This window comes from Providencia sp. PROV210, from assembly GCF_028479445.1.
GTDB lineage: Bacteria > Pseudomonadota > Gammaproteobacteria > Enterobacterales > Enterobacteriaceae > Providencia > Providencia rustigianii.
The window spans coordinates 1-57671 of the sequence record NZ_JAMPNQ010000021.1 but is presented as its reverse complement, the minus strand read 5'-3'; the positions used below and the strand labels follow the sequence as shown (position 1 = coordinate 57671).

47 protein-coding genes (1 of these 47 running past the window's edge) are annotated in these 57671 nt (G+C 41.7%); 19 read left to right on the top strand and 28 right to left on the bottom strand.

The window, feature by feature from the left end:
• A protein-coding gene (locus PR761_RS16025; protein ID WP_154610718.1) for a phosphatidate cytidylyltransferase crosses the window boundary here: on the top strand, window positions 1-175 show its 3' portion. Its footprint begins 770 nt before the window's first position; the window shows 175 of its 945 coding nt (coding positions 771-945); the start codon falls outside the window, past its left edge; the stop codon is at window positions 173-175.
• A gap of 127 nt (window positions 176-302) precedes the next feature.
• Here PR761_RS16025 and cspE read toward each other — a convergent pair whose 3' ends face one another.
• On the bottom strand, window positions 303-515 hold the full coding sequence (gene cspE, locus PR761_RS16020; protein ID WP_006816290.1) for a transcription antiterminator/RNA stability regulator CspE: 213 nt from the start codon (window positions 513-515) through the stop codon (window positions 303-305).
• Window positions 516-1282: 767 nt separating this feature from the next.
• On the opposite strand from cspE, the gene pfkA reads away from it, so the two are divergent.
• Together pfkA and PR761_RS16010 are read left to right on the top strand one after the other, a co-directional pair.
• Window positions 1283-2260, top strand: a complete 978-nt coding sequence (gene pfkA, locus PR761_RS16015) for a 6-phosphofructokinase (protein ID WP_006816288.1) — start codon at window positions 1283-1285, stop codon at window positions 2258-2260.
• Between the two features lie 220 nt (window positions 2261-2480).
• Complete coding sequence (locus tag PR761_RS16010) at window positions 2481-3458, top strand: sulfate ABC transporter substrate-binding protein (protein WP_377093628.1); 978 nt, start codon at window positions 2481-2483, stop codon at window positions 3456-3458.
• Between the two features lie 118 nt (window positions 3459-3576).
• Here PR761_RS16010 and PR761_RS16005 read toward each other — a convergent pair whose 3' ends face one another.
• The 3 genes from PR761_RS16005 to PR761_RS15995 all read right to left on the bottom strand — a co-directional run bounded on the left by PR761_RS16005 (window position 3577) and on the right by PR761_RS15995 (window position 6609).
• Entirely contained in the window at window positions 3577-4527 is a 951-nt protein-coding gene (locus tag PR761_RS16005; protein WP_115164793.1) for an OmpG family monomeric porin, read from the bottom strand.
• 489 nt (window positions 4528-5016) lie between these two features.
• Window positions 5017-5787, bottom strand: a complete 771-nt coding sequence (tpiA, locus tag PR761_RS16000) for a triose-phosphate isomerase (protein ID WP_039855926.1) — start codon at window positions 5785-5787, stop codon at window positions 5017-5019.
• Window positions 5788-6003: 216 nt separating this feature from the next.
• Window positions 6004-6609 carry a DUF1454 family protein gene (locus PR761_RS15995; protein ID WP_039855924.1) on the bottom strand — a complete coding sequence of 202 codons (606 nt, stop codon included), beginning with the start codon at window positions 6607-6609 and terminating at the stop codon, window positions 6004-6006.
• Window positions 6610-6661: 52 nt separating this feature from the next.
• On the opposite strand from PR761_RS15995, the gene PR761_RS15990 reads away from it, so the two are divergent.
• Window positions 6662-7084 carry a DUF805 domain-containing protein gene (locus PR761_RS15990; protein ID WP_006816280.1) on the top strand — a complete coding sequence of 141 codons (423 nt, stop codon included), beginning with the start codon at window positions 6662-6664 and terminating at the stop codon, window positions 7082-7084.
• 12 nt (window positions 7085-7096) lie between these two features.
• On the opposite strand, the gene fpr is transcribed toward PR761_RS15990, so the two are convergent.
• Entirely contained in the window at window positions 7097-7843 is a 747-nt protein-coding gene (gene fpr / locus PR761_RS15985) for a ferredoxin--NADP(+) reductase (protein ID WP_006816279.1), read from the bottom strand.
• Between the two features lie 442 nt (window positions 7844-8285).
• Here fpr and emrD point away from each other — a divergent pair, with 442 nt between their 5' ends.
• Window positions 8286-9470 carry a multidrug efflux MFS transporter EmrD gene (gene emrD, locus PR761_RS15980; protein WP_006816278.1) on the top strand — a complete coding sequence of 395 codons (1185 nt, stop codon included), beginning with the start codon at window positions 8286-8288 and terminating at the stop codon, window positions 9468-9470.
• 50 nt (window positions 9471-9520) lie between these two features.
• Here emrD and PR761_RS15975 read toward each other — a convergent pair whose 3' ends face one another.
• The 3 genes from PR761_RS15975 to PR761_RS15965 form a co-directional block, all read right to left on the bottom strand.
• Window positions 9521-13543 (bottom strand): hypothetical protein, encoded by a 4023-nt coding sequence (locus PR761_RS15975; protein ID WP_115164792.1) that lies wholly within the window; start codon window positions 13541-13543, stop codon window positions 9521-9523.
• Window positions 13544-13730: 187 nt separating this feature from the next.
• Entirely contained in the window at window positions 13731-15257 is a 1527-nt protein-coding gene (glpK, locus tag PR761_RS15970; RefSeq protein WP_112837486.1) for a glycerol kinase GlpK, read from the bottom strand.
• 42 nt (window positions 15258-15299) lie between these two features.
• On the bottom strand, window positions 15300-16121 hold the full coding sequence (locus PR761_RS15965; protein ID WP_006816275.1) for an MIP/aquaporin family protein: 822 nt from the start codon (window positions 16119-16121) through the stop codon (window positions 15300-15302).
• Between the two features lie 303 nt (window positions 16122-16424).
• Here PR761_RS15965 and zapB point away from each other — a divergent pair, with 303 nt between their 5' ends.
• Window positions 16425-16664: a cell division protein ZapB gene (gene zapB, locus PR761_RS15960; RefSeq protein WP_112837485.1), complete on the top strand. Its 240-nt coding sequence runs from the start codon at window positions 16425-16427 to the stop codon at window positions 16662-16664.
• Window positions 16665-17018: 354 nt separating this feature from the next.
• On the opposite strand, the gene rraA is transcribed toward zapB, so the two are convergent.
• The 7 genes from rraA to priA all read right to left on the bottom strand — a co-directional run bounded on the left by rraA (window position 17019) and on the right by priA (window position 25233).
• Window positions 17019-17537 carry a ribonuclease E activity regulator RraA gene (gene rraA / locus PR761_RS15955; RefSeq protein WP_006816271.1) on the bottom strand — a complete coding sequence of 173 codons (519 nt, stop codon included), beginning with the start codon at window positions 17535-17537 and terminating at the stop codon, window positions 17019-17021.
• Between the two features lie 119 nt (window positions 17538-17656).
• Window positions 17657-18574 carry a 1,4-dihydroxy-2-naphthoate polyprenyltransferase gene (locus PR761_RS15950; protein WP_112837484.1) on the bottom strand — a complete coding sequence of 306 codons (918 nt, stop codon included), beginning with the start codon at window positions 18572-18574 and terminating at the stop codon, window positions 17657-17659.
• Window positions 18575-18759: 185 nt separating this feature from the next.
• Entirely contained in the window at window positions 18760-20094 is a 1335-nt protein-coding gene (gene hslU / locus PR761_RS15945; protein WP_006816269.1) for an HslU--HslV peptidase ATPase subunit, read from the bottom strand.
• A gap of 11 nt (window positions 20095-20105) precedes the next feature.
• Window positions 20106-20636: an ATP-dependent protease subunit HslV gene (gene hslV, locus PR761_RS15940; RefSeq protein WP_006816268.1), complete on the bottom strand. Its 531-nt coding sequence runs from the start codon at window positions 20634-20636 to the stop codon at window positions 20106-20108.
• Window positions 20637-20803: 167 nt separating this feature from the next.
• On the bottom strand, window positions 20804-21643 hold the full coding sequence (ftsN, locus tag PR761_RS15935; RefSeq protein ID WP_006816267.1) for a cell division protein FtsN: 840 nt from the start codon (window positions 21641-21643) through the stop codon (window positions 20804-20806).
• Between the two features lie 72 nt (window positions 21644-21715).
• Entirely contained in the window at window positions 21716-22744 is a 1029-nt protein-coding gene (cytR, locus tag PR761_RS15930) for a DNA-binding transcriptional regulator CytR (RefSeq protein WP_006816265.1), read from the bottom strand.
• Window positions 22745-23034: 290 nt separating this feature from the next.
• Window positions 23035-25233 (bottom strand): primosomal protein N', encoded by a 2199-nt coding sequence (gene priA / locus PR761_RS15925; RefSeq protein WP_115164789.1) that lies wholly within the window; start codon window positions 25231-25233, stop codon window positions 23035-23037.
• Between the two features lie 254 nt (window positions 25234-25487).
• Between priA and rpmE the strand changes: the two genes are divergently transcribed.
• Window positions 25488-25703, top strand: coding sequence for a 50S ribosomal protein L31 (gene rpmE / locus PR761_RS15920; RefSeq protein WP_006816263.1), 216 nt, complete (start codon window positions 25488-25490; stop codon window positions 25701-25703).
• A gap of 96 nt (window positions 25704-25799) precedes the next feature.
• On the opposite strand, the gene PR761_RS15915 is transcribed toward rpmE, so the two are convergent.
• The 4 genes from PR761_RS15915 to metJ form a co-directional block, all read right to left on the bottom strand.
• Window positions 25800-26534: an outer membrane protein gene (locus tag PR761_RS15915; protein ID WP_154610719.1), complete on the bottom strand. Its 735-nt coding sequence runs from the start codon at window positions 26532-26534 to the stop codon at window positions 25800-25802.
• A gap of 276 nt (window positions 26535-26810) precedes the next feature.
• The gene (locus PR761_RS15910) at window positions 26811-27536 is read right to left on the bottom strand and encodes an outer membrane protein (protein WP_006816261.1); all 726 of its coding nucleotides are present in this window, start codon (window positions 27534-27536) and stop codon (window positions 26811-26813) included.
• Between the two features lie 262 nt (window positions 27537-27798).
• A complete protein-coding gene (locus PR761_RS15905; RefSeq protein ID WP_006816260.1) occupies window positions 27799-28530 on the bottom strand; it encodes a hypothetical protein in 732 nt (243 codons plus the stop codon).
• Window positions 28531-28710: 180 nt separating this feature from the next.
• On the bottom strand, window positions 28711-29028 hold the full coding sequence (metJ, locus tag PR761_RS15900; RefSeq protein WP_004265315.1) for a met regulon transcriptional regulator MetJ: 318 nt from the start codon (window positions 29026-29028) through the stop codon (window positions 28711-28713).
• A 319-nt stretch (window positions 29029-29347) separates the two neighbouring features.
• Here metJ and metB point away from each other — a divergent pair, with 319 nt between their 5' ends.
• The 3 genes from metB to ppc all read left to right on the top strand — a co-directional run bounded on the left by metB (window position 29348) and on the right by ppc (window position 35969).
• Window positions 29348-30508: a cystathionine gamma-synthase gene (gene metB, locus PR761_RS15895; RefSeq protein WP_006816259.1), complete on the top strand. Its 1161-nt coding sequence runs from the start codon at window positions 29348-29350 to the stop codon at window positions 30506-30508.
• Window positions 30509-30519: 11 nt separating this feature from the next.
• Entirely contained in the window at window positions 30520-32961 is a 2442-nt protein-coding gene (locus tag PR761_RS15890) for a bifunctional aspartate kinase/homoserine dehydrogenase II (protein WP_154610720.1), read from the top strand.
• A 368-nt stretch (window positions 32962-33329) separates the two neighbouring features.
• A complete protein-coding gene (gene ppc, locus PR761_RS15885) occupies window positions 33330-35969 on the top strand; it encodes a phosphoenolpyruvate carboxylase (protein ID WP_006816257.1) in 2640 nt (879 codons plus the stop codon).
• Window positions 35970-36025: 56 nt separating this feature from the next.
• Here ppc and gadC read toward each other — a convergent pair whose 3' ends face one another.
• From gadC to argE, 4 genes are all read right to left on the bottom strand, one after another.
• Window positions 36026-37573 carry a glutamate:gamma-aminobutyrate antiporter gene (gene gadC / locus PR761_RS15880; protein ID WP_006816256.1) on the bottom strand — a complete coding sequence of 516 codons (1548 nt, stop codon included), beginning with the start codon at window positions 37571-37573 and terminating at the stop codon, window positions 36026-36028.
• A gap of 78 nt (window positions 37574-37651) precedes the next feature.
• Window positions 37652-39052: a glutamate decarboxylase gene (locus PR761_RS15875; protein ID WP_006816255.1), complete on the bottom strand. Its 1401-nt coding sequence runs from the start codon at window positions 39050-39052 to the stop codon at window positions 37652-37654.
• A 613-nt stretch (window positions 39053-39665) separates the two neighbouring features.
• Window positions 39666-40550: a methylenetetrahydrofolate reductase gene (gene metF / locus PR761_RS15870; RefSeq protein ID WP_039855918.1), complete on the bottom strand. Its 885-nt coding sequence runs from the start codon at window positions 40548-40550 to the stop codon at window positions 39666-39668.
• Between the two features lie 234 nt (window positions 40551-40784).
• Entirely contained in the window at window positions 40785-41939 is a 1155-nt protein-coding gene (argE, locus tag PR761_RS15865; protein WP_006816253.1) for an acetylornithine deacetylase, read from the bottom strand.
• 102 nt (window positions 41940-42041) lie between these two features.
• On the opposite strand from argE, the gene argC reads away from it, so the two are divergent.
• From argC to argH, 4 genes are all read left to right on the top strand, one after another.
• The gene (gene argC, locus PR761_RS15860; protein WP_006816252.1) at window positions 42042-43046 is read left to right on the top strand and encodes an N-acetyl-gamma-glutamyl-phosphate reductase; all 1005 of its coding nucleotides are present in this window, start codon (window positions 42042-42044) and stop codon (window positions 43044-43046) included.
• 34 nt (window positions 43047-43080) lie between these two features.
• A complete protein-coding gene (gene argB, locus PR761_RS15855) occupies window positions 43081-43857 on the top strand; it encodes an acetylglutamate kinase (RefSeq protein WP_006816251.1) in 777 nt (258 codons plus the stop codon).
• A 69-nt stretch (window positions 43858-43926) separates the two neighbouring features.
• Window positions 43927-45147: an argininosuccinate synthase gene (locus PR761_RS15850; RefSeq protein ID WP_006816250.1), complete on the top strand. Its 1221-nt coding sequence runs from the start codon at window positions 43927-43929 to the stop codon at window positions 45145-45147.
• A gap of 80 nt (window positions 45148-45227) precedes the next feature.
• Window positions 45228-46604 carry an argininosuccinate lyase gene (gene argH, locus PR761_RS15845; RefSeq protein ID WP_006816249.1) on the top strand — a complete coding sequence of 459 codons (1377 nt, stop codon included), beginning with the start codon at window positions 45228-45230 and terminating at the stop codon, window positions 46602-46604.
• Between the two features lie 216 nt (window positions 46605-46820).
• On the opposite strand, the gene PR761_RS15840 is transcribed toward argH, so the two are convergent.
• The 3 genes from PR761_RS15840 to PR761_RS15830 form a co-directional block, all read right to left on the bottom strand.
• Window positions 46821-47156 carry a pilus assembly protein gene (locus PR761_RS15840; RefSeq protein ID WP_154610721.1) on the bottom strand — a complete coding sequence of 112 codons (336 nt, stop codon included), beginning with the start codon at window positions 47154-47156 and terminating at the stop codon, window positions 46821-46823.
• A gap of 112 nt (window positions 47157-47268) precedes the next feature.
• On the bottom strand, window positions 47269-47601 hold the full coding sequence (locus tag PR761_RS15835; RefSeq protein WP_006816247.1) for a hypothetical protein: 333 nt from the start codon (window positions 47599-47601) through the stop codon (window positions 47269-47271).
• Window positions 47602-47714: 113 nt separating this feature from the next.
• Entirely contained in the window at window positions 47715-48047 is a 333-nt protein-coding gene (locus tag PR761_RS15830; RefSeq protein WP_154610722.1) for a pilus assembly protein, read from the bottom strand.
• Between the two features lie 1432 nt (window positions 48048-49479).
• On the opposite strand from PR761_RS15830, the gene oxyR reads away from it, so the two are divergent.
• Window positions 49480-50385, top strand: a complete 906-nt coding sequence (gene oxyR, locus PR761_RS15825; RefSeq protein ID WP_006816243.1) for a DNA-binding transcriptional regulator OxyR — start codon at window positions 49480-49482, stop codon at window positions 50383-50385.
• A gap of 89 nt (window positions 50386-50474) precedes the next feature.
• On the opposite strand, the gene sthA is transcribed toward oxyR, so the two are convergent.
• On the bottom strand, window positions 50475-51872 hold the full coding sequence (gene sthA, locus PR761_RS15820) for a Si-specific NAD(P)(+) transhydrogenase (RefSeq protein ID WP_006816242.1): 1398 nt from the start codon (window positions 51870-51872) through the stop codon (window positions 50475-50477).
• A gap of 336 nt (window positions 51873-52208) precedes the next feature.
• Between sthA and fabR the strand changes: the two genes are divergently transcribed.
• Together fabR and PR761_RS15810 are read left to right on the top strand one after the other, a co-directional pair.
• Window positions 52209-52865, top strand: coding sequence for an HTH-type transcriptional repressor FabR (fabR, locus tag PR761_RS15815; RefSeq protein ID WP_006816241.1), 657 nt, complete (start codon window positions 52209-52211; stop codon window positions 52863-52865).
• 13 nt (window positions 52866-52878) lie between these two features.
• Window positions 52879-53268, top strand: coding sequence for a YijD family membrane protein (locus PR761_RS15810; protein WP_039855911.1), 390 nt, complete (start codon window positions 52879-52881; stop codon window positions 53266-53268).
• Between the two features lie 71 nt (window positions 53269-53339).
• Here the strand turns inward: PR761_RS15810 and trmA are convergent, their stop codons facing one another.
• Window positions 53340-54437: a tRNA (uridine(54)-C5)-methyltransferase TrmA gene (gene trmA, locus PR761_RS15805; RefSeq protein ID WP_154610723.1), complete on the bottom strand. Its 1098-nt coding sequence runs from the start codon at window positions 54435-54437 to the stop codon at window positions 53340-53342.
• 482 nt (window positions 54438-54919) lie between these two features.
• Here trmA and btuB point away from each other — a divergent pair, with 482 nt between their 5' ends.
• Window positions 54920-56812, top strand: coding sequence for a TonB-dependent vitamin B12 receptor BtuB (gene btuB, locus PR761_RS15800; protein WP_112837479.1), 1893 nt, complete (start codon window positions 54920-54922; stop codon window positions 56810-56812).
• Entirely contained in the window at window positions 56757-57620 is an 864-nt protein-coding gene (murI, locus tag PR761_RS15795) for a glutamate racemase (RefSeq protein WP_112837478.1), read from the top strand. The genes btuB and murI overlap by 56 nt, the downstream gene beginning before the upstream one ends.
• Window positions 57621-57671 lie beyond the last annotated feature (51 nt).

Below are 57671 nucleotides of genomic sequence, written 5' to 3'. Positions count from 1 at the left end.
GATTACGTTGATGGGCTTTGTGGGCGGGCTGTGTATGTCGGCGATTAAGCGCGATAGTGGGATTAAAGATTTCGGTGCCATTATTGAAGGACATGGGGGTATGTTAGATAGAATTGATTCCCTGTGTTTTGCAGCACCAATTTTCTTCCATTTAACCCGTTATTTTTATACCTAATCCGGTGTTACAAATAGTTCAGAATAAAAAAGCACCTTTCGGTGCTTTTTTATTCTGTTCATCTCAGTGTCTGACTACTCTGGCTATTGCCGTCTTCGTTATCGCAGGTCTGAGATATTCAGAGAAATTAGATTGCAACTACGTTCGCAGCTGCTGGGCCTTTAGCGCCGTTCTCAATAGTGAACTCAACTTTTTGGCCTTCATCAAGAGTACGGAAGTTGTCGCTCTGGATTGCAGAGAAATGGACGAATACGTCTTTGCTGCCATCTGTAGGAGAGATAAAACCGAAACCTTTATCAGAGTTAAACCATTTTACTAAACCAGTCATTTTGTTAGACATAGATATTACCTTCTAAATTTATTTTTTTTAAGCCACAATATGTGGCGAACAGTATCTGTTCAAGAGCGGGACTTACTTAGGCACTAGGAGGAGGCTCATGAAGAAGAGTAATCAGAAGATAACACTGCGTAACTGAGGCTGCTTTACTAAAACTGCTTTCATAAGGTCTGTCTTGCAAACCGATGACGCTATTAACTCATGCCATCGAAATTTACGCAACTATTATTTTAGCCATCTGGCGTTCTAGTGCATGGATATCATTCAATTTTCTCTGTGGAATACGCAGCTCAGTGAATGGGTGTGTTGGGTATTTTTCTCTTTATAATCATGCGAGTATGCTAATTTACCTTAAGGTTTATCCTTATTCTAAATAAGGGCATAAAATAACAAAAAAAATTTATAAAATAGGCAAATTATTTCATAACGCGCTTTCTTTTCAGTACGGATACAGTATTGAATAGATTATGGTGCTATCATCGAGACTTAATTTTTGCTCCGAAGTAAGCAGGTTGTTTGGGTCGATTCATCAAAATTTAACCGTCATATTTTTTCAATCTGTGGCGGCATGAGCTAAAATTATGTAATCGAGATCACAAGAAAACATAAAAGTTGATGAGAAAACGAATGCATAATCCCTGCTCTGTCGTATTATTTGGTTAGGTGAATCAATTCAGCAATAAGCTTCGAGGGTGATTTGAGCTTAGAAAGTGTATTGAAATCGGTTTTCTCATAGATTTGCAATTTATGTTCATTAATCAGAGGTCATCATGGTCAAGCAGATTAAAAGAATTGGGGTTTTAACGAGTGGTGGAGATGCACCCGGTATGAACGCTGCGATCCGCGGCGTAGTGCGTGCAGCTCTAGCTGAAGGCTTAGAAGTCATGGGTATTTTTGACGGATATCTAGGTCTGTATGAAAACCGCATGAAGCAATTAGACCGATATAGCGTATCGGATATGATTAACCGTGGCGGCACATTCTTAGGTTCTGCACGTTTTCCTCAATTCCGTGATGAGAAAGTCCGTGCTGTCGCGGTCGAAAATCTGAAGAAAAACCATATTGATGCTTTAGTCGTGATCGGCGGTGACGGTTCTTATTTAGGCGCTAAGTGCCTGACTGAATTAGGCTTCCCATGTATCGGTCTACCAGGCACAATCGATAACGATGTGGCGGGTACCGACTACACGATTGGTTACTTTACGGCATTAGAAACCGTCGTTGAGGCCATTGACCGCCTGCGCGATACCTCCACTTCCCATAAGCGAATTTCCATTGTTGAAGTCATGGGGCGCTATTGCGGTGACTTAACTCTGTCTGCGGCAATTGCGGGCGGCTGTGAATTTATTGTTCTGCCAGAACAAGAAACACCGTTTAATCGTGAAGAACTACTGGCTGAAATTAAGCGCGGTATCGAAAAAGGTAAGCGCCATGCGATTGTAGCGATTACTGAGCATGTTTGCGATGTGGATGAATTGGCTAAGTATATTGAAGCAGAAACTCACCATGAAACCCGTGCCACAGTTTTAGGACATATTCAACGTGGCGGTTCGCCAGTGGCTTATGACCGTATTTTGGCTTCTCGTATGGGTGCTTATTCTATCCAACTGCTGCTGGAAGGTTATGGTGGACGTTGTGTTGGTATCCAAAATGAAAAATTAGTGCACCACGATATCGTTGATGCGGTCATGAACATGAAACGTGTCTTTAAGAAAGATTGGTTGGAAACAGCGAAAAAACTGTACTAATTGACTCTCTGTTATTGCAAATCTCACTGGTATGGTAGGCTGCGCGCCTATCATATCAGCGATGATTCTCTTTCGTATTATTCAGTATATTCCTCTTCCGTATAAGTTTTGCCTTTTCGGTATTTCCCGTCATGAATGCTATCTGTCAGCCTGATCCGGTGATCAATCAACGGAGAAATAGGCGATGATAAGTTTTTGGCAAGTATCAAAATACCAACTTATGGGGCTCTCTTTATTACTACTCACCGCAGGGGCAGGGGCGAAAGATATCCAAATTTTGAATGTCTCCTATGACCCGACGCGAGAATTTTATCGGCAATATAATCAAGAGTTCAGCAATTACTGGAAAGCCAAAACTGGGGATACGGTGACAGTTCGCCAGTCCCATGGAGGCTCAGGTAAGCAGGCGACTTCGGTGATCAATGGGTTAGAAGCTGACGTTGTGACGCTAGCGCTGGCTTATGATGTTGATGCTATTGCCCAAAGCGGCAAAATCAATTCGGGATGGCTCACTAAACTGCCGGACAACTCCGCGCCTTACACGTCGACGATTGTTTTTTTAGTACGTAAAGATAACCCCAAAAATATTCGTGATTGGGATGATTTAATTCGCAAAGATGTTTCGGTAGTTACGCCAAATCCAAAAACATCGGGAGGAGCACGTTGGAATTATTTAGCCGCTTGGGGTTATGGGTTAGATAAAAACCAGCAAGATCCAGAAAAGGCGAAGCAATTTGTTAAGCAGCTTTATCAGAATGTGGAAGTGCTTGATTCGGGAGCGCGGGGAGCGACAAACAGTTTTGTCGAGCGGGGTATCGGTGATGTGCTGATCGCGTGGGAAAATGAAGCATTATTAGCGATTAATGAGCTAGGAGAGAATGGTCAGTTTGAAATTATTACGCCGAGTATTTCAATTCTAGCAGAGCCCACAGTGGCAGTCGTTGATAAAACTGTCGATAAACGGGATCATCGCGAAGTCGCACAAGCGTATTTAGAATTTTTATATTCCCCTACGGGGCAAGAAATCGCGGCTAAAAATTATTATCGCCCGCGTGATCCCCAAGTCGCTAAACAATATGAGAAGCAATTCCCTCAGCTGACATTATTAACCGTGGATAAAGATTTTGGTGGATGGACAAATGCCCAAGCAACCCATTTTGCAAATGGTGGGGTCTTTGATGAAATTATCCGTCGTTAGAAAACACGATCAAAAAATCTATTTATAAAAATCCTTACCGCCCGCGAATGTGGCGGGACGGTGAGGATGATTAGTTTATGGCACTCATTGAATGGGAATATGTTTTTTTAACAGAAAATTACCAACTGTATTTTACGCCTAACTGGCCGAGATACATTGTTTGGTTGTTGCTTGCTCCCGAGGTTTTCTCCCCCCCTTTGGGATATTTCCATTTGGTTGGTTCGTAAGCGATGCCTCCCCACAGGGTGAGTTTGGGTGTGATTTTGTAATCCACTTTAGTTCCAATCCGATAACCATTGCGTAATTGTTGGATGGATTTTCCGTGCTGATTATATTCGCTATCGGTGAGTAGATAGCGGAAATAAGGGGAAATACTCCAATCTTGGTTAATTGTCACGGGCAAGCCAATACGGATTTGACGTTGCATTGTTTGGGTTTCAAATTCGTGATTCCACGATTTGTCATTGTAATAACTGAGTTTTGCTTTGATATCGTCAGTAATTTTATAACTTACACCGACTTCAGATTCGAATTCGTAAGTATTGTCGTCATAAAAATTACTGTAGTAATAAAACGCTCCCCAAAAATTAAAATCCCATTTGTCATCTAAGTGGATTGTTCCCGATGGCATAACCCAATATAAGCTGTTAGCTGAGCGGGCAGGCGTTTCGGGGGTACCATCGTTCGATTCTTTACGGTAGCTGAGATTAATATCGAGGTTGGATATTTTATCTTTGATCATCTGCCGCGTGACGCCGATTTGGGTACGGTTACGAATATAGGAGTCACGGGAGTAGGAGAAGTTTTTCCCGTGATTTCTCAGGGATTCTCGGTGTTCTAAATCAAACTGCCATTTTGATGCTGGGTTAGTGAGTGACAATTTGCCGATCATGCTGGCTTTGTCATAAACCTTATTATTGAACTTATCTTTCTGACCTTGATACTCTTCTAATTCCACATAGACATCAGTTTCAACTTGCCAGTGGTCATCTTTGACTTGAGAATAACTGATAATAGGGAATAGTATTGTAGTACTAAGAATTAAACCGTTTATAGATCTCATGTTCATCCTTTATAGAATGATTTAATAATCTAAATCACATAATTTATAAAAATAATATTCAAAGACAAATAATTAACTTTCTTCACATATAAGGACGTGCTGTAAGGTGATAAGCTGAAATAGTGATAATTTCAACTCAAGGAATCTAATGTGAATGGCGAGGCTTTGTCCACTGTTGTTTTTTGTCAAATACACTATATTTATTAGTTGGTTATGTAATTTTATCGGTGCTGGGTTATTGTTTTTATTCGTATTTTTTTATTTATTAGAACACTTTTGTAGATTGTCTGATATTTACTTTTAATTATTATTTCGGTATTTCATTAAATAAGATTTCTCCATTTATATTTTCAATTAATAGTTATTTTTATTATTTTATATAGTGTTTTATTCAGCATCTTTTTATTATTATTTAATAAATCGTTTATTTTAAAATGATAATAAAAAAGCCGTCTAGATAGACGGCTAAGATAAATAATTAAATAGAAAACTTAATTATTTTGCTTTTTTCGCTTCAGCTGCGGCTTTAACGATTACGGCAAATGCATCCGCTTTTAATGATGCGCCGCCCACTAATGCGCCATCGATATCTGGCTGAGTGAACAGTTCTGCTGCGTTGCTATCATTAACTGAGCCGCCGTATTGGATAATGACTTGTTCAGCAATGGCGGCATCTTTCTTCGCAATATGGCCACGGATAAATTTATGAACCGCTTGTGCTTGCGCTGGAGTTGCAGATTTACCTGTACCGATAGCCCAAATTGGTTCGTAAGCGATGACGGCACCTTGGAATGCTTCTGCGCCTAATGTATTCAGCACTGCGTCGATTTGACGTGCGCAAACTTCTTCTGTTTTACCCGCTTCGTTTTCTGCATCACTTTCACCGATACACAGAACTGGGATCAGACCTTGTTCTTTCAGTACAGCGAATTTCTTAGCGATAAACTCATCGCTTTCTTTGTGGTAAGTACGGCGCTCAGAGTGACCGATGATGATGTATTTAGCACCAATATCTTTCAGCATTGCCGCTGAAGTTTCACCTGTAAATGCACCAGACAGATTGACGTCAACATTTTGTGCGCCTAATGCAATACGGCTACCAGAAACCGCGTGTTTAGCTTGATTCAGGTAGATAGTAGGTGGTGCAATCGCTACATCACAGCCATCAACGCTGCTCAGTTCATGACGTAGAGCGGCGATCAGGTCATTGACCATTTGGGTGCTGCCGTTCAGTTTCCAGTTACCCATTACCAATGGATGTCGCATGTTATTTCCTCCAACCAAAAAGTTTGCATTATTAACCAATTTATTTTCACCGCATGATCAAGATGTTATATGCAGTGAGACGTTTTCTGTCGCTGTTCTTCATTATAAGAACAATGAATGAGAATAGCTTTGCTTTTCATCATGCTTCTTTTCAGAGCGTGATCATCATCCATTTAGTGCGTTTATTGCCTTAGAAATCTTATCGCTTTCGATCACTTATTGCCCTAGCTTAATCGGTTCAACAGCAAAAGTAAGCACATTATTATCACTTTTTACCAAAATATATCGTAGCGCACCTAATCTGGCTTCTTCTGCCCGCGTTGGGTTCTTATTGGCCATAAATCGATTTAATGCTGCGGTAAGTTCCGGCGCTTTATCTAATGAAACTTCCGGATCAAATTGATGAATAATGGCAATAATGTAGTGCTCAATAAGCTGGCGATTGGCTTTGGCATCTGCGTCATTATCGGTAGGTAATAATGTGATTTGCAGACTTTTGATTTTTTCACTTCCCCGTTCTAATACCGCGGAAGAGTATATTTGTTGGTTAATTCGGGATGCTGCACGAATATAAGGCAAGGTGATATCTTGGCTGGCAATCACTTTGTATTCATGTAAATACAGGTCTTTATATTTTTGATTAAATTGGCTGCGCAGCTCAGGAATGGTCAGATTGAACGTTGGGGCATCGGGCGCTAAATAATCCACACTCAAGTTGGTATCAGGAAGCGTGGGCACTTTTTGGGCGAATGCCAAAGGTGGCAAATTTAGCACTAAAGCGGTTATGATGATGGATATGGAACGGAATATTGGTTGAGCCATTTTTTCTGCCACTCATTCTTCAGTTATTAATATTGTATCAGGATTGCACATAATGACATTACAACAATGGGCTTTTTCCTTCAAAGGCCGCATCGGTCGTCGGCCGTTTTGGGCGGGTATTGCTGCGTGTTTTATTTTGATGACACTGGCGGTATTGCTGCAAAACGGGTTGTCATTGCCTGACTGGGTGGTTATGGGGCTCTTTATTTTATTACTTTACCCATTGGCTGCCATTTTTACTAAGCGCTTGCATGATAGGGGTAAACCTGGAGGTTGGTTTGCTTTAATCATTTTAGCATTTGCCCTTTATTCCATAGATGTTAGCCAATTCGAGCCAATTTGGCAGTGGGGAATTGGTCGTTTCCTTCCTTCATTTATTACTATGATTATGTTGATGGATTGCGGTGTATTTGTGGGTATGGAAGCTGAAAATCAGTATGGTGAAAAGACAGATACCGTAAACTACCTGTCTTAATCACCCATAAAATTACCAATATTGCTCGCTGGTAATATGCCCCGGTTTACGGCGTAGATGTTTGATTAGCCCGTGGGTGTTTTTTAACATATCACGGGTATCTCGTACCATTTCAGGGTTGCCGCAGAGCATAATGTGGCAATTCTCTGCATCGATAGGCAGCCCTACAAATTCCTCTAGCTGGTGATTTTCGATTAATGCAGGGACTCGACCATACAGCGAACCTTCCGCCAGCTCGCGGCTGACCACCGTCACTATGCGTAATTTTCCCGCTAAACTTTTTTCTAGTTGTTTCATTAACGGCAGATAACTCAAATCTTTTTGGTAGCGAACCGCATGCAGTAGAACGATATTATCGAAGCGTTCTAATCCCTTATTTTCTTGTAAGATAGATAAAAAAGGACCGATAGCGGTTCCGGTGGAAAGCATCCACAAATTTTTGCATTCAGGGATCTCATCCAGCACAAAGAAACCTGCGGCTTCATCGGTAATTTGCAAAGTATCTCCCACTTGCAAATTAGCGAGTTTAGGGCTGAGTTTGCCGTTCGGTACAATCACAAAATAAAATTCGAGTTGGTTATCGCTGGGGGCGTTTACATATGAGTAAGCGCGAGCGATGCGTACACCATCAACCTCAAGGGCTAATTTAGCATATTGTCCCGCTGTAAAGGGTCGGATGGGGGCATCGACGATTAAACTAAATAAGGTATCAGTCCAATATTTTGCTTCGGTAACTCGACCAGTAACCCAGTTCGCCATATATTTTGACCTCTCATTGTGGCTATCCCAAGAATAACGCATTCCATAGTGTGAATTGTTTGACGGATACATTGCTAAAATTTATAGGATTTCATACTAGATCAGTTCATTGTTTATGCTTATCGATAAAGTGTTTTAGTGAATTATTCTGCAAATGAAGAGTTTGATAACTTTAATGTACAGTTATGTTGACAGTGATGGCGAATATTACTGCCAACGTGTTGTAAATTAAAATGGTGTCCTGTCTCGAAAAAATTATAATTTTTGCTATCTTAATCACATTAGAACAACATCAATTGTTTGCTAGTTATATAATTTTGGTTTAACAGGCAATACAACAAATAAAAATCTATTATTTTCTTCTGACGCCATGATTCGTGTTATTAAACTTTAATAATGCGGAGTTATCGTGTGCTCAGATATTGTCGACTTCGAGAGCAAAATGAGAAAGCTAGAAAACTTTAATTTATTGTTGATGTTAATTGCCCTCGCTGCGGTTGGGCAAATGACACAGACTATCTACGTACCTGTTATTGCGGAGATCGCCGTCTATTTTGGCGAGCCATCCGGTTCAGTACAGCGCGTGATGGCGGCGTATTTGTTTTCTTACGGTTTTTCACAATTAGTTTATGGCCCATTGTCAGATCAAATCGGCCGTCGTCCGGTTATTTTAGCGGGATTGACCATTTTCCTGATCTCGACCATTGTCGCAATTTTTGCCCCATCACTGACCGTACTCACTATCGCGAGTGGCTTACAAGGGCTAGGAACAGGGGTCGCTGGTGTGATGGTCAGAACCATGCCCCGAGACCTGTATAAAGGGACATCATTACGTTTTGCCAACAGTTTGCTCAACATGGGTGTATTAGTCAGCCCACTGTTAGCGCCAATGTTTGGTGGTATTTTGGCCCACTTTTTTGGTTGGCATGCCTGCTATATTTTCTTGTTCCTGCTCGGTGGCTCGGTATTTTTTAGTATGTATCGTTGGTTACCCGAAACGCGCCCAGTTTCGCCAGAAAAACATAAAATGTTAGCGTCATTTCGTGAACTGTTGTCGAATGGACCGTTTGTGTCTTACTTGATTATGCTAATCGGAGCCTTGGCTGGGATTGCAGTCTTTGAATCCAGTAGCGGTGTGCTGATGGGGGGCGTATTGGGGCTGAGCAGCATTACGGTCAGTATTCTGTTTATTCTGCCTATTCCTGCGGCATTTTTTGGTGCTTGGTATGCTGGACGCGAAGGTAAAAACTTTGCTTCTCTGATGTGGCAATCGGTGATGATTTGCTTAGCCGCTGGGTTGATGATGTGGATACCAAGCTGGTTCGGTATGATGAATATTTGGACATTATTAGTCCCTGCTGCCATATTTTTCTTTGGGGCAGGAATGCTGTTCCCACTGGCAACCACGGGGGCTATGGAGCCATTTCCTTATTTGGCAGGTGCCGCTGGAGCGCTAGTCGGTGGTATGCAAAATGTCGGCTCTGGGGTTGCAACATGGGTTTCTGCATTGATGCCTCAAAATGGGCAATTTAGCCTCGGTTTATTGATGTTCTTGATGTCGGCATTGGTGGTTTTATGTTGGTTACCATTAGCTCGTCGTATGAGCCATACGGAACGTACTGTTTAATCGTCTAATTGTCAGGCGGCGTATATGCCGCCTGATTTTTAAGTTGCTAATTAAGCAACTAATGGCATCGACAGCACGGTCGACGTTATTGGAATCGGTTCTGCCTGCAAACTGTTTTTTGCCTTATCTTCTGATATTCCCGCCATTTGCGATATTAACGCGTTAAATTCGACGGGACGGTCATAGTTTAATAAATCGCTATTTTCCGCTAATGTTCCTTGGTCATTTTGATAGATCAATATCGAGCTTGCTTCAATCTCATCACTGAGATGTTGGTCGATATACACTTTAATCCCCGCAATATTTAAATTTGGCGTACTGTCGAGCGTCCCTCGAATGGTTAACATACCGTTGTCCTCTTCAAGATACCAAGATTCTAATGGCATGGTTTCGTGGTGTTTTCCTTGACTGTCCAATATAACCAGCGTGACCCAATAGGTTAAATTTTCATGGTTTAAACGGAGTGAGCGTATATCGACAGTTTGATGAATATTTACATCAGAAAGTAGCCGAATTTCAGATTGCACATCAAGATGCGTTGAATCGGGTTGCGACTCATCCGCCAAGAGTTCTAGGTGGTTAAGGGGAATGAAGGTCGCCTGGGTATCTACCGGCTGCCCACCAAATGGCTTTTGCAAAGAAAAAAACTGCTGGTGATGTTGCCCATCTGTGACCCATTTAGCTCTGAGCACGCTATTATCTTGGCTTGCCGACCAAAAGAGCGGGCTACCTTGCCAGTAATCATCCATCTGTAATTGTTCTGGCGGTGTGTTGTCATCGCTATGAATAAACACGCGGTTAGCGAGAGATTCTGGGTTTCTATACTGGAAAATCGGGATGTCTATTTGATCTTCAGTTTTAATGATATCTAGGCGAACTAATTCCCCTTTATTGGGGATGTTTAGGTTGAGTTCATTATCACTCAAGGAGAGGCTAATGGTTTCGCTAAGTAACCCAGACTGGGTGGCATAAATAACGACTAAATGGCAATTCGTATCACGGTACGTTTTTGGAATGAGCTGACCGAGAGTCTCCGTAATGACTAGGCGACTATAAGGATGCAGTGTTCCATCTTCTAAGGTTAGAAAGGTGCCATTGAGTTGATAAACGGGCAAATATTCACGAGGTGTTTTACGCTCATCAATGCTGGCTAAAAAGCTCTGGGCTTGGTAAGTCAAATAGTCACAGTGTGCTAAAAAGGCGTCATATTGCTCGGTATAGTGAGGGTAATCTGCGGGGTACATCGCTGGAATAATTTCACTGTGTTGATCGTCTTTTCGGTAGGTTGTGTATTGTTGGCGTTGTTGGTCATAAGCGATGCTACCACCATGACTTTCAGACGAGTAGGGGTAGCCTGCTTTCGTGGTATGCCCCAGACTTAAACCATGACCAAAAACTTCATGCCATAAAATACTCGGTTTAGTGATCCCACCACCAAAATTATGGGTAGCAAGCCCAATCACTTGCGAGACTCCGCGGCGCATTGGTAAGTGCTCAATTGAAGAATAAAAAAATTCAGAGTAAAGCTGGGTTCGTCGAGCCGCCTTCTGGCTATCAAAGTAAGCCCATCCAATTTGTGATCTTAATGGTTCCGTGACCTTATTTGGGCTGTCATAGGTCGGATGAATTAACGTTGATTTATCAACATAGCCTTTTTCATCTTTGACAACATAGGGGTATAGCATGGGTTTTAGCGAAGTTGAAGGATAGCTAAATAGGGTAAATTGGTGAGTCGGTAATTTGGCACTTGCTTCTAAGCCCCAGCTAAGTGGCGAATAGGCATAAGTACCGTGGCCCTGACGATAAAGACTGGTATTTGTGACATGGGATGTCATTGGTGTCACGTTTTTTACTGTCGGTAAAAACACGCCATTACTATCGGTATATGGCTGAGTGACTGGCGTGTTACCTGCCATGATTTGTATTTGCATATCAGGTTGTATCCACATTCCTTTGATGGGTGCGGTGTAGCTGTTGCGATGCAAATTTTGGGCGTCAATACTGGGTGTCTGAGGGATAGCATCAAGTTCTGAAGGTAATACTGATGGCCCTATCAATGTGATTTTTTCCAGCTCATTCCCCGCTTTATTTCGAATAATGGCAACCAAATCGGGGGCATTACCTGATGATGGACTCGTTATATCGACTTTTAGCAATGCCCAGCGGTTAGCGGTTAAGCTAAAGTAGGGGGCATCAGGGGCAAGTAAATGAGTTTGTGCCAGTTGAATACCGTGTACTTGCATATCATGAGGGACGGGTTGATAGCGATGTTTGGGCTGGCTATAAATCGGGTCTTGTAGCGTAAATATTCTTTTACCCGGTTTAGAGACCAATGGGGCATCTTCAGTATTCAGGTGAATTGACATGGGTGCAGAGAGAGAACCATCTTTCATCACTGCGGTAATATCGAATTGGTCGTGGCGTTTCATGGATTGATGACTGTCAGGGAGATAGTGCCATTCGCCCGTTTGGGGGTCTAAGTCCACGCGACCAAAAAGAGGGCTTTCAAGTATTTGAAAATGATGAATCTCTTCGTGAATGGGTAGCTGCCCGGAAATAGTACCAATAACCAGTTTATCAGCAGTTTTAGATGAATTCTCTACAACTAAAATGGGTAAAATTTGTTGGTTTTTCAATTGGAATTGGGAAATAGTCATGCCATCACATTGGATAATCATCCGACTATCTGCGTAGTGTAAGGTAATTGATGGCAACTCATTTTGGCTCAACTGCTGGTTAATTTTATCTTCGATTTCGTGGGTTAAATCCTCCCATGACCCCTGCTCAGTGACAGCAACATCATCGAGTTTTAGTATGATATTTTGTTGAGAGCTATGAAGGGAGATAGAGAAATAGTGGCTGTTTTGGAGTGTTTCCTGATCTAAAACGAGGCGATTTATTGCTGATGGCGGTAAAGAAATGACTTGATTGAAGCGATGGGAGAGAAACGTTTGTTTAGGTACCGGCGCTATTTTGGGTTTTTGGGGCAATGAATTATCTATAGAAATAGCAGAGTGACGAATCGCCGAGTTAGGAATAAATTCAACCGATTCTTTGTCTGCGAATCCCCACCCTAAGCGAATATCCGGCGGCTGGCCATTCGTGGTTGTGGTAATTTTAAAATCTATTTGTTTTCCTTGTGGCACATGGTGCAGAACAATCTCCCCTGATTCATCTGCTCCTCGGATTTGCTGAGTTTGCTGAGCGACTTCGAATGTGAGGTCTTCCGTAACATAGAGGGTATCGAGATAAACATGAATACGTTGGGATTTTGGCGCAGTTAGTACCCCCTCATAGACCCAAGTCGTTGAGGTCGGTTGCTTAGGAAGCCCGCTCGCATAGTGGGTTAAATTGGCGAGAGAATAGGTACTTTTTTCGATATTTTTTTCATTTTCAATCGCCGGATAAGCCGTGACTAATATACCTGATGGAGAATCAATCGTTGGCGTCTTTGGCTGAGGAAGTAAACTAGGCGGCTCTATGGGGATGGAATCAAGCTCCTCAAGCAGTTTCTGAATAGGCGGGGAGGCTGGATTTTGTTGGTTATCGAGAATAATCAGGCTGCCTCCCGTCAATTCCAGCCAATGGCGAACTAATGCGACTTGTTGGTCATTGGCATTTATGGAGAGCACGACCACACCATAATGGCGATGCCATTCCCCACTTGGCAGCAATAAATCCACGAGTTGAGCTTGGGAACGAGGTTCGCCATCATGCCATTGATGAGGGGAATGAAAACTATCAACCCACAAATTTTGCTGTGAATTAAATTCAAAACCTGAAAATTCAGGCTGGTTGAGAGCGCTCAGCAGATAACTCTGTTTCTTTTCTCCAGGTAAGCGGGGTTTATCGAGCAACCAGCTCATTAGCCCAAAGGCGGTTTCTCCAGATTCTGATTTTTGAGGGTGACTTTTTAATCCCGCTATAAAAAAGTTATCGGTATACACTTTGGCAATGCGTCCGCGATTTCTGTAGTAGCCAAGCTGTAGGCTACCATCCTGCATGGCTTGGGAGACGAGAGGGAATGAGCGGAGGCTCATTAAATTGTGGGGATCTTTTCTTCGGTTATCCATAACCAACTCTCCTGAAATAAATGATGAAAACAGTTATTGCAGGAGAGAATTCTAAATAAACCAGTAAACCCTTTCTAATTTATTATTAGTCTGATAATTGCAATTCTATTTATTTGCTAATTACCAGTTATGGCAGGCAATAAAAAAGCAGTGCCAAAGCACTGCTTCAAGATTAAAAAAGTGAAAATTAAGCGCGATCTTCCCACTCTTGGGCACGAGCGACGGCTTTTTTCCAACCTTCATATTTGTAGTTACGTTCTGTGGTTTCAATGCCCGGCTTGAAGACGCGTTCTATGCTAGCTTTACTCTGTAGCTCATCGAGGCCTTCCCAGAACCCAACAGCAATACCGGCGAGATATGCCGCACCTAATGCCGTGCTTTCACGTACCGCAGGACGCTCTACAGACGTGCCTAGAATGTCCGATTGGAATTGCATCAGGAAGTTGTTGGCAACCGCACCACCATCCACACGTAACGCTTTTAGACGCTCGCCGGAGTCAGCTTGCATCGCATCCAAGACATCGCGAGTTTGATAAGCGATGGATTCTAATGTTGCTCGGATAATATGGTTACGGTTTGCTCCACGGGTTAGACCGAAGATGGCACCACGCGCATACGGATCCCAATACGGTGCACCTAAACCGGTAAATGCAGGCACAACATATACACCATTACTGTCTTTTACTTTGGTTGCGAAGTATTCAGAGTCTTCAGATTCATCAATTAATTTCAATTCATCACGTAGCCATTGAATAGATGCGCCGCCAACAAACACAGCACCTTCAAGAGCATAATTCACTTCACCTCTTGGACCACAAGCAATAGTCGTTAGCAGACCATGGTTAGAGCGCACGGCGGTGTCGCCGGTATTCATCAGTAAGAAGCAGCCTGTTCCATAGGTATTTTTGGCCATTCCGGATTTGACGCACAGCTGGCCATACAGCGCCGCTTGTTGGTCACCAGCGATACCGGAAATTGGAATACGTGTTCCGCCTTTACCACCAATGTTGGTTTGACCATACACTTCCGAAGATGAACGCACTTCCGGTAGCATACTGCGTGGAATATTGAGTGCTTTGAGGATTTTGTCATCCCATTCCAGATTGCGAATATTAAACAGCATGGTACGGGAGGCATTGGTGTAATCGGTCACGTGGACACGGCCTTGAGTCATTTTCCACACGATCCAAGTATCGACGGTACCGAACAGTAATTCGCCTTTTTCTGCACGTTCGCGGACACCTTCAACGTTATCGAGGATCCATTTTACCTTGGTGCCCGAAAAATAGGGGTCAACAACCAGACCAGTATTCTGGCGAATATACTCTTCCAAATCTTTATCATTTTGTTTGAGATGAGTACAAAAATCGGCAGTACGACGGCATTGCCAAACAATGGCATTATAAACGGGTTTACCTGTCGATTTTTCCCACACGATGGTGGTTTCACGTTGGTTTGTGATCCCAATACCTGCAACTTCATCTGTGCGAATATCAGCTTTTGCCAATACTTCGATCAGTGTGGAGCTTTGGGTTGCCCAAATTTCCATTGGGTCGTGCTCTACCCAGCCTGGCTTAGGATAGATTTGGGTAAATTCCCGTTGGGAAATACTGATGATGTTGGCATCGTGATCGAGTACGACTGCTCGTGAACTGGTTGTTCCCTGATCAAGAGCGACAATATATTTTTTCGCGATATTTGTTTCTGTTGTCATAATTTAAACCTGTTCAGCAATGGGTTAGGTATTGTTATTGGGTTATTTCTTTTCTTCTTCTGACTCGCAGACCATGCAAGGAAGATGACGACCAATCAATTTACGGTAACCAAGTGCCCCTAGCAGACCACCAACAATTGGTGCAGTCAATGGGACTAAGAAATAAGGAATGTCACGTCCACCGGTCATAGCAATATCACCCCATCCGGCTAGATAGGCCACCACTTTCGGACCAAAGTCACGAGCAGGGTTTAAGGCGAACCCAGTTAAAGGACCAAATGAGCCACCGATAACAGCGATCAAAATACCGATTAATAATGGGGCCAATGGGCCTTTAGGTACACCATTACCATCGTCAGTTAAACCTAAAATTAGACAGACTAAGATGGCGGCAATAATAACTTCGATAAAGAAGGCATGCAGTACACTAATTTGCGGTGCAGGATAAGTCGAGAAAACACCAGCAGTAAAGAGGCTTTCTTGAGTTCCACGAATAATGTGGTGGACTTGTTCATAATCTGTAAAGACTGGCGAGTACATTGTATAGACTAACGCCGCGGCACAGAAGCCACCCAACATTTGGGCGACGATATAAGGAACAACTTTGCGCTTGTCAAAACAAGCAAATAACCATAAAGCAAGGGTTACAGCAGGGTTCAAATGGGCACCGGAAATGCCCGCGGTTAAATAAACAGCGAGTGCAACACCAAATCCCCAGATAATACTAATTTCCCAGAGACCCAGTTGCGCGCCAGCAAGACGCACGGCAGCGACGCATCCTAAACCGAAAAACACGATGAGAGCAGTGCCTAAAAACTCCGAAATACACTGGCCCATCAGTGTGGAAGATGTCATTTTGCTCATATAGTTAATCCTGCTCAAATAAAAAAAAGAGTATTTTTTTCGAGTAAAATTTTCGTTGCGAAAATTTCTTCTGGTTAATTTAGCGTGAAAAAAGATGATCGAATATTGTCATGTTCGAAAACTGTGTGTTAAATCACCTAAAAACGAAAACAAACAACCATTAATAAGAGCGAATTCAAACATTGTGAAATTATTTACATCGCAATTTTACTAATAATGTTTGTAATCAAATGTAAGTCACTGGACACAGAGGATCATGCTACTTACAATCGAGGAAATAGATTTATAAGGGAGATCACGAACATGTCATTTGAAGTATTTGAGAAACTAGAAAACAAAGTCCAGCAGGCAATCGACACCATCGCGTTATTACAAATGGAAATCGATGAACTAAAAGAACAAAACAGTGCATTAAGCCAAGAGTTACAAGCTAACAAATCAGGTACCGAATCACTGGTGCGTGAAAATGAACAGCTGAAGCAAGAGCAGGCGACTTGGCAGGAGCGGTTGCGGACTTTGTTAGGTAAGATGGAAGAAGTTTAATTCCTCGTCATACTTCGCATTGTAGGGGTGTTGGTTGCTCTCGGCTACTCGGGCACATACTTGTGTATGCTTCCCGAGATATCCATTGCTTGCCGCCTACCTCGTCATAATTTGCATTGTAGGGGTGTTGGTTGCTCTCAGCTACTCGGGTCACATACTTTTGTATGCTCCCCGAGATATCCTCGCTGACCGCCTACCTACAATACGAATTATTTAGAGGTGTGTAGAAGTATGTAGAGGAGTGCTTTCTGAAAGATGTGAAGAGTGAGTGAAAAAACAGAAAGAGAAAACAAAAAGTCGAAAAGAGAAAAGGCAGATAGTGATATCTGCCTTTTTTGTGGAATTTGGTGGGGATTATTCGTCGATGGTTTCGTCGAAGTCATCATTGGCCGCTTGAGTGAGAGGCTCTTCAGACAGGATCATGCCAGTGTTATCGGCATACAGATAATCACCAGAGAAGAACGTCACACTACCAAAATTGACGCGGATATCACTTTCGCCGATACCTTCATCAGGACAACCTGCTGGTGTTGCAGCAACAGCTTGAATACCAAGGTCTAATTCCATTAAGGCATCCACTTGACGGACTGCACCATAAACCACGATGCCCTCCCAGCCATTACTTACAGCGACTTGCGCTAGCTCAGCATCAATCAATGCTTTACGCACGGAACCGCCACCGTCAACAAGCAATATACGCCCACGGCCGTCTTCTTCCAGCAAATCATACAGAATGCCGTTATCTTCAAAGCATTTAACTGTAATGATTTGACCGCCAAATGAAGTACGTCCACCAAAGTTGGAGAATAAAGGTTCTACCACGTTAACGCTTTCTTGGTAGATGTCGCAGAGCTCGGAAGTATCATATTTCATAGGATTTAGGTCTTTTTCTGCTGAAAGAGGGGGTTAGTATATCCCTTTTCGTCACAGCTTGGCAAAATTCCCGCCAAAAAATAGGCGGGAAAAGTCAAAAAAGCAGCAAGTAATTGTGATTATTTGCTCAAAACGACGCCAATTGAGAACAACACATTGGTAACTAAAGCCGCTTTGACCATGTTTTCAAGCATTGGGCGCATGCCTTCGGGGGTAGGGTCTGAAAGCACTTTACGAACGTGATTCATCAGCATCGGTACGGCAAGTAAAAATAGCCAGCCGCTCCAACCTTGTAGGTACATAAGATTGAAAAACGCTAGACACAGGATAGCGGCAACGATAAGAATTGTGTGATAGATGCGTGCACCCACTGGCCCTAAACGAACCGCCAAGGTATTTTTACCTGCTTTAACATCGTTTTCGATATCACGCATATTATTAATATTCAAAACGGCAACAGACAGTAATCCACACGCGGTTGCTGGCAGAATAGTAATCGGGTTAAAGCTATTCGCTTGTAAATAAAAAGTCCCAATAACGCTTAACCAGCCAAAGAAAATTAAGACCGATATATCACCCAGTCCTAAATAACCGTAAGGTTTTTTACCGACGGTATAGGTAATCGCAGCAACAATGGCAACCAGCCCTAAAGCCAGAAATCCAATGGCATCTTCCGGTTTTTCACAGGCGACAACAATCAATAAGATCCCAGAAAGGCACGCGGCGAAGATATTCAGCTTTAAGGCTTTTTTCATATCTTCTTTGGTGATGATGCCTTTTTGCATCCCCCGCAATGGTCCGATACGTTCAGCAGTGTCTGAGCCTTTGACTGCATCTCCGTAATCATTCGCGAGGTTAGATAGAATCTGTAGTAGACCTGCTGTAATAATTGATAGCAGGGCAACTGGCCATTTAAAGTTGCCAGTGAGGTAAGTTAATGCGGAGCCAGTGACGATCGCAATAACCCCTAAAGGCAAGGTTTTTGGTCGTAAACTTTCTAGCCAAGCTTGTTTGCGACTGATTGAAGATGAGTTCATGTAATTTATTCACCGTACTCGTTATATTCCAAAGGGTAACGCTGATGAGATTCTAGCGGCACTTTGAATTAGTGGGAGTAAATGTTCTTAATTTAGTTGGGTTCAATACGGCAAAAGTGCAGCATAATTGCTGCACTTTATCTGACGTCTATTAAGGATACATGAAAACCTGATAATTAATAAGATTATAAAATAAATCTACTCAGATCTTCGTCTGCAACCAATTCGTCTAAATGCTGGCTAACATATTCAGCATTGATTTGAATGCTCTGTCCTTCACGTTCGCTGGCATCGAAAGAGATATCTTCCATCAAGCGTTCTAATACTGTGTGTAAACGACGAGCACCGATATTTTCGGTGGATTCGTTCACCTGCCATGCAGATTCCGCAATCTTACGGATACCATCAGCGGTGAAGTCAATATTCACGCCTTCAGTTGCCATCAGAGCTTTGTACTGCTCAGTCAACGAAGAGTTCGGCTCGGTCAGAATGCGTTCGAAATCTTCGGTAGTGAGCGGTTGCAGCTCAACACGAATTGGTAAACGACCTTGTAATTCTGGGATCAGATCTGATGGGCTAGAGACTTGGAATGCCCCAGAAGCGATAAACAGAATATGGTCAGTTTTCACCATACCGTGTTTGGTAGAGATGGTGCAGCCTTCAATTAATGGCAGCAGATCGCGCTGAACACCTTCACGGGAGACATCCGGACCTGAACTTTGACCGCCGCGTTTACAGATTTTATCGAACTCATCAATAAACACGATGCCATTTTGTTCAACAGCTTCAATCGCTTGTTCTTTCAACTCTTCAGGGTTAACCAATTTAGCGGCTTCTTCTTCCACCAGCAGTTTGAAAGCTTCTTTGATTTTCATCTTACGAGGCTTTTGCTTTTGTCCTGCTAAGTTTTGGAACATGGATTGCAGCTGGTTGGTCATCTCTTCCATACCAGGAGGCGCCATGATTTCAACACCCATTGGTGCAGCAGAAACTTCAATCTCGATTTCTTTATCGTCTAATTGGCCTTCACGTAATTTTTTACGGAATGCTTGGCGTGCAGGAGATGGCTCATCAACTGGTTCAGCTTGTCCCCAGTTATTTTTTGCTGGTGGAATCAAGACATCCAGAATGCGCTCTTCCGCCATTTCTTCGGCACGATAACGGTTTTTCTCGATAGATTGTAAACGAACCATTTTGACCGCAGAATCAGTCAGATCGCGGATGATGGAGTCAACTTCTTTACCTACATAGCCCACTTCGGTAAATTTGGTCGCTTCAACTTTGATAAATGGCGCATTGGCCAATTTTGCAAGGCGGCGAGCAATTTCAGTTTTACCCACACCTGTTGGACCAATCATGAGAATATTTTTTGGGGTCACTTCATGACGCAACGTTTCATTTAACTGCATACGGCGCCAGCGGTTACGCAGGGCGATAGCTACAGAACGTTTTGCTTTATGTTGACCAATAATATGGTTGTCGAGTTCGCTGACAATTTCGCGTGGAGTCATTTCGGACATACTAACAATCCTTATGATTTTGAAGAAATTTCTTCAAAGTTAACATTGTGGTTAGTGTAGATACAGATATCCCCAGCGATTTCGAGCGCCTTCTCAGCGATCTCTTTTGCGCTTAAATCTGTATTTTCGAGTAAGGCACGAGCTGCGGACTGCGCATATGGGCCACCTGAACCAATCGCAATCAGGTCATTTTCTGGTTGAACGACGTCACCGTTACCTGTGATGATCAGTGAAGTATGCTCATCTGCTACTGCCAGTAACGCTTCGAGTTTGCGTAACATACGGTCGGTGCGCCAATCTTTGGCGAGCTCAACGGCAGCTTTAGTTAAATGTCCTTGATGGAGTTCGAGTTTGCGTTCGAATAGTTCAAAGAGTGTGAATGCGTCAGCGGTGCCACCGGCAAATCCTGCAATGACTTTGTCGTTATATAAGCGACGAACTTTGCGGACATTGCCTTTCATGACGGTATTACCCATCGTCGCCTGTCCATCACCACCGATTACAACTTGGCCATTACGGCGAACACTTACGATTGTTGTCATGAGTTAGCCCCTGGTTTTTATTACAAAAATAATGCGGTTGTTTCATATTTTAATAGGCAAATTTCAAGTGATAGCGGTTTATTCACTATCACTTGAAATCACAGAATCATAAAAACAACTGCTCATCAGTACGTTAAAACAGTAGATGGGGGAGGTGGGGGGATTTTTCAACCCCCAGAAGCACGAAGAATACAACCTGAAACGCCGACACCCGCAGCACGGTCACGCATGCCTTCTGCTGTGGACTTGGAGTATGGGCCTAACACGATACGATGCCATCCTCCGCCTGAGGTAATTCGGCTTTCAATACCGGAAAATGCCAGCGTTGCACGTACAGACTCCGCTTGTTCTGCTGTTTTGAACGAACCACATTGCACCAACATATTTTGCATATTATTGACAGGGGCAGGTTTTGGCTCAGGTTTAGGTTCTGGCTTCGCCACTGGCTGTACCGGCGCAGTAGGACGGACTTCCGGCTTGGGTTCAGTCACTGAAGGTTTACGCTGAACCGGTGCATCAATCGGCCTAGCTGGCTGAGCCGGTTCATTAATAATAACTTGGGAACGCGGCACTGGCTTACCATTAAAAGGAATTTCCTGTAGGTTGGTGACCGGCTGACGTCGATCAGAATCCAGTTGTTCCAGTAATTGGCGCTGTTCTGCGGTTAAATCCGTTTGACGAATATTGCCACTGCTACCACCAGTATTTGGTTGTGCAGGTGACGTATAATCTTGCCATGGCTCTTCTAGCTCACGCTTATAGCGCCAAGGATCTTCAGGTTTCGGTGGTAGTGTATTACCTGGTTTAGTGGCATGTGGAGCACTATTAGTTTGTGATGTTTCTTTTTTATTGTGAGTAATAAAAAATAAACCACCAACAAATAGCACCACAATAGCGACGGCGACTACCAAGGTAGTCATAGGTAGCCCTTGTGCTTTCTTGCTTTTGCCTTTGCTTTTCTTTCGAGCGGATGAGCGCCCTCGAGCTACATAATCTTTTTGTGCCACGCTATTAATTCACTAGTTATCAGTTGTTAATCATTATTTTGGTTATATGTTACTTAACCTTAGCGATTTTGCCTAGCATTTAGGCGCTTTTGTACTCTCTCTAATGATTAAATCAGAATCTAGGAGACGGGAACCGGGGGTGACACTATTTCCTTGTAGTTGTTCTAGAAGCAATAACATCGCATGACGACCAATTTCTGTGCGAGGATGATTAATGGTGGTCAATGCCGGTAAGGTATACTTTGCTTGCTCAAGGTTATCAAAACCAACAAATGACAAGTCATCTGGAATTTTTAGACCCATTTTTTTTGCCTGCCACATTGCTCCAAACGCCATAATATCGGTATGGCAGAAAACAGCAGTGGGTGGCTCTGGTAGAGAAAGTAAGGTTTTTAAGGCTTCAGCACCACTTTCATGTGTAAAATCCCCTCTCACAATATAGCTCTCTCTCAGCCCTTCGCCAGTGCGTAACATCGCTTTTTTATAACCTTCTAAACGATATTCACTATGAGGCATACCTTCAGGGCCTGCAATACAGGCAATTCGCTTATGGCCTTGTCTGAGTAAATAGTGTGTAGCATTAAATGCGGCGGTCAGATTATCGATATGAACAGTAGGAAGTTTAAGTTCAGGGGCAAATTCATTCGCCATTACGATAGGCGGTAAATTTTTTTGTTCTTCTGTTGAAATATCAAACGGCAAATTAGAACCCAGTAAAACCATGCCATCAATCTGTTTGGTAATAATGAGATTGATAAAGGCATTTTCTTGCTTTCGCTGGTGTTTGCAATCACCAATCAGGACGAAATAGCCTTCATGGGCGGCAACCTCTTCAAGACCGCAGATCACATCACTGAAGAAGGGATCGCTGATATCTGGAACGATCGCTAAAATCGTTTTGGATTCATTGCGTTTATAACTTCTAGCCAGATTATGCGGGTAATAACCGACGTCTAGTACCGCTTGTTCGACTTTTTGACGTGTTTGTAAGGAGACTTTCTCTGGATTCATTAATGTCCGAGAGACCGTGGCGGTCGAGACACCTGCTGCATTGGCAACATCTTTCATGGTCGCCGTATTATTGTGTTTTTTATTTTCCACAACGCCTTCCTTTGTCTATTTAATCGATTGCTTTTTTTGAATGGCGCGAACACGTCATTTTGCTAATTAGAAGGTATTCTAATGAATTTCACAATAATATCTGTTACCTAGTTTGCATAAAAAATGTGACTTGCATCATTTTTTAGAGCTGACTCGCAAATTTCGAAAATAGTTAGTATGAGAAATACTTAATCCAAATTCTTAATGGGTAAATTGTTGGCAAAATATGAGGGTTTAACTAACAGACTCAGTCAGTTATCTTACCAACAAAGAGGTAGCTAGGATGGTGATCAACCATCCGTTGGATCGACATCAATGTTCCATTTTACTTTGCGGCTTTCAGGCTGCTTGAGTAATTCTGGCAATAATTGCGCCATAAATTGCTGCAAATAAGCTCGGGAAGGATGCTGCAATAATAGCTGCCAACGAAAACGTCCACCTCGTTTAGCTTGAATCGACGGGGCTGGGCCTAATATCCACAGCCGGGAGTCACTTTGTGGATGCTGACTGATGTATTGGCGAACATTGTGTAAAAAATTGCGTGCATCCTGATTATTATGGTCTTCAGAACGGATCAATATATGGCTAGTAAAGGGGGGCAACATGGCGACGCGCCGCTCTTCTAGTGCTTCTTGAGTAAAGGCGTTATAGCCATTCTCCAGTAATGTTAGTAATAGCGGATGCTCAGGATGGTGGGTTTGTAAAAAAACCTCACCCTGTTTGCCAGCTCGCCCTGCACGCCCTGAAACTTGGACATATAACTGTGCAAAGCGCTCTGCGGCTCTAAAATCACTAGAGAACAGTGCGCCATCCACATCTAATAATGCCACGAGGGTAACATCGGGGAAATGGTGCCCTTTAGCCAGCATTTGAGTGCCGATCAAAATTCGTGCACCACCTTCATGAACCGCATTTAAATGCTGCTCAAGTTCCCCTTTACGGCTGGTTGTGTCTCGGTCAATTCGCGTGACTGGGACATCGGGAAATAGCTCAGAAATTCCTTCTTCTAATTGTTCCGTTCCCATTCCCACAGGAACCAGATTGGTGGATCCACAGTGTGGACATTGGTGTGGGACTGGCCGCTGACTATCACAATGGTGGCAGCGTAATTGATGGAAGTTTTGGTGCAAAGTGTAGTAGTGGTCGCAGCGCTGACACTCTGCAATCCATCCACATTCGTGGCAGATGAGAGCTGGGGAATAACCTCGGCGGTTTAAAAACAAAATGACCTGATTATTTTGCGCTAAGTGATTCTTAATATGCTGAATCAGTAAATGGGATAAACCAAACTTGAGTGGCTGGCCTTTTAAATCAATTAAGTGTTGATCCGCAGGGCGGGCATTTCCTGCACGGATAGTCAGATTTAATTGACGATATTTATTTTGCTGAACATTACTTAGCGTTTCTAAAGATGGGGTGGCTGTTCCCATAATGATGGGGATATTTTCTTTTTTAGCTCGAAATACCGCTAAATCTCGAGCATGGTAGCGCCAGCCATCTTGCTGTTTATAGGAACTGTCATGCTCTTCATCGATGATGATGATCCCAAGGTGAGCAAACGGGGTGAACAACGCTGAACGAGTTCCGATGATAATTCCATTCGAGCCTTGTTTAGCTCGTAGCCAAACTGCCAGACGCTCGCTATCGTTGAGTGCCGAATGCAGCACATCCACAGGAACATTAAAACGTTCGCGGAATCGATTGATGGTTTGGGGAGTTAGCCCGATTTCAGGGACTAAAACCAGCGCTTGTTTACCTTTAGCGAGAATATTTTCTAGCACACTCAGATACACTTCGGTTTTACCTGAGCCGGTGATCCCTGCAAGTAGCCAAGGAGAGAAATTATCATCCTCGGCACGGATGGCACCCACGGCAGTGGCTTGCTCACTATTGAGGCGCAAGCGTTCACCACAGACGGTAAAGTGGGATTGCCATTGTTCCACAACCGGCTGCACAGGATGTAATTCCGCATATTGTTTTTTCTTCAGGGACTGTAATGCACTTTCATTGATTTCTAATTCTGCAACTTGGTGGCGATAAATAGGTCGACGACGCAGTAAGGCCAAGGCTTGCTGCTGTTTTGGTGATCGTTTTAACTCATTGAGATCGACTTCTTGCCCAGCGATCGTCGCTTGCCATTGCCAGATCGGCGTAAATTCGGCTGGCTTACCTTGACGGAGCAATGTTGGCATTGCATGAAATAACACTTCGCCAATCGGGTAGTGGTAATATTGAGATGACCAAAGTAGTAATTGCCACAGGTCATCTGGAAATAAGGTTTGGGAGTCCAGAACCAACTCAATCGTTTTCAATTGGTCTTCAGGGAATTCACTTTTATCGCTGAGATTGACAACGATACCAAGGGCTTGGCGTTTACCAAAGGGCACCATAACGCGGCTACCAACGACGGGTAGCGGCATATTATCTGCAAGGCGATAATCAAATGTGCGATTCAAAGGAACAGGTAAAGCCACCTGAACGACGATCATAGCTGGATTTCCGTCTGTTTTTTGTGCGATATTGCGAAGGTATTTTACTAGAATATCACAAAAATCACGCTAATTTCATTGCGTGGTAAACAGATTTTCTGTATGATCCGCCGCCTTTGGTATCATTAATTTTGCGAAAATATTTGTTTTTGTGAAAACCTAATCCTTGCCAATATACTAAATTTAATCAACACGACGTGTGGTGTCCGGCGTTAGGGCTGGAATGGCGACACGGCCTTATTAGAGGTTCTCCCATGAAAAAAGGTATTCACCCTAAATACGAAGAAATTACTGCGACTTGTTCTTGCGGTAACGTAATGAAAATTAACTCAACAGCTGGTCATTCTCTGAACCTGGACGTTTGTGGTAACTGCCACCCGTTCTATACTGGTAAACAACGTGACGTTGCTACTGGTGGTCGTGTTGATCGCTTTAATCAGCGTTTCAGCATTCCAGGTGCTAAAAAATAATCAAGCCTGTCTCGTTGAAGTTAATTTAACGTATTCAGTAAAAACCTGTTCTATTGAACAGGTTTTTTATTGTCTAAAATCTACCATTTCCAGCATCTAAAAGTGGTAAGCAATCCCAAACATAAAGTCATGAGCGGCGAGTTTTATTGTGGATGTGTCTGTTCCATCTTTATCAAATGCATTGGGCATTGATATCTTATACTTACCCGCTTCGGTGAACCGATAGCCCAGATCGAAGGATAAATTATTATTGAATGCATATCGGCTTCCAAGTCCCAAACTCCATGCTAATTTATTGATTCTTTGGGATTTTGACTGATTAGAACTTTGCTTTAAACCTAAAATTTCAAATTCTGACCGTTGTGTATTTTCATAGCGAGTGCTTGCCAATCCAAGCCCAAATGAAATATAGGGAGCAAACGCAGTTTGGTTTTTCATATCATAGTAGCCATTTAACATCACGGTCGTCAGTGTTGCTTCATTTTTCATATCAGATGAACTACTCGATAAGCTTGAAAGAGCATTGAGGCTATGAGTATTGCTGACTTTTCCCCTCATTCCAACTTCTAATTCAGCCCGAATAGGCATTGAAAACTGATCATAAAAGTTATAACCCACGGCAAGATAATTACCAAAGGCAGGGTGACTTTTGTCATTAAATTTTAGCATTTTAAAATCGGGTTTCTTATCATTACTATACTCAAATTTAGAGTCATACATATTAAGCACAGATACACCAATTTTACTTGATAGATAAACACCGTTATTACTGGATGCTATTGCTAAATTAGCAAACAACAAGCATGTGGAGATTAAAATTATTTTTTTCATTGTTAAGCACCAGTTAATTATTTCAATGTGAAATATAACTGGAGTATAAATGAAATTGGACGTTTTAGAGGCTATTGGAGATCTTCAGATAACCACACTGAATTTTGATATAAAAAGATTAATTATTGAAACTAAATGTTGAAATTAACTGAGTGTTAAAAATTTTAATTTAACTTAATATGAATGTTTAATTTTAATATCTAATGATGGGGGGCGGATTGCACCTCAATCATCATTAAAGAATGTATTAAGGTGCAAGGCAATAAAAGTAAAATATTAGAAGCGATAAACTAATCCGAACATAATATCGTGGCTTTGAACTTTTACTTTAGAGACATTTTCTTGATTATCTTCGTAGTAGCTGGCTTTAGATTTTCCTGCATCTAAAAAGCGGTAGCTCATATCTAACGAAAGATGATTATTCACTTGGTACTGCGAACCGAGACCAACACTCCAGGCAAAATTATTGGTGGTTTTAGATTTAGTGAATTTCTCATGAGTGAATTGATTCATACTCACAATATGATCATTGTAGTCATAACGCATTTTGTGATTAATGCTTGCCATCCCTAATCCAACAGAAATATACGGAGTAAATTTGGTGTCATTTTTGAAGTCATAATAGGTATTGACCATGACCGTGTTTAAGGTGATATCTGCTTTCACATCATCTGAACTGCTGAATACACCAGGGTCATTAACTGAGTCAAGGTTGTGACTTGTTGAGGCTTTTTCCCGCATACCAAACTCTAACTCGGTACGAATAGGCAAAGTGGTTGTTTTTGAAAAATCGTAACCTACTGCAATATTGCCGCCAAACACGGAATCATTGGTTTTGCCGAGATTTTCCTGCTCGAACTCATGATCCGTCGTTTCCCATTTTTGATCTGAAAGTTGCACAATTGAAGCACCAATCTTACCAGAGACATAAAGACCGTTTGTTGATGCCATTGCCATGCTAGAAACCAAACTTAGTAAAGAGACTGCAAAAATTTTCTTCATTTATTAATTCCATTTAGTCGATGTTCGGATTACGCATTATTAGTATAGATAACAATGAATAATGCTTATGTAGGATCGAGTTAAAACTTGATATACGGCATGCTTTCTTATTTTTTTAATTTAATTCAGCATTTACGAGTATAAAAAGCATTAAAACCGATGATAAATCGCACTCTAGCGGGTCAATTAATCACCGATGGATTAATAAAAGAAGAATGGCGCATTTATCAGCTCAATGCGCCTAAACAACAACTAGAGAAAACTAGCGTTTTTGGCAGGGCGCGGGAGCATATTTATTATCGGCAGGAAATGGATTTGCTTCACAGTCAGGTAGCTCTTCTTTTACTTCAAAAATAGCAAATCCAATTACGCCAATATTTCGTTCATCCCCTTGAATATTTTGATTAACATAAGACTCTTCAGGTGCCGCAAAACGGAATGCAGCCACTTGGTTATCATTTTTACGGAAACCGTCAATGGTAAGCTGGCCATTAGGGCGTACCAAATAACCTGAATTCTGATGCGATCCTGCTTGCCCATTTAGGACATCCAGCCCATCAATGGTGGTGACAACTTCGAAAGTTCGGTGGTTATCGGTATTGGTGATTACCAATTGATAACGTTGACCTTCTTTAGCGGGAAGAATGTATTGCCCTTGATTATTACGATAAAAATCCATCGGGCGTCCTGACTCATTGGTCACTGTAATCATCAATGGTTGTAATGGAAGTTTTGTGAATGTACTGGTATTGCGAGGGACTTGCTCACCCCGATAGTAAATCGTGGCGGTATCATAGGCGGTTGAAGAAAGTCGAGAAGCATTAACCGTGATAACTGAAGAATCTACATCCTCTCCCCACTTTGTTCCCAATTTTTTTGCTGAGTCTTCAGGGGCTGATGCACTCGTTGCATATTGCTGGGGAGCCCCGCATCCAGCGGTAATTAATAATGCGCTACCGAGTAGGCAGGCAATAAGCGGGCGATATGTATTCATTATCAGACCTCTGATTGTTGTTATTGTCATGTGTAATAGCGGTCGAGTGTAGATAAATATGAAGAATAAAACCTGAGGGGAATTCTGAAAGCAGGATAAATCAGAGGAATCCTTTGGAAAGGCGGATTCGGCTCGTGTTAGCGAGCCGAATAAAACAATGAGATAGGACGAATAAGAAAATTAATATTCCCAAGTTTCTGGGTCGATCCCCAGTTCGCGCATAATCTCTTTAGCCGCTTCAGGGATCTCATCATTGCGCTCTTTACGCAAATCTTCGTCATTCGGCAAAGGTTGACCAGTAAATGCATGTAAAAAGGCTTCACACAGTAATTCACTGTTAGTCGCATGACGCAAGTTATTGATTTGACGACGAGTACGTTCATCAGTCAAAATTTTCAGCACCTTTAAAGGAATTGATACTGTAATTTTTTTGACTTGCTCACTCTTTTTGCCATGTTCAGCATACGGACTGACATATTCACCGTTCCATTCAGCCATGAGATACCTTGGATATGTTCATTAATAATAAAAAAATAATATGCCGATAACCTTCCTGAAAAATATTCATCCAGTGAAAGTTCTGCATACAAGTTAGAATAAATGTCACTTAGATTATTATAATTTCTCTTGAGAAATTAACCAGCTAAGTGTGTTTATATGCCTGCTTATGCTACCAGCCATCAATTGGCACATAGTTATTATGGCTGATTATTCCATTAGTTGATATAAACGTAAAGAGGTTTAGACGTCCGGACATGTTGACGTCTAAATTTCATTTGCGTATGATTTGAGCTATCCCATACTTGGAGAGACGCCCATGACATACAAGGCATCAACAATCGCAATACATAATGGATTAAATGAAGACCAGCAATTTGGCTGTGTTGTTCCCCCTATCTATTTATCCAGCACTTATAATTTCACCGATTTTAATGAGCCAAGAGCCCATGATTATTCTCGTCGAGGTAATCCGGGGCGCGATATTGTACAGCGCACATTGGCACAGTTAGAAGGTGGAAGCGGTGCGGTGATGACAAACAGTGGTATGTCAGCTCTCCATTTACTGTGTACCGTTTTATTGCAACCCGGCGACTTACTCATTGCTCCCCATGATTGTTATGGCGGCAGCTACCGTTTATTTCATAGCTTAAGCCTGAAAGGGGCTTATCAAGTTGAGTTTATCAATCAAAGCGATGAATCAGCCTTGCAAGCCGCACTAGCAAAGAAACCTAAGTTAGTCTTGATTGAAACGCCGAGTAATCCGCTACTGAGAATTTATGATATCCAACATATTGCCAGTCTCGCCCATCAGGCGGGGGCATTCGTGGTGGTCGATAACACATTTTTGAGTCCGATATTGCAGCAACCATTAGCCTTAGGCGCTGATTTTGTTGTACATTCATGTACAAAATATCTTAATGGTCATTCAGATATTATTGCAGGTGCCGTGATTGCTAAAGAAGAAAAATGGGCACTAGAATTAGCATGGTGGGCAAATAATATCGGTGTTACGGGGGGCGCTTTCGATAGCTATTTGCTGCTAAGAGGCATGAGAACATTGTCTCCACGTATTGCACAGCAGCAACGTAACGCCGATGAGATCGTAAAATATCTTAAAACTCAGCCTCTCGTTCAGAAAATATATTATCCTGCTTTGAGTGATCATCCAGGGCACGAAATTGCGGTCAAGCAACAAGCTGGCTTTGGTGCGATGTTAAGTTTTGAATTTGCAGGTGATGAGCAACAGTTGCGTCATTTTCTTCAGGCACTCACCCTGTTTACATTAGCGGAATCTCTTGGTGGTGTTGAAACCTTGATTTCCCATACGGCGACCATGACTCATGCGGGAATGTCTCCTGAAGCACGAACTGCCGCAGGAATTACCGATAATTTATTGCGGATTTCAGTGGGTATTGAAGATATTCAAGATCTAATTGCAGATTTGACTAACGCATTTAAGGTTGCGTCACAACGTTAGCGGAGTTTTTGATGAGTGCATTGACAGCATTTGAGGTGACGCCTTGTCACCGACAGTTACATAAGTTCGGGGGAAGTAGTTTAGCTGATGTGAAATGTTATCAGCGTGTCGCCAATATTATGGCGAACTATAGTCAACCCGGCGATTTAATGGTTGTCTCCGCGGCAGGAAGTACGACGAATCAATTGATTAGTTGGTTAAAACTGAGCCAAAGTGACCGTATCTCTGCTCATCAGGTACAGCAGGCTCTCCGTCGATATCAACAGGATTTGATTAGTGGCCTGTTACCTGAAGATCAAGCTGAAGCACTGAATGCATTATTTGTTGCCGATTTAGAGCGTCTGAGTGGCTTATTGGATAAGCCCGTTAATGATGCGACATATGCAGAAGTGGTTGGGCATGGGGAAATTTGGTCTGCACGTTTAATGTCTGCGGTACTTGAGCAATTTGACATGGCAAGTGCATGGCTAGACGCGAGAACTTTTTTGCGTGCAGAAAGAGCCGCTCAACCTCAAGTTGATGAATCTCAATCTCGCCAATTATTACAGCAATTACTAGTCCAGTATCCAGATCGTCGTATTGTGGTCACAGGATTTATTTCCCGTAACCATAAAGGTGAAACTGTCTTGTTAGGGCGTAATGGTAGCGATTATTCGGCGACCCAAGTTGGTGCGCTGGCAGATGTCGGTAAAGTGACAATTTGGAGTGATGTGGCAGGGGTATACAGCGCTGACCCACGTAAGGTCAAAGATGCGTGTTTATTGCCACTGTTAAGACTGGATGAAGCCAGTGAACTGGCTCGCCTTGCCGCACCAGTACTGCATACCCGCACTTTGCAGCCAGTTTCTGTGAGCAATATCGATCTGCAATTACGTTGTAGTTACCAACCCGAGCAAGGTTCCACCAAAATTGAGCGTGTATTAGCGTCAGGGGCAGGTGCTAAAATTGTCACGAGCCATGATGATGTGTGCTTGATTGAGTTAAGAATTGCTGCAGGGCGTGATTTTAATCAAATCTGCAAAGATATCGATTTATTACTCAAACGGGTTCAATTGCGCCCGCTAGCGCGTGGTGTTCATCATGACCGCGCTATTTTACAGCTGTGTTACACCTCTGAAGTGGTTGAAAGCGCTTTAAATATCTTGGAAGAAGCCGCTCTGCCCGGGTCACTCTCTTTACGTGAAGGTTTTTCCTTAGTGGCATTAGTGGGGGCGGGTGTATGTAAAAAACCACTGCATAGCCACCGATTCTATGAAGAACTCAAAGGGCAACCCGTTGAGTTTATCTGGCATTCAGAAGATGGAATCAGTTTGGTGGCGGTGCTGCGCACTAACCAAACTGAGCATATTATTCAAGGAATGCATCAAAGTTTGTTCCGAGCAGAAAAACGCATTGGTTTAGTGTTATTTGGAAAAGGGAATATTGGTGCTCGTTGGTTAGAGCTATTCTCTGTGGAACAAAATAATATCTCTGCACGTAGCGATTTTGATTTTGTCTTGGCTGGCGTGGTAGATAGCCGACGCAGTTTATTGAATTATCAAGGTATCGATCCAAGCCGCGCATTAGCCTTTTTTGATGACGAAGCCATTGAACACCAAGATGATAATTTATTCCTGTGGATGCGTGCGCACCCTTACGATGACTTAATTGTTCTTGATGTGACGGCCAGCGGTGAGCTAGCTAACAGCTATGTGGATTTTGCTAGCTATGGTTTCCATGTTATTAGCGCCAATAAAATTGCGGGAGCCGCACCGACTCAGCAATATCGTGAAATTCGTGATGCATTTGCGAAAACAGGGCGTCACTGGTTATACAATGCCACTGTTGGCGCAGGTTTACCGATCAACTACGCAGTGCGTGATCTGAAACAAAGCGGAGACGCAATTTTAGCGATCAGCGGGATCTTCTCTGGCACGTTATCTTGGCTATTTTTGCAATTCGATGGGTCAGTTCCGTTTAGTGAGTTAGTGGAGCAAGCATGGCAACAAGGTCTTACTGAGCCAGATCCACGTATCGACCTTTCTGGGCAAGATGTGATGCGTAAATTGATTATTCTGGCACGTGAAGCGGGTTATGACATTGAGCCGGATGAAGTGCGTGTTGAGTCTTTAGTCCCTGTTCAGGCTGAGACAGGTTCCTTAGATGAATTTTTCGAAAACAGTGCGGTGATTAATGACCAAATGCAGCAGCGTTTGGAAGCGGCACAAGAGATGGGGTTAGTTCTGCGTTATGTCGCGCGCTTCGACGCGGTGAAAGGTAAGGCAAAAGTTGGCGTAGAAGCCGTGAAACCGGAGCATCCTTTGGCATCATTACTACCGGGGGATAACGTATTTGCGATCGAAAGCCGCTGGTATCGCGATAACCCACTGGTGATCAGAGGACCGGGAGCAGGGCGTGATGTAACCGCGGGAGCAATTCAATCAGATTTAAACCGCCTTTCTCAACTTCTCTAGTCTCTAGCTAGCACATTGGTCGATGATCAATATGACCAATGTGCTACATTTTTTTGATTTTATCCTCTCAATTTAATTCTTAAGCAAGATTCATGACTTTAATGAGCTGAATCGACGATAGATTGCGCTGAAACAATACTTAAATAAGAAAAATTAATAAAAATAAGGCTGTAATTAAATTTCATAAAAATCACCCAAAGCACTTTTTTTCTGATATGAATATAGGGAACAGGGTGAATTTAGCGGTCTGCATCACAAAACATTATTACAGCCGACTGAAATTTTCTTACAGGAAATCCAGAGCAGTTTGTTAACCGTTCATGAGAAACGGGGTGGCATCCTGCCAACAGCACAAGATCAGGAGTCCCATGAATCAGCAATATTCCGCAATGCGCAGTAATGTCAGTATGTTGGGTAAACTACTCGGCGATACTATCAAGGAAGCTCTCGGGGAAGATATTCTCGATAAAGTCGAATCCATTCGTAAGCTATCCAAATCCTCTCGTGCTGGTAATGAAGTTCAGCGCCAAAAATTATTGGTGTCCTTACAAAATCTCACGAACGATGAGCTACTACCGGTTGCTCGGGCATTCAACCAGTTTTTGAATCTGACCAACGTGGCTGAGCAGTACCATAGTATTTCTCCCCACGGAGAAGCGGCAAGTAACCCAGTTGCACTGCAAAAATTATTTGGACGTTTAAAAGAGCACGATTTTAGTCACGGAGATATTCAAAAAGCCGTTGAAGAATTATCGATTGAGCTGGTGTTGACGGCACACCCAACTGAAATCGCGCGTCGTACCTTGATCCATAAATTGGTCGAGGTGAATACCTGTTTATCCCAACTTGACCATGATGATTTAGCCGATTACGAGCGTAATAATATTATGCGCCGCCTGCGTCAGCTCGTCGCACAATCTTGGCATACCGATGAAATCCGTAAAATTCGCCCAACGCCAATTGATGAAGCAAAGTGGGGTTTTGCAGTTGTCGAAAACTCCCTATGGGAAGGTGTTCCTGCATTTTTACGTGAGTTCAATGAACAACTTGAAGAGTCGATTGGTGCGGAATTACCTGTCGAAGCTAATCCGATTCGTTTTACTTCATGGATGGGGGGAGACCGAGATGGTAACCCAAATGTGACCGCAGAAGTCACCCGCCATGTATTGCTATTAAGCCGTTGGAAAGCGGCGGATTTATTCCTCAAAGATATTCAAGTATTGGTTTCCGAGCTTTCCATGACGGAAGCAACCCCAGAATTACGCGCCCTAGCGGGTGGCGATGATGTTGACGAACCTTATCGTCAAATCGCAAAAAATTTACGTAGCCAGTTATTCTCAACGCTCGAGTATTTAGAGGGTCGAGTCAAAGGGGAGCAAGTTTTACCACCCGCTGACCTATTGACGGATAATGCCCAATTATGGGATCCGCTGTACGCTTGCTATCAATCACTGATTGCCTGCAATATGAAAATTATTGCCAATGGTTCATTGCTTGATACCCTGCGCCGTATTCGTAGTTTTGGTCTGCAATTGGTGCGTATTGATGTCCGCCAAGAGAGCACTCGACATACGGAAGCATTGTCGGAGCTAACAGAATATTTAGGGCTAGGAAATTATGGCGAATGGTCGGAAGAGGAAAAACAACGTTTCTTACTGACCGAATTACAATCTCGCCGTCCGTTGATCCCGCAAGATTGGCAACCTTCAGCGGAAACTCAGGAAGTATTTGAAACCTGCCGAGTTATTGCCAAAGCGAAGAAAGACTCCATCGCAGCCTATGTCATTTCAATGGCAAAAGTCCCATCGGATGTTTTAGCGGTTAAATTACTACTCAAAGCATCTGGGGCTTGCATTAAATTGCCAGTGGCGCCTCTGTTTGAAACGCTGGAAGATTTAAATAATGCAGAAAGCGTGATGACCAAACTGCTTAGCATTGAATGGTATCGCAATCTAATCGGTGACCATCAAATGGTGATGATCGGTTATTCTGACTCTGCAAAAGATGCGGGGGTCATGGCGGCATCTTGGGCGCAATATCATGCGCAAGACTCTTTAATTAAACTGTGTAAAAAAGAGGGTGTGAAGTTGACCCTATTCCACGGTCGTGGAGGCACCATTGGTCGTGGCGGTGCACCGGCACATTCTGCTCTACTTTCTCAACCACCGGGTAGTCTGAAAGGCGGTCTACGAGTTACCGAACAAGGGGAAATGATCCGCTTTAAGTTTGGTTTACCGCAAGTGACTATCAGTAGCTTAGCAATGTATGCGAGTGCGATCCTCGAAGCTAACTTACTGCCTCCCGCAGAGCCGAAAGAAGAATGGAAAGCGGTGATGAACACGCTGTCCGAAGTCTCTTGTGAAATGTACCGCGATTATGTCCGTGAGCAGCCTGACTTTGTTCCTTATTTTCGTGCTGCTACACCGGAATTAGAGTTGGGTAAACTGCCATTAGGTTCTCGCCCAGCTAAACGTCGACCAACGGGTGGCGTGGAAACGTTACGCGCAATCCCATGGATTTTTGCATGGACACAAAACCGCTTAATGTTACCGGCGTGGTTAGGTGCAGGCGCTGCGCTGAAACATGTCATTGAGAAAGAAGGTAAGCAAGCCGTTCTTGATGAAATGTGGCAGGAATGGACGTTCTTTAAAACCCGTATAGCGATGCTGGAAATGGTGTACGCGAAAGCGGATTTATGGCTGGCGGAATACTATGATCATCGCCTGGTTGAAAAACGTTTATGGCCATTAGGACAGAAGCTGCGTGACCAATTATCGGAAGATATTAAAAGTGTGCTGGCAGTATCGAAGGATGAAGCGTTGATGGCCGACTTGCCATGGGTCGCGGAATCTATCGCATTACGTAACGTTTATACGGATCCATTGAACGTGCTGCAAGCCGAATTGCTTCATCGCTCTCGCCAGCAAGAGCATCCAGACCCTCGCGTTGAGCAAGCGTTGATGGTGACGATTGCTGGTGTTGCAGCTGGGATGCGTAATACGGGTTAGAGGTTTATTGTTAGAAGTGAAGAGGCTGCCGATTGGCAGCCTCTTATGTTTATGGGTTATTTCGTTTTGCTTTTTTTCTGATCTTTATGTACCAACTCATACGCTGAACGGGCACGAGGGTGAATAAAGAAATGGTTCACTGGCGCATTATGGGCTTTGATATGCACCATGGATACGTTAGTGGATTTACCGGCTTTATTATGGAATGCGTAAATAATAAATGGCAGTAAGAAAATGATGACGAAGCTAACACCTAACAACGTGACGTAAGTGGTTGCATCTGCGCCACCAGGCAGTGAACTTGGCGGGAAGAATGAGACAAAGAAGGCAAGAATTGACACGATGAGCCCCACTGTCGCAACGACAAGTTTGACACCTTTTCCGCCCGGAATATTGAAGGAACGTTGTTGGTCAGTTTGTTTGCAGACTAAATGCATGTAGCCAAGGAAGAGCATGAAGTAGCTGCATAAGTAGATAACCACAGTTAATGCCAACGCAATTAGGAATGACATATTACCGCCACCACCTGTATTGGTGAGAACAATAATAGCCACGGTAGTGATCAGTAACTGAGAAATAACCAACGTGACTGGCACGCCATTTTTATTCACTTTGGCAAAACTTTTCGGCAGTATCCCTTTTTGTGCGGCTACATACATACCGCGCGAAGGGCCTACGATCCAAGAGGCGATTTCTGCTAATACCCCAAGTAACAGTAATGCGACAATAATCCGCACAGCCCACTCAAAGGTTGAATTAAAGTGAGTCACTAAAACTTTAAAGGTTTGTACCACACCAGCAGAAAGGTTGATTTCACTGTTTGGAATAACAGCTGCAACAGATAACCCACCAATCGAACTTAAACAGATGGCGGCAATCATCAATAAAAACATTGCGGCAGGGTAATCTCTACCAGGGTTTTTCATCTCATTAACGTGGGTCGCAGAAGCTTCAACACCCATGTAGCTTAAGATAAAGGCAACGAAAACAACCAATGTTCCAATTTGGGTAAAGTCAGGGAAAAAGGTTTTAGTGCTCATTTCGATTGCTAAAGGTGCGCCGCTCATCAGGTAGCTGATTGCGAGACCGACTAAGATCAATGCAGGTAACAGAATCCCTGCAAAGAAACCTACTTTAGCAATAGTTGCCGTGTATTTTGTACCGCCAAATTGTGTGAATGCCAGAACCCATAAGATCACTAAAGCCCCGATAGTTTTCGTGACTGGATCGGTGTTAAGTTCAGGCCAATCAAGAATATAGGATAGCGCACCGAGCACGAAATACAGCATCGGAATAAAGCCTATCGCGATTTGTAGATAACCAAAAGAAATTGCTGCAAATCCCCAACGCTCTCCCAAGGTGTTGGAAACCCAAGCAAAAACACCTCCTTCTTCCCAACCTTTTACCGTTGCCATTTCAGCGGCACATAAGGCGACAGGGATAAACCACAGTAGACCACCCAATAACAGAAAGAAGACTAAGCTGAAACCCGAAGTGGCGAATGTCGGATATTCATACACCGCCATAACCATGGATGCGGTGATTGCAAAAAAACCTAATAAGGTGAGTTGTTTTGCTGCTGGAGCAGCGGTTGACGTCGCCATACATATTCTCCTGACATATGTTTCATAGAATCAGTCGGCGTAGAAAGAAATACGCCGACTGGATGAACGGCTTAATAATTAGCTGTGATTGAAACCACCGCTTTCTTCTTCAGATAGCGGTTTGCTGACAGGATGTTTATCGAAATAATCTAAGGTACGTTTAAAGTCTTCAATTAATAAAGATGCCAGATCTAAACTGACGCCGTGACGTACAAGAATACGCTGGATAACCAGGTCTTCACGGTTCGCCGGCATTGAGTAAGCAGGGACTTGCCATCCACGGCTACGCAGTTTATCGGCAATATCGTATAAGGAATAATTGCTGTTTTTCACATCATCTTTCAGTTTCCATGCGAGGGCTGGAATACCGCTAGCACTGTCACCATCGAAAATCATTTCGAATGGTCCCAGTTTTTCGATTTCACGAGCAAGGTATTGTGCAGTGGCGTAGCAGGCATTGTGAATTTTTGCATAGCCTTCACGGCCTAAACGTAGGAAATTGTAGTACTGAGCGATGATCTGTCCACCCGGGCGAGAGAAGTTTAATGCGAAGGTTGGCATGTTACCGCCGAGATAGTTAACATTAAAAATCAACTCTTCAGGTAAGTCTTTCGCTTCACGCCAAATAACCCAACCTGCACCTAATGGTGCTAAACCAAATTTATGTCCGGAGGCATTGATTGATTTGACGCGTGGCAAACGGAAGTCCCATTCAAGTGTCGGTGCGCAGAAAGGCGCTAGGAAGCCACCACTCGCTCCATCCACATGGATAGGAATATCTAAGCCCGTTTCTTTTTGCAGTTTATCCAGTGCATCATGAACCGCTTTAACTGGTTCATATTGGCAAGTAAAAGTGACGCCCAAAGTCGGCACAACGCCGATGGTGTTTTCATCTACGCGTTTTAAAACTTCTTCTGGTGTCATGATCAGGCGGTCGCCTTCGAGAGGAATTTCTCTAAGCTCAACGTCAAAATAACGTGCAAATTTGTGCCAGCAGATTTGTACGGGGCCACAAATTAAGTTTGGTTTATCGGTAGGTTTACCTTTTGCCGCTTGTTTTTTACGCCATTGCCATTTTAATGCAAGGCCCCCAAGCATTGCTGCTTCAGAGGAACCAATGGTGGAGCAGCCCAACGTATTTTGTGCGTCTGGGGAGTTCCATAAATCGGCAAGCATATGGACACAGCGGTTTTCAATTTCTGCAGTTTGTGGATACTCATCTTTATCGATCATATTTTTATCGATAGATAAGTCCATTAAGCTGCGAATTTCATCATCAACCCAAGTTTGGCAAAACGTCGCTAAGTTTTGTCTGGAGTTACCATCTAGCATTAACTCATCACGTACCGCACTAAATACGTTGCGTGGATCGCTTTCTTTAGTTGGAAACTTCGTTTTTGGTAATGATTGAGATAAATCTAATGATGCATAGACATCATCTAATTCACTATATTTTGAAGATACTGATTTATTATTCATACAACGAATCTCCTCAATAATTGAGTTTTGATTACTAGAAGGATTTAAGATTCTTGTATTTGATATAAGCACAAAAATAAATCTAAATAAAGCTCGTTAAAGGATTAATCTTATTTAATTTGCAGTTGTTTCCATTATTCGTTTTGATGGTAAATATGATTTAAATTTGAAGTTAATCAGGTATAACAAATTATCAACATTGTTAATATAAATTTTCAATAAGTGATTTAATGTGAAAATTCATTACATATCAAATGGATGAATAAATATTTATATGAAATGAATGGGATTTGCATAATTGCCACTCAATATCTATGGGTATATGGAATAAGAATGAAATAGCGTTTTACTATAATATTTATCATATTATATAGAGTGCTCAATAATGGATGCTCTTATTGAGATGTATTTTACTTTGAATTTTAACTTAATATTTCGGTTATTTTTAAAAATATATTCTTGATTTATTTTAAAAATAACAAATATTTAGTCTAATATTGATGATATTGAAATATGAGGATGATATTGAATTTTGAAAATGAAGCTAATTAATCGGGCTAATTAGTGGCAAGACACAATTAACCCGATATTTGAGAAGGGTATAAATCGTTAATTAAGGTCTCACACCCAATGTGTGGCAGATTGCATAGGTCAGTTCAGAACGATTTAACGTATAGAAATGAAAATCTTTAACGCCTTCACGACTTAAAATTTTCACCATGTCCATCGCAATTGAAGCGCCGACTAAATTACGACTTTCAGGATCATTATCCAACCCTTCATACATTTTGCTCATCCATGTTGGAATACGGACATTGGTCAACTTAGCAAATCGCTCTAGCTGGCGGAAGTTCGATACGGGTAAAATTCCCGGAACAATCTCGACATCGATGCCAGTTGAAACACAGCGGTCACGAAAACGTAAATAACTTTCCACATCAAAGAAAAATTGGGTAATGGCACGGTTAGCTCCAGCCTCAATCTTTTTCTTCAAATTTATCAGGTCAGCCTGAGCACTTTTCGCTTCCGGATGGACTTCGGGATAAGCGGCAACTGAGATATCAAAATCGGCTTCATTTTTTAACAGCTCCACCAGATTGGTTGCATACATTTCGGGTTTATTGCTGTTATCGGGTAAATCACCGCGTAGGGCGACAATATGTCGGATACCATTATTCCAGTAATCCCTTGCGATAGATTTTAATTCTTCTGGGTTAGCATCAATACAGGTTAAATGTGGTGCAGCCACTAAGCCTGTTTTGTCTTTGATATCTTTAATTATACTATGGGTTCTATCTCGCTCACCTGAGTTGGCTCCATAGGTTACGGAAACAAATTTGGGTTTTAGATTTTTCAGTCTATCGATAGATTTCCATAACGTTTGTTCCATTTCCGCTGAGCGAGGTGGGAAAAATTCAAATGAGACATTAATTTGACCATCTAATTCAGCCAAATTTTGATTTAGCGCCTCGCGCTGATTTGCGTGAAAGAAACTCATACCCTGTGACCTCGCCATTAGCAGACTGATTATTTAGTTGTTTTAATTAATTGTTCAATGTTCTCTATCCATTTAAACTTCTATACGTTTAGACGTCTAAATAGAGATTACTTGATATTCAATGAGAGTCAACTCTTAAATCAAATTTGGCACTGATGTTTTTTCAGTCGCAACAGGAAAAAAATTCATGATGGGGAAATGCGCGGAGTAGAGTTACTCCGCGTGAGGTGAAAATTATTCAGTAAAACAGAAGTGTTCGACCATTTGGCTGATTAACTGACGTGTCGGTTCAATGAAATTCATATCAATAAACTCATCAGGCTGATGGGCTTGCTCAATGGAGCCGGGACCTAACACTAAGGTTGGGCACAGTTCTTGGATAAACGGTGCTTCAGTACAGTAGTTGACCGTTGCCGCTTTTTGACCCAGTAATTGTTCAATGACTGCCACCATTTTATGGTCAGTCGGGCATTCGTATCCTGGAATCGGAGGGTGCATTTCTTCAATGGCTAAACGCCCTGGCCATTTGGCGCGAACGGGTTCTAAAGCTTCATTTAGCAATTCATCGAGATCTTGCAGTGTCAATCCAGGAAGAGGGCGGATATCCATATGTAATTCACAGCAGCCACAAATACGGTTTGCTGCATCTCCGCCATTAATATGACCAAAATTCATGGTTGGATATGGAATGACAAATGCTGGATTGTTATAGCGTTCTTTTAATGTATTTCTCAATGTCATTAAGTGGGAAATAGATTCATGCATTAACTCGATGGCATTCACCCCACGAGCAGGATCACTAGAATGCCCTGATTGGCCTGTAATACGAATTGCATTAGAAAGATGACCTTTATGCGCCCGTATTGGTTGCAATGACGTTGGCTCCCCGATGATGGCAAAATCAGGGCGCAATGCCGTATTCGCTGCAAAGTAGCGCGCACCCGCCATTGAAGTTTCTTCATCCGCGGTTGCTAATATATGTAGCGGGCGTTTGAGCGTAGTGAGGTCGACATCCCTTAATGCATCGATAATAAAGGCAAAAAAGCCTTTCATATCTGCGGTACCGAGGCCATACAGCTTGCCATCGTGTTCGGTGAGTTTGAATGGATCTCTACTCCAGCGGCCATCATCGAAAGGTACGGTATCGGTATGACCACACAGCATCAATCCTCCGTTACCCTCACCAATGCTGGCTAACAAGTTATATTTGTCTCGGGTATCGGGAACGGGTTGGATATTCACCGAGAAGCCTAAAGTTTCTAGCCATCCACCTAATAGCTCAACAAGCGCTTTATTGCTCTGATCCAAATGAGAATCGGTCGCACTAATCGATGGAGTTGCTATTAATTGACGATAAATCTCAATAAATGCAGGTAATTTAATATTCACTGTTGACAGCCTTTATCCATAATAGTATCAATATTCATGCACTTTATTTGAATAAAAATACACATTAAACTGTTTGGGTCACGAGTACAAGGTAGAATACACATGTTGAACACACTCATTATCGGGGCCAGTGGCTATACTGGAGCGGAATTAGCAGCATATTTACAGCGTCATTCTGAAATTCATCTTTCCGGTCTGATGGTATCCGCACAAAGTGCTGATGCGGGTAAATGCTTCTCTGATTTACATCCTCAGTATAAAGGTATTATTGACCTTCCTGTACAGCCATTAACGGATGTGGCTGTAGCGGCACAAGGCATTGATATTGTTTTTCTCGCGACTGCCCACGAAGTTAGCCATGATATTGCACCTCAATTTCTAGAAGCCGGTTGTGTGGTGTTTGACCTTTCAGGAGCTTATCGGGTTCAAGATGCTGCGTTCTACCCACAATACTACGGTTTTGAACATACAAATACCCAGTGGTTAATGCAAGCAGTTTACGGTTTAGCAGAATGGCAAGCCGATAAAATCCGTCAGGCGCAGCTGATTGCTGTGCCTGGATGCTACCCAACAGTTTCTCAGTTATCGCTAAAGCCATTGATTGAAGCTGATCTGCTGGATGAAAACATGTGGCCGGTGATCAACGCTACCAGCGGTGTCTCAGGAGCAGGACGCAAAGCCTCAATGACTAACAGTTTTTGCGAAGTAAGCTTACAGCCATACGGTATTTTTACTCATCGCCATCAACCGGAAATCGCTACACATTTAGGAAGAGAGGTGATTTTCACGCCTCATTTAGGCAACTTTGCACGGGGCATACTGGCAACAATCACTTGTAAGGTGAAAGCCGGCGTTACAGCGGAGCAAATTAGCCAAACATTTAAAGATGCGTATCAAAATAAACCATTAGTCCGTTTATATGACAACGGGGTTCCTGCACTAAAATCCGTTGTGGGAACGCCATTTTGTGACATTGGTTTTGTATTGAAAGGTGAGCACCTGATTTTAGTGGGGACAGAAGATAACCTATTAAAAGGTGCAGCAGCGCAAGCCGTTCAGTGCATGAATATTCGGTTTGGTTTCGACGAAACGCAGTCATTACTTTAATGCTTTTATGGCAATTTATTAAGGATAAATCTCCATGCAACCTTTAGTGATTAAATTGGGCGGCGTGCTACTTGATAGCGAAGAAGCTCTCGAAAGATTATTTACGGCTATCCAAACCTACCGTCAGGCTCATCAGCGTGAACTGGTGATTGTGCATGGTGGGGGATGCTTGGTTGATGAATTAATGCAAAAACTGCAATTGCCGGTTGTGAAGAAACAAGGCCTGCGTGTAACTCCTGCGGACCAAATCGATATTATTACAGGGGCGTTAGCGGGAACAGCGAATAAAACATTGTTAGCCTGGGCGATTAAGCACCAACAACCGGCTGTGGGTTTATCCCTTGGTGACGGTCACAGTGCGGTTGTTACCCAAATTAATGATGAGTTGGGTCATGTAGGAAGCGCAAAACCTGGTGACGCTAAGTTATTGAAATTACTTTTATCTGGTGGTTATTTACCGATTATTAGCTCCATTGGAATTACCGATGAGGGGCAACTTATGAATGTGAATGCTGACCAAGCGGCAACCGCTATCGCACAAGCCTTAGATGCAGACTTAGTCTTGCTTTCTGATGTTAGTGGCATTCTGGATGGTAAAGGTCAAAAAATTGATGAAATGACCACGGATAAAGCTCAAAAGCTGATTGACCAAGGCATTATTACCGATGGCATGATTGTTAAGGTTAATGCGGCCTTAGATGCGGCTACCACATTAAAACGCCCTGTAGATATCGCTAGCTGGCGCCATGCGGAACAGTTACCCGCCTTATTTAATGGTACCGCCATTGGTACACGAATTATTGCGTCGTAAGTACCTAACTTATTTGCGAGCAAAAAATAAATAACACATTTAATTAAACAGAATTGGGATAGGTAAGTTATGAAAAACGGCATCAAGAAAATTGTTTTAGCATACTCTGGCGGCTTAGATACTTCGGCGATCATTCCATGGTTGAAAGAAAACTACGAAGGTTGTGAAGTTGTCGCTTTCGTCGCGGATGTGGGTCAGGATAGAGAAGACCTCGTTGGCGTTGAGAAAAAAGCGCTGCAATCGGGGGCATCTGAGTGCTACGTGGTTGACCTGCGTGAAGAGTTCATCAAAGAGTACATTTACCCCGTTCTGAAAACAGGTGCACTGTATGAAGGTAGCTACCTGCTAGGGACTTCAATGGCGCGTCCTATTATCGCTAAAGCGCAAGTTGAAATTGCCCTGAAAGTCGGTGCGGATGCTGTTGCTCATGGCGCAACAGGTAAAGGTAACGACCAAGTTCGTTTCGAAAGCACTTATACTGCGTTGGCTCCACAACTGAAAGTGATTGCGCCATGGCGTGAATGGGATTTACGTTCCCGTGAAGCGCTGTTGGATTACTTAAAAGTACGTAATATCCCAACGACCGCTAGCTTAGAAAAAATCTATAGTCGTGATGAGAACGCATGGCATATCTCTACTGAAGGTGGTGTATTAGAAAGCACGTGGAATGCAGCTAACCAAGATTGCTGGGTATGGACTGTCGATCCGAAAGATGCACCGGATGAAGCTGAATTAGTGACCGTAGGTGTGAAACACGGTGAAGTCGTTTCAGTGAATGGTAAAGAGCTATCTCCATTGGGCTGTTTAGAAACGTTGAATACGTTAGGTGCGAAACACGGTGTGGGTCGTATTGATATCGTGGAAAACCGCTTAGTGGGAATGAAGTCTCGTGGTTGCTATGAAACTCCGGGGGGCACCATCATGATGGCAGCACTGCGTGGCATCGAGCAACTGGTATTAGATCGTGATAGCTACAAATGGCGTGAACAGTTAGGTCTGGAAATGTCCTATGTCGTCTATGACGGTCGCTGGTTTGCACCACTGCGTCACTCTCTGCAAGCAGCGGCTGAATCATTAGCGCAGGATGTGACCGGTGAGGTCGTTCTTAAGTTGTACAAAGGCCAAGTGATGGCTATTCAGAAAAAAGCGGATAAGAGCCTGTACTCTGAAGAGTTTGCAACCTTTGGTGAAGATGAAGTTTACGATCAAAGCCATGCTGGTGGCTTCATTCGTCTATATTCACTCTCTTCACGTATCCGTGCGCTGAAAGAGCAGAATAAAGCCAAATAATCGTTAATATGCATTACCCCGGCGGCATTAATGTGTCGTCGGGTGAAACACTTATTTTATCAATCAGGTAGGGATTCGTTATGGCACTTTGGGGTGGACGTTTTAGTCAACAGGCAGATCAACGGTTTAAACTATTCAATGATTCACTGCGTTTCGATTATCGCTTAGCGCAGCAAGATATTGTGGGATCTGTAGCATGGTCAAAAGCATTAGTTACGGTCGGCATTCTGTCTGATAGCGAACAAAAATCTCTTGAACAAGCACTGAATGAATTATTAGCAGAAGTCCAAGCAGACCCTGAAGTTATTTTGCAAAGTGACGCAGAAGATATCCACAGTTGGGTTGAAAGTAAGCTGATTGATAAAGTGGGTGATTTAGGCAAAAAACTGCATACAGGTCGTAGCCGTAATGACCAAGTCGCCACGGATTTAAAACTTTGGTGTAAAGACCAAGTGGCGTTGCTACTGGAAGCGGTGACGGAGTTACAAAAAGCGTTGGTGATCACCGCAGAAAATAATCAAGATGCAGTGATGCCGGGCTATACCCATCTACAGCGTGCGCAGCCAGTAACGTTTGCCCATTGGTGTTTAGCTTACAGTGAAATGTTGGCGCGTGATGAAAGCCGTTTACAAGATACATTGAAGCGTTTGGATGTCAGTCCATTAGGTTGTGGTGCATTAGCAGGAACGGCTTATGACATCGATCGTGAGCAACTTGCATCATGGTTAGGTTTCTCATCGGCAACCCGCAACAGTTTGGATACAGTATCTGATAGGGACCATGTATTGGAATTATTATCGGATGCAAGTATCGGTATGGTGCATCTATCTCGTTTTGCTGAAGACCTCATTTTCTTCAATAGTGGTGAAGCTGGGTTTGTTGAGCTCTCTGATAAAGTGACTTCAGGTTCATCATTAATGCCTCAAAAGAAAAATCCTGATGCCCTTGAGCTGATCCGCGGTAAATGTGGGCGTGTACAAGGTGCATTAACGGGCATGATGATGACACTCAAAGGTTTACCATTGGCATATAACAAAGATATGCAGGAAGATAAAGAAGGGTTATTTGATGCGTTAGATACTTGGTTGGACTGCATGCATATGGCGGTGTTGGTTCTGGATGGTATTCAAATCCGTCGTGCACGTTGTGAAGACGCAGCAAAACAAGGTTATGCAAATGCCACTGAGCTGGCGGACTATTTAGTCGCCAAAGGGGTTCCATTCCGTGAAGCACACCATATTGTGGGTGAAGCCGTGGTTACAGCTATTGCACAAGGAAAAGCACTGGAAGAGATGGCATTGAGTGATTTGCAGAAATTCAGTTCAGTTATCCAATTGGATGTATATGAAATTTTATCGCTACAATCATGTCTTGATAAGCGTTTAGCAAAAGGCGGGGTTTCTCAAATGCAAGTGGTGAAAGCCATTGAGGATGCGAAAGCTCGCTTAGAAATGTAGTTAAAAATGGGGGGTAGCATAACTACCCCAATTTCCATCACACTTTTTTCTAGATATTATTAACATATCAATTTATTCATTCTGGATGATTTACTTTATGAATAACAATGTTATTCATAAACACCTTCCATTTGTATTAATCAGGCATAGCTAGGGTTATGACTCAATGTTGATGCGTTATTAATATTCTATTTCCAAAAGATATCCATGATATGGCTATGCGTGTTGAACCGCTAACACCGCTAAGCCATTTTCTTTAGTATCCCAATTGAACTGATAAATACCACGATGATTATCCAATGCTTTCCATTCTGCTGATTTTTCTTGCTTTGTAAAATCAATGGATGATGATTTCATTTTATATTCTTCAACATTAAAACATCGTAGATTGACATTGGTTTCATTTACGTCATATGTACATGGAGGAAAAACGATCGCAGCTTTGAATGTCACAGTTGCTTGATTATTCGCTGTTGCATTTGCATTATTTATTAATAAGGTAGCTGCCATTAATGCGAACGGTAATAAGATAAGCGTCGATTTTTTTAACATTTTTATTCTCCGAATTTGGTTATTTAGGCAATACGAAGCCATTGCAGATAGATAAAATATCGGCTGACTACCTATTTTCTTTATAATTCTTTATGGTGATAAATATTAATTTTTAAGCGTGTTGTACAGAGAACATAGCAAAGCCTTTATCTTGGTTAGTCCACTTCAATTGATATATTCCACGGTTATCACTTAACTCTTTCCAATCAAGGGATTTACTCTGTTTTTTAAAGTCGATAGCGGTTGACTCCATCTTATTTTTTGTTTGATTGAAGCAGTTTAAGTTCATATTGTTGTCTTGCACATTATAAGAGCACGGTGGAATAACAATCGCAGCTTTAAAGGTAACTGTTGTTTGATTGCCTTTGGCTAGTGCTTGAGATGTGAATAGAACACTAGATATTAATAAGGTAGATAATAAGGTTGAAATAGTTTTATTTAACATGGTAGTAATTCCTATTTTGATTTTTTAGAGAATAAGCATCCATTACTGATATTTAAATATATCAGTTGAGGGTGTATTCATGATTTAGTTAAATTTAGAACAATAATATAAAACTATACGTGTTGAACGGTAAACATAGCTAAACCTTTGTCTTTATTAGTCCAATTCAATTGGTATGTGCCACGATTATTATCTAATGCTTTCCATTCAGTGGATTTTGCATGGTTTTTAAAATCAATCGATGTTGTTTTCATTTTATTACTATCATTATTAAAACATTGTAAATCGACATTTCCCTCTTTAATATTATAAGAGCATGTAGGCACAACAATAGCTGCTTTAAAGCTAACAGTTGTTTGATTGTTTTTTGCATGTGCTGGAGTTGATAATAAAGATACAATCATTAATCCTAAAGATAATGCTGAGATAATAGTTTTCTTAAACATGGTGTATTCTCCAGACCTAGTTATTTAATAAGGTAAAGTTTGATATGTGTTGTTTCAATGAAGCTATTATATGTGCAAAAACTCGCAAAAGGTGTAAATCACATTCTGTTAAGTGTGTGTAAATATAATAGTTATAGCCAATTTAAATATGTCTCAATCAATTTAACAATCAAAATAACTTTAGATTATTAAACTAAAAAATTCGTTTAGTTTAAATTTAAATTCTTTTTATTTTATTGTTTTTAGTTTTCATGTCTTTTTTTGGTTGCAATCACCCATTACACGTAAAATAAAGTTGAGTGAGTTGATAGTGTTTCGCTAGGATTTTTAATTTATTTTTATATAAAATTTTACAAACATTAGTGAGTGATGAAAGAAAATATAACAAAATGTTTCATTCATAGTGAATACTTAATATAGGATTTATGTTTATATAAATAAAACTGCGTATATTGAGACGTACATATACTACTATATGGGTATTCATCGAATATTATATATCTATTGATATTACAAATTATGCTTTCTTACTTACAAAATGAAACATGTTCATCATAAATGGATGTTTTATCTCTTATGCTCTTTAGATCTTTTATTTAGTATTATCATAATGAAATTACATAACTATCATAATCTAGATCCATATCTCGGATATAACCAGAGTTATAAATTCCATATTAATGTTGTTATTACAAATTTTTATAGGTGTTTTATATTTTTACCATCGTTATGGTAGATGGTTTTGAATTAAAGCTACTAAGTGCAAATATTCCGTTTTTTCTGATAAACAATATGTTTTTCATATTCGATATCATATGTATTGAAGATTCCTTAGTAAGCCAAGCGGCACAAGAACATAAAATTGTAAGTGAAATTAATATTTTTATGTTTATTACATTTTTGCGTCATATTCGAGCGGGCTAATTATTCGCCTGAAGCATTAATAATTCAACTTTGAATATATTAAAAAGTATTACATAAAAAACATGCAGTTAGTTTCTTTGGTTATCTTTTCAATGGTAACTATGAAGCTTATTTTGATTTTAAATGATTATTTCTACCGATAGCTACTTTAAAAGTTATTGTACAGAAAAAATTAACATTTTGTACTAGTTCATAGGTACTTATTGAATATCACAATCTATAATTAAAATTTCTTAGTCCCATTTTTACTTGTTTGTTATTCTTTTATTGGGCATGTACGAAAATTAAGTTTAATTTGATATTTTCATAGGCAATTGATATTTTCGAGAAGTCGCCTGCAACATATTTGGTTTCTTTGTATTACATTCTGTTTCATATTTAATGAGAAGATTCCTAAAAAATCAAACAAATTTTTTCGATTAATTATATCAATAGATGAAACATTATAATTTCATTATAATGATTGGTATTACCTATGTAGGTAAGGCTAACGAAAGGAAAAAGACAGATGAATATTCGTGATCTGGAGTATCTAGTTGCACTCGCAGAGCATAAGCATTTTCGACGCGCTGCGGATTCTTGCCACGTAAGTCAACCTACATTAAGTGGACAGATTCGTAAGCTAGAAGAAGAATTAGGGGTGATGCTTTTAGAGCGAACAAGCCGAAAAGTTCTATTTACTCAGCAAGGTTTATTGCTGGTAGAGCAGGCCCGAACAATTCTAAGAGAAATAAAATTATTGCAAGAAATGGCTGCGTTGCAGGGTGAAAGTATGTCGGGGCCATTGCATATTGGACTTATTCCAACGGTTGCACCTTATTTATTACCGCATATTATTCCTGAACTACATCGTGTCCATCCAAAACTCGAAATTTATTTACATGAAGCTCAAACCCAGCAGTTACTTGCTCAATTAGATAGCGGGAAATTAGACTGTGCGATTTTAGCTGATGTAAAAGAAACGGAACCATTCATTGCCGTTCCATTATTTGAAGAGCCGATGAAGCTTGCAATCTATGAGAATCATCCATGGCATGATCGTGATACGGTTGAAATGAGCGAGCTTGCAGGTGAGAAGTTATTGATGTTAGAAGATGGGCATTGTCTACGTGACCAAGCAATGGGGTTTTGTTTCCAAGCAGGGGCGAAGGAAGATACCCACTTTAGAGCAACCAGCTTAGAAACCCTAAGAAATATGGTCGCTGCGGGTAGCGGGATTACATTATTACCTGATTTGGCGGTACCACATGAAGCTTGTCGTGATGGGGTATGTTACTTGAACTGTATTGAGCCAGAACCAAAACGTAGGATTGTTTTAGTTTATCGCCCAGGTTCCCCACTTCGCGGTCGCTATGAGCAGCTTGCTGAAACTATTTATAATTCAATGGATAATTATTATAAAAACAAAAAGTAAGCATTTAGTAAATAGAGAGTAATTAAAGAAGAAAAATCGAAGAGTGATTGCTGGAGCTTATTGAGTGCACCAGACAATCACTTGAGAAATTAAAATAGTCGATTGAGACCATTTAATGCGGCAACGCGGAAGGCTTCTGCCATAGTTGGGTAATTAAATGTGGTATTGATAAAGTACTCGATGGTATTACCTTCACCTTTCTGTTCCATGATAGCTTGACCGATATGAATAATTTCAGCCGCCCTCTCACCAAAACAGTGAATACCTAGAATTTGAAGCGTTTCTCTGTGGAAGAGGATCTTCAAACTACCCACATTCATTCCTGCAATCTGTGCACGTGCTAAATGTTTAAATTGAGCACGACCCACTTCATACGGTATTTTCATCGCTGTCAATTCTTGTTCTGTTTTACCGACAGAGCTGATTTCAGGGATGGTATAAATACCGGTCGGAATATTTTCAACTAAATGGGCATTACCTAAACCAGAAGTGATTGCTCGAGCTGCAATACGTCCTTGGTCATAAGCTGCAGAGGCTAAACTTGGGTAACCAATAACATCACCGACTGCGTAAATATGCTCATTACTGGTACGATACGCATGGTCAACTTTTACTAAGCCCCGACCATCAGCATCAATACCTACATTTGCTAATCCAATATTATCGGTATTACCAGTACGTCCGTTGGCAAATAGCAGGCAATCCGCTTTAACTTTTTTACCTGATTTCAGATGAACAATGACTCCATCATCTAAGCCTTCAATCTTTTCATATTCTTCATTATGGCGAATAACTACGCCGCTATTCCAAAAATGGTAAGACAGTGCATCTGACATTTCCTGATCAAGGAATGCCAATAAATGATCTCGGGTATTGATTAAATCAACTTTGACGCCTAATCCTCGAAATATAGATGCGTATTCGCAACCGATCACACCAGCACCGTAGATAATGACATGGCGAGGTTCATGTGACAGGTTAAGAATTGTATCACTGTTATAAATTCGGGAATGGGTAAAGTCGACATCTGAAGGGCAATAAGGGCGGGAGCCTGTGGCGATAATAATTTTATCAGCACTCAGCACATCACAACTTCCATCAGCATAGCGAACACTAACATGCTGATCATCAACAAACGTTGCTTCACCAGAAAACATCTGGCAACCATTGCGTTCATAGAAGCCTTCACGCATGCGTGTTTGCTGACTAATAACGGTTTCGGCATGTTTGAGAATTTCAGAAAATGAGGAGCGTAAACTGCGGGAATTATCACTATAAAGTGGGTTTTGGTTGAATTCGATAATTCTACTGACAGCATGACGAAGGGCTTTAGAGGGAATGGTTCCCCAGTGGGTACAGCCACCGCCGACACTGTTATAACGTTCTATAACAGCAACGTTTTTTCCTTGTTTGACCAGCCCCATAGCGGCACCTTCACCACCAGGACCTGAACCAATGACAATTGCATCAAAATGGGTATGTTGCATGAGGTAAGACCTGTTTTAATTCTAGGGACGTTGTGATAGTAACATTCGTTTGCCATCTTGTCTCAATTCGAAATCCTAAAGACAAATAAGTAAAGAAAGCAGATGAAAATCAAAGCGAGCAAAGTATATAAAAAGTTTATAGAAAAAAAGTCGATAAAAGACACAGCGTAGAAAAAATGAGTTGGGTGAAATTCTGAAAATAGTTAAATTGCAGATAGAGTCATTTTTTCATTGAACTAGATTAATAAATTTCAGGTATGCTTAAGGTATGGGCGCGTTGGAAAGTTATATTTTGATATATTAACGACGTTTAATTGCATAGAAATTAGGAATATCGTGAGCAACACTATTGGCGTTAGAGCAAAACAAAAAGAAAAAACTCGTCGTTCGCTGGTCGAAGCGGCATTTAGCCAATTAAGTGCAGAGCGTAGTTTTACTAGTCTCAGCTTACGTGAAGTAGCTCGTGAGGCAGGTATCGCACCAACTTCGTTTTATCGTCATTTCAAAGATGTAGATGAACTCGGGCTGACCATGGTTGATGAAAGTGGTCTGATGCTACGCCAATTAATGCGACAAGCGCGGCAGCGTATCGCAAAAGGCGGGAGTGTGATCCGTACATCAGTCTCCACTTTTATGGAGTTTATTGGTAATAACCCTAATGCGTTTAGGTTATTATTGCGTGAGCGCTCAGGAACCTCTGCTGAGTTTCGTGCTGCAGTGGCGCGAGAAATCCAGCATTTTATTGCAGAATTAGCAGATTATCTTGAACTAGAAAATCGTATGCCCCGTTATTTTACGGAAATGCAAGCCGAGGCGATGGTGACTATTGTATTTAGTGCGGGTGCTGAAGCACTGGATATTGATGAAGACAAACGTCGTCATCTCGAAGAGCGGTTGGTATTACAGCTACGAATGATAGCTAAAGGCGCTTATTACTGGTATCGCCGTGAACAAGAAAAACAGAATGAAACAGACCCTGATTTAAACAAATAGTAAAGGAGACACAATGACGGACCACAAAAATTATGAAAGAAGCACATTACTATTGTCTCTAGTAGTTGGCTTATCGACTCATGGAACGTTCTCTGCGCTGTTCAACTCCTCAGTTGAATTTTCTATTTTCCCTATTATTGCTTTAATTTTAGCTGTTTATTGCTTACACCAGCGTTATTTACATCATGCAATGCCGATGGGGTTGCCAAAATTTGTCGCGGGTAGCCTTTTTTTAGGTATGTTTGGTTACGCGGCAATTTTACGAGTCCAACATCCTGAAGTGGGTTCTAATTTTATTCCTGCTACTGTTATCGTGATTATTGCACTGTGGATGTATACCAGTTGGAAGGCTCGTAAAAGAGAGCAACAGCAAATTGAATTAGAAGAAGAAACTGACCACTAATTATTCCGTGGGTTAGAAATAAAAAACACCGTATTCTCAGCTAGAATCCGGTGTTTTTTTATGGACGTGACTTAACGTCGAGTGAGTAATACACCACTTTCCATATGATGGGTGTATGGGAATTGATCAAACAGTGCCAACTTTTCAACTTTATGGGTTTTGGTTAGCTCGGCCAAATTGTCACATAGGGTTTCTGGGTTACAGGAAATATATAAAATATGGTCATATTCCTGTACTAACTGTACTGTTTTATCATCTAAACCACTACGAGGTGGATCCACAAAAATAGTATTACATTGGTAATTTGCCAAATTAATACCGTCTAACCGTCTAAATTCTCGAACACCCTTCATCGCTTGAGTAAAATCTTCAGCTGACATTCGGATGATCTGCACATTATCAATTTTATTTGCTTCAATATTGTACTGGGCGGCCTGCACAGATGGTTTGGCAATTTCAGTGGCTAAAACTTTATTAAAATTTTGAGCTAGTGCTAAAGAGAAATTTCCATTTCCACAATAGAGCTCTAGAAGATCACCAGTAGAGTTTTGAGTCGCGTTAATTGCCCACTCTAACATTTTTATATTCACCTGCGCATTAGGCTGCGTGAAGCTATTCTCTACTTGGCGGTAAATCATCTCTTTGCCATTTACAGGCAGAATTTCATCCACATAATCATGGTCTAGCATGATTTTTGTTTTTGATGCACGCCCAATAACCTGAACGTCAAAACCTTTTGCGATTAAATCAGCTTTTAATTGCTTAGCTTCAGTAATCCACTCATCCCCTAATTTTTTATGATAAAGCAGGGAAATAATCAGTTTATTACTTAGAGTCGATAAATAGTCGATCTGAAATAATTTATGACGCAATAATTCACTTTTTTTCAGTAAAGGTAAAAGTTCGACCATCATGTCGTTGATAAGCTGGCTAGCGACAGGAAAAGACTCAATTCGGATACGTTCTTTTGTCTCTTTATCAAACATAATATGGAAGAGATCATCACCATCATGCCAAATTCTAAACTCTGCACGCATGCGGTAGTGGGATTTGCTAGATGAAAAAACTTCAGGTTCAGGCGCAGCATAAGGGGCCATCAAACTCTTTAGACGGTTAATTTTTTCTGCAAGTTGCAGCTCGTAATCTTCGGTGTGCAAGGTGTTTTGCATTATATGGCCCCATAAAACAGTCAATATTTACATCAGGGGCGAAATTGTAGGGCAAGTGGCGAAGATGTCCAGTTTTCATTATCGATTCATAGACACTGACAACTATTCAACTTAGGATGATTGGCTGTGGTTTTAGGGAATTTGGTGAGAGTCCAGAACTGACGCGCAACGGTAATTAAGGTATCCCCGTCATTCTTCAAGCTACATGGGTGTTGGCATCGCTCAGCTACCCTAGTCACATACTTCAGTATGCTCCTAGGGATATCTTCGCTTGCTGCCTACATGTCACTTGAATTATTTAGGGGATATAACAGGTTAACTTGTTATTTTATATATCGTTTTACTTCATATATAGAAACTCAACTTGCCACTTTATAAGTCCGATACCTACCACGCTCCTTATCGCTTTGTTGAATATTAGCGCGAACCTTATATTCAACGTCGCGGAATCTTAATTTTATTGATTTTCCGAGTATAAAAAAATGAATAATAATAAGTCGCTACCGCTTTCGGTGGTAACTCTGACAGTGTTGTGTGGTATTTCCTCTTTGGCAAGTGCGAATTCAAACTCTTCTGATGAAATGGTGGTATCTGCCAATCGTTTCGAACAACCTCTTTCTTCTATATTAGCACCTGTTACCGTTGTGACTCGTGAAGATATTGATCATTGGCAATCAAATTCAGTGATTGATGTATTAAGGCGGTTACCGGGCGTGGACGTTGCTCAGAGTGGTGGAATGGGGCAACTAAGTTCCCTCTTTATTAGAGGAACTGAATCTCGTCATGTTTTGGTCTTGATTGATGGTGTTCGTTTAAATCAAGCGGGAATTTCCGGTTCTTCTGATATGAGCCAAATTCCGATCTCGTTGGTTCAGCGCATTGAATATATTCGTGGCGCACGATCTGCGGTCTACGGTTCGGATGCTATTGGTGGTGTTATCAATATTATTACTCGTCGTGATAACGATGGGACAACATTGAATGCGGGTATCGGTTCTTATGGATATCAAAACTATAACGGTTCAACACAGCAAAAAATTGGTGAGAATACAACGGTAACAGGGGCGGCAGCTTATACACATACAACGGGGTTTGATGTGGAGGCGAGGGGATTTAGTGGTGATAGGGTACAGCCAGATAAAGATGGATTTTTGAGTAAGTCATTATGGTTGGGTGTTGAGCATCAGTTTTCATCTGACATCATTGCTTATGCGAGAGCCTATGGGTATGACAATAGAACCGATTATGACGCTTATTATGATAAATATGCGGATTCTCAAGTTGATACTCGTAAGTTATATAGCCGTACCTATGAAACTGGCTTGAAATATCATAATGATAAATATTCAACGATGTTGATGGGCAGCTACGGTACAACAAAAGATTATAACTATGACCCAAAATATGGGCAGTATGCAAAATTTTCGAATTTAGATGAATCGAAGCAATACAATCTCCAATGGGGTAATAGCTACCGGCTAGAAAAAGGTAATATTAGCGCTGGCATTGATTATCAACATCAGAGCATTGAGCCAAGTGGCTATACAATGATAAGTGAAAAACAAACGTTAAATAATACCGGAGTTTATTTAACAGGTCAGTATGCACTTATCGATTCAGTTGTGGCTGAAGCTGCGGTTCGCTCAGATCATCATTCAGAATTTAATTGGCATACAACGTGGCAATCAGGATTAAGCTGGGAATTTTATGAAGGCTATAAACTTGTTGGTTCTTATGCGACGGCATATAAAGCTCCTAATTTGAGCCAATTATATGCATATTCATCATCTGATTGGGGAACAACAAAAGGTAATCCAAATTTAAAACCGGAAGAAAGTAAACAATGGGAAATTGGGATTGAAGGTAAAACTGGCCCATTGTTTTGGCAATTAAACACATATCATAATGATATTAATAATTTGATTGACTATAAATATGGTAATCCAATTAGTACTTATGAAAATATTGGTAAAGCAGAAATTAAAGGTCTTGAATGGGTTGGCGAGGTTAATACAGGAATATTCCATCACCAAATAACTTATCAATATACCGACCCAAGAGATAAAGAAAAAGATGAGGTTTTACTGAGAAGAGCGAAACAACAAGTAAAATATCAACTTGATTGGACTGTGTATAATTTAGATATGGGGCTCACTTATCAATATATAGGTACTCGTTACGATAAAATGGGGAATGGGCTACGCACTAAAGTAGGTGGCGTTAGCCTTTGGGATATCACTGCTGCATATCCAATCACTTCACATCTCACAATTCGTGGTAAAATAGCTAATATGTTCGATAAAGACTATGAGACCGCGTATGGTTATCGCACCGCTGGAAGAGAATATTTCCTCACAGGAAGCTACAACTTCTAAGAACGACCTATCTGTTCGCCCGACCATTCTGGTGTTTGACTCCGGAGTGGGCGGGTTATCTGTCTACCGTGAAGTTAAAAAAATGCTCCCAAATGCGCACTATATATATGCATTTGATAATGAAGCCTTCCCTTATGGTGAAAAAACGGAAGAGTTTATTATTGAGCGGGTTTATCAAATTGTTAATGCCGTTGCTAAAAAACATCCGCTAACAATCGCCGTCATTGCGTGTAATACAGCAAGCACGGTGAGCCTACCTAACCTCCGCGCGCACTTTACATTTCCGATTGTTGGGGTTGTTCCGGCGATTAAGCCCGCAACCAAACTAACTCGTAATGGTATCGTGGGATTATTAGCGACAAAAGGCACTGTTAATCGAGAATACACTAAAGAGTTGATAGAGCGTTTTGCAACAGACTGCAAAGTCATTTTATTAGGCTCAGCAGAGTTAGTGCAGTTAGCCGAAAGAAAATTACATGGTGAAACGTTGCCATTAGATGAAGTTGCTCAAGCGATAAGACCGTGGATCAAAATGAAAGAAGCGCCTGATACTGTGATCCTTGGATGTACCCATTTCCCTCTTATAGTAGAAGAGCTCGAAAAAGTACTTCCAAACGGCACTCGATTTATTGATTCAGGAGCTGCCATTGCGAGAAGAACGGTTTGGCTGATCAATAATCAGGCTGAAATTACTAATTCAAATGAAGAAGACTTTGCATATTGCATGCTAATGAATGACGCTTTACAGGAATTACGCCCAGTTTTGGAGTCTGAGGGCTTTAAATCGCTGAAAAAACTAGCTATTTAAGTCGAATTTGATGGATGTGTGACCAATCAGAAAAAAACTTTAAAAAAAGGG

What these genes read in the sequence shown, in the direction of transcription:
- cspE (WP_006816290.1), bottom strand. Translation starts at nt 515, where the DNA reads ATGTCTAACAAAATGACTGGTTTAGTAAAATGGTTTAACTCTGATAAA.
- pfkA (WP_006816288.1), top strand. Translation starts at nt 1,283, where the DNA reads ATGGTCAAGCAGATTAAAAGAATTGGGGTTTTAACGAGTGGTGGAGAT.
- PR761_RS16010 (WP_377093628.1), top strand. Translation starts at nt 2,481, where the DNA reads ATGGGGCTCTCTTTATTACTACTCACCGCAGGGGCAGGGGCGAAAGAT.
- PR761_RS16005 (WP_115164793.1), bottom strand. Translation starts at nt 4,527, where the DNA reads ATGAACATGAGATCTATAAACGGTTTAATTCTTAGTACTACAATACTA.
- tpiA (WP_039855926.1), bottom strand. Translation starts at nt 5,787, where the DNA reads ATGCGACATCCATTGGTAATGGGTAACTGGAAACTGAACGGCAGCACC.
- PR761_RS15995 (WP_039855924.1), bottom strand. Translation starts at nt 6,609, where the DNA reads ATGGCTCAACCAATATTCCGTTCCATATCCATCATCATAACCGCTTTA.
- PR761_RS15990 (WP_006816280.1), top strand. Translation starts at nt 6,662, where the DNA reads ATGACATTACAACAATGGGCTTTTTCCTTCAAAGGCCGCATCGGTCGT.
- fpr (WP_006816279.1), bottom strand. Translation starts at nt 7,843, where the DNA reads ATGGCGAACTGGGTTACTGGTCGAGTTACCGAAGCAAAATATTGGACT.
- emrD (WP_006816278.1), top strand. Translation starts at nt 8,286, where the DNA reads ATGAGAAAGCTAGAAAACTTTAATTTATTGTTGATGTTAATTGCCCTC.
- PR761_RS15975 (WP_115164792.1), bottom strand. Translation starts at nt 13,543, where the DNA reads ATGGATAACCGAAGAAAAGATCCCCACAATTTAATGAGCCTCCGCTCA.
- glpK (WP_112837486.1), bottom strand. Translation starts at nt 15,257, where the DNA reads ATGACAACAGAAACAAATATCGCGAAAAAATATATTGTCGCTCTTGAT.
- PR761_RS15965 (WP_006816275.1), bottom strand. Translation starts at nt 16,121, where the DNA reads ATGAGCAAAATGACATCTTCCACACTGATGGGCCAGTGTATTTCGGAG.
- zapB (WP_112837485.1), top strand. Translation starts at nt 16,425, where the DNA reads ATGTCATTTGAAGTATTTGAGAAACTAGAAAACAAAGTCCAGCAGGCA.
- rraA (WP_006816271.1), bottom strand. Translation starts at nt 17,537, where the DNA reads ATGAAATATGATACTTCCGAGCTCTGCGACATCTACCAAGAAAGCGTT.
- PR761_RS15950 (WP_112837484.1), bottom strand. Translation starts at nt 18,574, where the DNA reads ATGAACTCATCTTCAATCAGTCGCAAACAAGCTTGGCTAGAAAGTTTA.
- hslU (WP_006816269.1), bottom strand. Translation starts at nt 20,094, where the DNA reads ATGTCCGAAATGACTCCACGCGAAATTGTCAGCGAACTCGACAACCAT.
- hslV (WP_006816268.1), bottom strand. Translation starts at nt 20,636, where the DNA reads ATGACAACAATCGTAAGTGTTCGCCGTAATGGCCAAGTTGTAATCGGT.
- priA (WP_115164789.1), bottom strand. Translation starts at nt 25,233, where the DNA reads ATGATCGTCGTTCAGGTGGCTTTACCTGTTCCTTTGAATCGCACATTT.
- rpmE (WP_006816263.1), top strand. Translation starts at nt 25,488, where the DNA reads ATGAAAAAAGGTATTCACCCTAAATACGAAGAAATTACTGCGACTTGT.
- PR761_RS15915 (WP_154610719.1), bottom strand. Translation starts at nt 26,534, where the DNA reads ATGAAAAAAATAATTTTAATCTCCACATGCTTGTTGTTTGCTAATTTA.
- PR761_RS15910 (WP_006816261.1), bottom strand. Translation starts at nt 27,536, where the DNA reads ATGAAGAAAATTTTTGCAGTCTCTTTACTAAGTTTGGTTTCTAGCATG.
- PR761_RS15905 (WP_006816260.1), bottom strand. Translation starts at nt 28,530, where the DNA reads ATGAATACATATCGCCCGCTTATTGCCTGCCTACTCGGTAGCGCATTA.
- metJ (WP_004265315.1), bottom strand. Translation starts at nt 29,028, where the DNA reads ATGGCTGAATGGAACGGTGAATATGTCAGTCCGTATGCTGAACATGGC.
- metB (WP_006816259.1), top strand. Translation starts at nt 29,348, where the DNA reads ATGACATACAAGGCATCAACAATCGCAATACATAATGGATTAAATGAA.
- PR761_RS15890 (WP_154610720.1), top strand. Translation starts at nt 30,520, where the DNA reads ATGAGTGCATTGACAGCATTTGAGGTGACGCCTTGTCACCGACAGTTA.
- ppc (WP_006816257.1), top strand. Translation starts at nt 33,330, where the DNA reads ATGAATCAGCAATATTCCGCAATGCGCAGTAATGTCAGTATGTTGGGT.
- gadC (WP_006816256.1), bottom strand. Translation starts at nt 37,573, where the DNA reads ATGGCGACGTCAACCGCTGCTCCAGCAGCAAAACAACTCACCTTATTA.
- PR761_RS15875 (WP_006816255.1), bottom strand. Translation starts at nt 39,052, where the DNA reads ATGAATAATAAATCAGTATCTTCAAAATATAGTGAATTAGATGATGTC.
- metF (WP_039855918.1), bottom strand. Translation starts at nt 40,550, where the DNA reads ATGAGTTTCTTTCACGCAAATCAGCGCGAGGCGCTAAATCAAAATTTG.
- argC (WP_006816252.1), top strand. Translation starts at nt 42,042, where the DNA reads ATGTTGAACACACTCATTATCGGGGCCAGTGGCTATACTGGAGCGGAA.
- argB (WP_006816251.1), top strand. Translation starts at nt 43,081, where the DNA reads ATGCAACCTTTAGTGATTAAATTGGGCGGCGTGCTACTTGATAGCGAA.
- PR761_RS15850 (WP_006816250.1), top strand. Translation starts at nt 43,927, where the DNA reads ATGAAAAACGGCATCAAGAAAATTGTTTTAGCATACTCTGGCGGCTTA.
- argH (WP_006816249.1), top strand. Translation starts at nt 45,228, where the DNA reads ATGGCACTTTGGGGTGGACGTTTTAGTCAACAGGCAGATCAACGGTTT.
- PR761_RS15840 (WP_154610721.1), bottom strand. Translation starts at nt 47,156, where the DNA reads ATGTTAAAAAAATCGACGCTTATCTTATTACCGTTCGCATTAATGGCA.
- PR761_RS15835 (WP_006816247.1), bottom strand. Translation starts at nt 47,601, where the DNA reads ATGTTAAATAAAACTATTTCAACCTTATTATCTACCTTATTAATATCT.
- PR761_RS15830 (WP_154610722.1), bottom strand. Translation starts at nt 48,047, where the DNA reads ATGTTTAAGAAAACTATTATCTCAGCATTATCTTTAGGATTAATGATT.
- oxyR (WP_006816243.1), top strand. Translation starts at nt 49,480, where the DNA reads ATGAATATTCGTGATCTGGAGTATCTAGTTGCACTCGCAGAGCATAAG.
- sthA (WP_006816242.1), bottom strand. Translation starts at nt 51,872, where the DNA reads ATGCAACATACCCATTTTGATGCAATTGTCATTGGTTCAGGTCCTGGT.
- PR761_RS15810 (WP_039855911.1), top strand. Translation starts at nt 52,879, where the DNA reads ATGACGGACCACAAAAATTATGAAAGAAGCACATTACTATTGTCTCTA.
- trmA (WP_154610723.1), bottom strand. Translation starts at nt 54,437, where the DNA reads ATGCAAAACACCTTGCACACCGAAGATTACGAGCTGCAACTTGCAGAA.
- btuB (WP_112837479.1), top strand. Translation starts at nt 54,920, where the DNA reads ATGAATAATAATAAGTCGCTACCGCTTTCGGTGGTAACTCTGACAGTG.
- murI (WP_112837478.1), top strand. Translation starts at nt 56,757, where the DNA reads ATGGTTATCGCACCGCTGGAAGAGAATATTTCCTCACAGGAAGCTACA.